This window comes from Bradyrhizobium sp. LeoA1Lang, from assembly GCF_055413685.1.
In genome coordinates this window covers 1-57,671 of sequence record NZ_JBVAPG010000009.1, presented here as the reverse complement: position 1 = coordinate 57,671, position 57,671 = coordinate 1, and the positions used below count along the sequence as shown (strand labels likewise).

51 protein-coding genes and 2 pseudogenes (1 of these 53 running past the window's edge) are annotated in these 57,671 nt (G+C 62.5%); 34 read left to right on the top strand and 19 right to left on the bottom strand.

The window, feature by feature from the left end; translation table 11 throughout:
- From ACZYOF_RS05490 to ACZYOF_RS05470, 5 genes are all read left to right on the top strand, one after another.
- Positions 1-298, top strand: the final stretch of a protein-coding gene (locus tag ACZYOF_RS05490; RefSeq protein ID WP_463715076.1) for a sigma-54-dependent Fis family transcriptional regulator. It extends 1,745 nt beyond the left edge of the window; only the last 298 of its 2,043 coding nucleotides appear in the window; its start codon lies beyond the left edge, outside the window; it ends in the stop codon at positions 296-298.
- 14 nt (positions 299-312) lie between these two features.
- Positions 313-762 carry a hypothetical protein gene (locus tag ACZYOF_RS05485; protein ID WP_463715075.1) on the top strand — a complete coding sequence of 150 codons (450 nt, stop codon included), beginning with the start codon at positions 313-315 and terminating at the stop codon, positions 760-762.
- Between the two features lie 26 nt (positions 763-788).
- Complete coding sequence (locus tag ACZYOF_RS05480; RefSeq protein ID WP_463715074.1) at positions 789-1,082, top strand: hypothetical protein; 294 nt, start codon at positions 789-791, stop codon at positions 1,080-1,082.
- Between the two features lie 8 nt (positions 1,083-1,090).
- Positions 1,091-2,206 carry a WD40 repeat domain-containing protein gene (locus ACZYOF_RS05475; protein ID WP_463715073.1) on the top strand — a complete coding sequence of 372 codons (1,116 nt, stop codon included), beginning with the start codon at positions 1,091-1,093 and terminating at the stop codon, positions 2,204-2,206.
- 71 nt (positions 2,207-2,277) lie between these two features.
- Positions 2,278-2,457 (top strand): hypothetical protein, encoded by a 180-nt coding sequence (locus ACZYOF_RS05470; RefSeq protein ID WP_463715072.1) that lies wholly within the window; start codon positions 2,278-2,280, stop codon positions 2,455-2,457.
- A gap of 7 nt (positions 2,458-2,464) precedes the next feature.
- Here the strand turns inward: ACZYOF_RS05470 and ACZYOF_RS05465 are convergent, their stop codons facing one another.
- From ACZYOF_RS05465 to ACZYOF_RS05440, 6 genes are read right to left on the bottom strand one after another with little or no spacing between them, the layout of a single operon-like run.
- Positions 2,465-3,499: a Bug family tripartite tricarboxylate transporter substrate binding protein gene (locus ACZYOF_RS05465; RefSeq protein ID WP_463715071.1), complete on the bottom strand. Its 1,035-nt coding sequence runs from the start codon at positions 3,497-3,499 to the stop codon at positions 2,465-2,467.
- Positions 3,492-4,631: a mandelate racemase/muconate lactonizing enzyme family protein gene (locus ACZYOF_RS05460; protein ID WP_463715070.1), complete on the bottom strand. Its 1,140-nt coding sequence runs from the start codon at positions 4,629-4,631 to the stop codon at positions 3,492-3,494. The genes ACZYOF_RS05465 and ACZYOF_RS05460 overlap by 8 nt, the downstream gene beginning before the upstream one ends.
- A 9-nt stretch (positions 4,632-4,640) precedes the next feature.
- Positions 4,641-5,603, bottom strand: coding sequence for an NAD(P)-dependent oxidoreductase (locus tag ACZYOF_RS05455; protein ID WP_394565793.1), 963 nt, complete (start codon positions 5,601-5,603; stop codon positions 4,641-4,643).
- Positions 5,596-6,501, bottom strand: coding sequence for a fumarylacetoacetate hydrolase family protein (locus tag ACZYOF_RS05450; protein WP_394565794.1), 906 nt, complete (start codon positions 6,499-6,501; stop codon positions 5,596-5,598). Before ACZYOF_RS05450 ends, ACZYOF_RS05455 begins: the two co-directional genes overlap by 8 nt.
- A 15-nt stretch (positions 6,502-6,516) precedes the next feature.
- Positions 6,517-7,656 carry a mandelate racemase/muconate lactonizing enzyme family protein gene (locus ACZYOF_RS05445; protein ID WP_394565795.1) on the bottom strand — a complete coding sequence of 380 codons (1,140 nt, stop codon included), beginning with the start codon at positions 7,654-7,656 and terminating at the stop codon, positions 6,517-6,519.
- Positions 7,657-7,715: 59 nt separating this feature from the next.
- Entirely contained in the window at positions 7,716-8,684 is a 969-nt protein-coding gene (locus tag ACZYOF_RS05440; protein WP_463715069.1) for a Bug family tripartite tricarboxylate transporter substrate binding protein, read from the bottom strand.
- Between the two features lie 78 nt (positions 8,685-8,762).
- Here ACZYOF_RS05440 and ACZYOF_RS05435 point away from each other — a divergent pair, with 78 nt between their 5' ends.
- Positions 8,763-9,497: a GntR family transcriptional regulator gene (locus tag ACZYOF_RS05435; protein ID WP_245475741.1), complete on the top strand. Its 735-nt coding sequence runs from the start codon at positions 8,763-8,765 to the stop codon at positions 9,495-9,497.
- A 49-nt stretch (positions 9,498-9,546) separates the two neighbouring features.
- Here the strand turns inward: ACZYOF_RS05435 and ACZYOF_RS05430 are convergent, their stop codons facing one another.
- Positions 9,547-10,425 carry an IclR family transcriptional regulator gene (locus ACZYOF_RS05430; RefSeq protein WP_463715068.1) on the bottom strand — a complete coding sequence of 293 codons (879 nt, stop codon included), beginning with the start codon at positions 10,423-10,425 and terminating at the stop codon, positions 9,547-9,549.
- 105 nt (positions 10,426-10,530) lie between these two features.
- On the bottom strand, positions 10,531-11,445 hold the full coding sequence (locus ACZYOF_RS05425) for a dihydrodipicolinate synthase family protein (protein ID WP_394565798.1): 915 nt from the start codon (positions 11,443-11,445) through the stop codon (positions 10,531-10,533).
- A 242-nt stretch (positions 11,446-11,687) separates the two neighbouring features.
- Here ACZYOF_RS05425 and ACZYOF_RS05420 point away from each other — a divergent pair, with 242 nt between their 5' ends.
- The 7 genes from ACZYOF_RS05420 to ACZYOF_RS05390 all read left to right on the top strand — a co-directional run bounded on the left by ACZYOF_RS05420 (position 11,688) and on the right by ACZYOF_RS05390 (position 22,108).
- On the top strand, positions 11,688-13,025 hold the full coding sequence (locus ACZYOF_RS05420) for an MFS transporter (RefSeq protein WP_463715067.1): 1,338 nt from the start codon (positions 11,688-11,690) through the stop codon (positions 13,023-13,025).
- A 69-nt stretch (positions 13,026-13,094) separates the two neighbouring features.
- A complete protein-coding gene (locus ACZYOF_RS05415; protein ID WP_463715066.1) occupies positions 13,095-14,252 on the top strand; it encodes an ABC transporter substrate-binding protein in 1,158 nt (385 codons plus the stop codon).
- Between the two features lie 55 nt (positions 14,253-14,307).
- On the top strand, positions 14,308-15,189 hold the full coding sequence (locus tag ACZYOF_RS05410; protein WP_130577607.1) for a branched-chain amino acid ABC transporter permease: 882 nt from the start codon (positions 14,308-14,310) through the stop codon (positions 15,187-15,189).
- On the top strand, positions 15,190-16,188 hold the full coding sequence (locus ACZYOF_RS05405; RefSeq protein ID WP_463715065.1) for a branched-chain amino acid ABC transporter permease: 999 nt from the start codon (positions 15,190-15,192) through the stop codon (positions 16,186-16,188). It abuts the gene before it with no gap.
- Positions 16,172-17,668, top strand: a complete 1,497-nt coding sequence (locus ACZYOF_RS05400; protein WP_463715064.1) for an ATP-binding cassette domain-containing protein — start codon at positions 16,172-16,174, stop codon at positions 17,666-17,668. The genes ACZYOF_RS05405 and ACZYOF_RS05400 overlap by 17 nt, the downstream gene beginning before the upstream one ends.
- Before the next feature lie 102 nt (positions 17,669-17,770).
- The gene (locus ACZYOF_RS05395; RefSeq protein WP_463715063.1) at positions 17,771-19,180 is read left to right on the top strand and encodes an FAD-binding oxidoreductase; all 1,410 of its coding nucleotides are present in this window, start codon (positions 17,771-17,773) and stop codon (positions 19,178-19,180) included.
- Positions 19,181-19,558: 378 nt separating this feature from the next.
- Entirely contained in the window at positions 19,559-22,108 is a 2,550-nt protein-coding gene (locus ACZYOF_RS05390) for a TonB-dependent receptor (protein WP_463715062.1), read from the top strand.
- A gap of 12 nt (positions 22,109-22,120) precedes the next feature.
- Here ACZYOF_RS05390 and ACZYOF_RS05385 read toward each other — a convergent pair.
- Positions 22,121-22,231 (bottom strand): annotated as a pseudogene (locus ACZYOF_RS05385) (4'-phosphopantetheinyl transferase superfamily protein); the annotation flags it as partial.
- A 768-nt stretch (positions 22,232-22,999) separates the two neighbouring features.
- Positions 23,000-24,796 (bottom strand): succinate dehydrogenase flavoprotein subunit, encoded by a 1,797-nt coding sequence (gene sdhA / locus ACZYOF_RS05380; protein WP_463715112.1) that lies wholly within the window; start codon positions 24,794-24,796, stop codon positions 23,000-23,002.
- A 357-nt stretch (positions 24,797-25,153) separates the two neighbouring features.
- Here sdhA and ACZYOF_RS05375 point away from each other — a divergent pair, with 357 nt between their 5' ends.
- From ACZYOF_RS05375 to ACZYOF_RS05330, 10 genes are all read left to right on the top strand, one after another.
- Positions 25,154-26,095 (top strand): alpha/beta fold hydrolase, encoded by a 942-nt coding sequence (locus ACZYOF_RS05375; RefSeq protein WP_463715061.1) that lies wholly within the window; start codon positions 25,154-25,156, stop codon positions 26,093-26,095.
- A 152-nt stretch (positions 26,096-26,247) separates the two neighbouring features.
- A complete protein-coding gene (locus tag ACZYOF_RS05370) occupies positions 26,248-27,171 on the top strand; it encodes a LysR substrate-binding domain-containing protein (protein ID WP_463715060.1) in 924 nt (307 codons plus the stop codon).
- Between the two features lie 68 nt (positions 27,172-27,239).
- The gene (gene gabT / locus ACZYOF_RS05365; protein ID WP_130579797.1) at positions 27,240-28,517 is read left to right on the top strand and encodes a 4-aminobutyrate--2-oxoglutarate transaminase; all 1,278 of its coding nucleotides are present in this window, start codon (positions 27,240-27,242) and stop codon (positions 28,515-28,517) included.
- A gap of 76 nt (positions 28,518-28,593) precedes the next feature.
- On the top strand, positions 28,594-29,889 hold the full coding sequence (locus tag ACZYOF_RS05360) for an ArgE/DapE family deacylase (protein ID WP_130579798.1): 1,296 nt from the start codon (positions 28,594-28,596) through the stop codon (positions 29,887-29,889).
- 75 nt (positions 29,890-29,964) lie between these two features.
- Positions 29,965-31,554, top strand: a complete 1,590-nt coding sequence (locus tag ACZYOF_RS05355; protein WP_463715059.1) for an ABC transporter substrate-binding protein — start codon at positions 29,965-29,967, stop codon at positions 31,552-31,554.
- Positions 31,551-32,573, top strand: coding sequence for an ABC transporter permease (locus ACZYOF_RS05350; protein WP_463715058.1), 1,023 nt, complete (start codon positions 31,551-31,553; stop codon positions 32,571-32,573). Before ACZYOF_RS05355 ends, ACZYOF_RS05350 begins: the two co-directional genes overlap by 4 nt.
- Positions 32,570-33,421 carry an ABC transporter permease gene (locus tag ACZYOF_RS05345; protein WP_463715057.1) on the top strand — a complete coding sequence of 284 codons (852 nt, stop codon included), beginning with the start codon at positions 32,570-32,572 and terminating at the stop codon, positions 33,419-33,421. The genes ACZYOF_RS05350 and ACZYOF_RS05345 overlap by 4 nt, the downstream gene beginning before the upstream one ends.
- Positions 33,418-35,073, top strand: coding sequence for an ABC transporter ATP-binding protein (locus tag ACZYOF_RS05340; protein ID WP_463715056.1), 1,656 nt, complete (start codon positions 33,418-33,420; stop codon positions 35,071-35,073). Before ACZYOF_RS05345 ends, ACZYOF_RS05340 begins: the two co-directional genes overlap by 4 nt.
- A 34-nt stretch (positions 35,074-35,107) precedes the next feature.
- On the top strand, positions 35,108-36,667 hold the full coding sequence (locus tag ACZYOF_RS05335) for an acetolactate synthase large subunit (protein WP_463715055.1): 1,560 nt from the start codon (positions 35,108-35,110) through the stop codon (positions 36,665-36,667).
- Between the two features lie 36 nt (positions 36,668-36,703).
- The gene (locus ACZYOF_RS05330) at positions 36,704-39,028 is read left to right on the top strand and encodes a molybdopterin guanine dinucleotide-containing S/N-oxide reductase (protein WP_463715054.1); all 2,325 of its coding nucleotides are present in this window, start codon (positions 36,704-36,706) and stop codon (positions 39,026-39,028) included.
- Between the two features lie 30 nt (positions 39,029-39,058).
- Here ACZYOF_RS05330 and ACZYOF_RS05325 read toward each other — a convergent pair whose 3' ends face one another.
- From ACZYOF_RS05325 to ACZYOF_RS05300, 6 genes are all read right to left on the bottom strand, one after another.
- Entirely contained in the window at positions 39,059-39,769 is a 711-nt protein-coding gene (locus ACZYOF_RS05325) for an ABC transporter ATP-binding protein (protein WP_130579805.1), read from the bottom strand.
- Positions 39,766-40,518 (bottom strand): ABC transporter ATP-binding protein, encoded by a 753-nt coding sequence (locus ACZYOF_RS05320; protein WP_130579806.1) that lies wholly within the window; start codon positions 40,516-40,518, stop codon positions 39,766-39,768. The genes ACZYOF_RS05325 and ACZYOF_RS05320 overlap by 4 nt, the downstream gene beginning before the upstream one ends.
- Positions 40,515-41,351 (bottom strand): branched-chain amino acid ABC transporter permease, encoded by an 837-nt coding sequence (locus tag ACZYOF_RS05315; RefSeq protein ID WP_130579807.1) that lies wholly within the window; start codon positions 41,349-41,351, stop codon positions 40,515-40,517. The genes ACZYOF_RS05320 and ACZYOF_RS05315 overlap by 4 nt, the downstream gene beginning before the upstream one ends.
- Positions 41,351-42,229: a branched-chain amino acid ABC transporter permease gene (locus tag ACZYOF_RS05310; RefSeq protein ID WP_282528432.1), complete on the bottom strand. Its 879-nt coding sequence runs from the start codon at positions 42,227-42,229 to the stop codon at positions 41,351-41,353. The genes ACZYOF_RS05315 and ACZYOF_RS05310 overlap by 1 nt, the downstream gene beginning before the upstream one ends.
- A gap of 72 nt (positions 42,230-42,301) precedes the next feature.
- Positions 42,302-43,525 carry an ABC transporter substrate-binding protein gene (locus tag ACZYOF_RS05305; protein WP_463715053.1) on the bottom strand — a complete coding sequence of 408 codons (1,224 nt, stop codon included), beginning with the start codon at positions 43,523-43,525 and terminating at the stop codon, positions 42,302-42,304.
- A 208-nt stretch (positions 43,526-43,733) separates the two neighbouring features.
- Complete coding sequence (locus tag ACZYOF_RS05300) at positions 43,734-44,372, bottom strand: MarR family winged helix-turn-helix transcriptional regulator (RefSeq protein ID WP_130579810.1); 639 nt, start codon at positions 44,370-44,372, stop codon at positions 43,734-43,736.
- 211 nt (positions 44,373-44,583) lie between these two features.
- Between ACZYOF_RS05300 and ACZYOF_RS05295 the strand changes: the two genes are divergently transcribed.
- Positions 44,584-46,086: a 4-hydroxyphenylacetate 3-hydroxylase family protein gene (locus ACZYOF_RS05295; RefSeq protein ID WP_207234497.1), complete on the top strand. Its 1,503-nt coding sequence runs from the start codon at positions 44,584-44,586 to the stop codon at positions 46,084-46,086.
- A 52-nt stretch (positions 46,087-46,138) separates the two neighbouring features.
- On the opposite strand, the gene ACZYOF_RS05290 is transcribed toward ACZYOF_RS05295, so the two are convergent.
- The 3 genes from ACZYOF_RS05290 to ACZYOF_RS05280 form a co-directional block, all read right to left on the bottom strand.
- A complete protein-coding gene (locus ACZYOF_RS05290) occupies positions 46,139-47,335 on the bottom strand; it encodes an amidohydrolase family protein (protein ID WP_463715052.1) in 1,197 nt (398 codons plus the stop codon).
- Positions 47,336-47,358: 23 nt separating this feature from the next.
- The gene (locus ACZYOF_RS05285; protein ID WP_463715051.1) at positions 47,359-47,940 is read right to left on the bottom strand and encodes an amino acid synthesis family protein; all 582 of its coding nucleotides are present in this window, start codon (positions 47,938-47,940) and stop codon (positions 47,359-47,361) included.
- Between the two features lie 145 nt (positions 47,941-48,085).
- Positions 48,086-48,505: a MarR family winged helix-turn-helix transcriptional regulator gene (locus ACZYOF_RS05280; RefSeq protein WP_463715050.1), complete on the bottom strand. Its 420-nt coding sequence runs from the start codon at positions 48,503-48,505 to the stop codon at positions 48,086-48,088.
- 344 nt (positions 48,506-48,849) lie between these two features.
- On the opposite strand from ACZYOF_RS05280, the gene ACZYOF_RS05275 reads away from it, so the two are divergent.
- The 10 genes and pseudogenes from ACZYOF_RS05275 to ACZYOF_RS05230 all read left to right on the top strand — a co-directional run.
- Complete coding sequence (locus tag ACZYOF_RS05275) at positions 48,850-49,380, top strand: flavin reductase family protein (RefSeq protein WP_282528426.1); 531 nt, start codon at positions 48,850-48,852, stop codon at positions 49,378-49,380.
- Between the two features lie 27 nt (positions 49,381-49,407).
- Positions 49,408-50,907 carry a 4-hydroxyphenylacetate 3-hydroxylase family protein gene (locus ACZYOF_RS05270; protein ID WP_463715049.1) on the top strand — a complete coding sequence of 500 codons (1,500 nt, stop codon included), beginning with the start codon at positions 49,408-49,410 and terminating at the stop codon, positions 50,905-50,907.
- A gap of 18 nt (positions 50,908-50,925) precedes the next feature.
- Positions 50,926-51,306 (top strand): cupin domain-containing protein, encoded by a 381-nt coding sequence (locus ACZYOF_RS05265; protein ID WP_028162054.1) that lies wholly within the window; start codon positions 50,926-50,928, stop codon positions 51,304-51,306.
- Complete coding sequence (locus ACZYOF_RS05260) at positions 51,296-51,901, top strand: UbiX family flavin prenyltransferase (RefSeq protein WP_463715111.1); 606 nt, start codon at positions 51,296-51,298, stop codon at positions 51,899-51,901. Before ACZYOF_RS05265 ends, ACZYOF_RS05260 begins: the two co-directional genes overlap by 11 nt.
- On the top strand, positions 51,898-52,473 hold the full coding sequence (locus ACZYOF_RS05255; protein ID WP_463715048.1) for a TIGR02444 family protein: 576 nt from the start codon (positions 51,898-51,900) through the stop codon (positions 52,471-52,473). Before ACZYOF_RS05260 ends, ACZYOF_RS05255 begins: the two co-directional genes overlap by 4 nt.
- A gap of 209 nt (positions 52,474-52,682) precedes the next feature.
- Positions 52,683-54,104 carry a UbiD family decarboxylase gene (locus tag ACZYOF_RS05250; protein ID WP_463715047.1) on the top strand — a complete coding sequence of 474 codons (1,422 nt, stop codon included), beginning with the start codon at positions 52,683-52,685 and terminating at the stop codon, positions 54,102-54,104.
- Between the two features lie 40 nt (positions 54,105-54,144).
- A complete protein-coding gene (locus tag ACZYOF_RS05245) occupies positions 54,145-55,110 on the top strand; it encodes a Bug family tripartite tricarboxylate transporter substrate binding protein (protein WP_463715046.1) in 966 nt (321 codons plus the stop codon).
- Positions 55,111-55,147: 37 nt separating this feature from the next.
- Positions 55,148-55,603 carry a tripartite tricarboxylate transporter TctB family protein gene (locus ACZYOF_RS05240; protein WP_463715045.1) on the top strand — a complete coding sequence of 152 codons (456 nt, stop codon included), beginning with the start codon at positions 55,148-55,150 and terminating at the stop codon, positions 55,601-55,603.
- Complete coding sequence (locus tag ACZYOF_RS05235) at positions 55,600-57,102, top strand: tripartite tricarboxylate transporter permease (RefSeq protein WP_463715044.1); 1,503 nt, start codon at positions 55,600-55,602, stop codon at positions 57,100-57,102. Before ACZYOF_RS05240 ends, ACZYOF_RS05235 begins: the two co-directional genes overlap by 4 nt.
- Positions 57,103-57,160: 58 nt before the next feature.
- Positions 57,161-57,544 (top strand): annotated as a pseudogene (locus tag ACZYOF_RS05230) (thiamine pyrophosphate-binding protein); the annotation flags it as partial.
- Positions 57,545-57,671: the final 127 nt, after the last annotated feature.

Below are 57,671 nucleotides of genomic sequence, written 5' to 3'. Positions count from 1 at the left end.
ACTGCGCAATCTGATCGAGAACCTTGTGCTGATGACGCTCACCGGCATCGTCACCCCCAGGGACTTACCGGAGGATTTCCGGGAAGCTGCGGCTCAGATACCCTCGGCGCGCTCGCCGGCGGAGCATGACCCAGCGTCGGGAGGCGACGAGATCGCGCGCTTCGACGAGATGGAGCGTCGGGCCATCGAGAGGGCCGTCGCAAACGCTGGCGGCAACATTGCCGCCGCCGCCGAAAAGCTGGGGCTTTCGCGTGCCACGCTGTATCGCAAATTGCATCAATACCGTTCGCGGACCTGAGGTTAGGGCCAGGCATGCCGATTGTCTGGGATGAACAGAAGGGCGAAGGAGAGCCGGTCGCTGCGGCGACGGTGGCGTCGCAGATCCTTGCGCGCGCGGACAGCGACATAACCTTTATGGTGCACCTGATCGGCGAAAGCCAAAATCTCCTGGTGCGGCATTTCATCGTGTTCATCGAGACCGAACTCACAAGGCGCGGCATCAGTTATGGCGCACATCCGCTACTGCGTCCCTTCATCGAAACGCATGCACGCGAGCTGACCGATTTCGTCTTGCAGGGGATCGGCTTACGGCATCAGTTCGGCCTGCAGACGCTCGAGACGATGGCCGGCGATCCGGCGCGGTTGCTCAGGGTCGATCTGTGGGACTCGCTGCAATCTCACATCAATGATGCGCAGCAACACTTCGTGTCCGGTGTCGGTGGCCTGCAGCGAATCCTGGTTCAGATCGAGACGGATTCATGAGTGGCGATTCTCCGACGCTTGTGGAAATGCTGAAGCAGCGGTTGCTGGTCGTTCAGGAGATATCGTCCGCGCAATCGCGCAATCTTCTGAACCGTCAGCTTAGCGGCGGGGCGGAATTCGAGATTCAGCGGATCGAGCGGGAGATTGCGGCGACAGGCGCCTCGCATGCGCTTGCCACGGCCCTCGAGGACGCGCGGGGACGCTTGCAAAACGCAAATGCTGGAATGGCGGTATGCGATGCTCATTGCGCCGCGCTGGAGCGACGCCTCGAAGAGCTGGACAGGTGGATTGCCGACGCAGGTAGGCCCATCCGAATGTGAGGCGATCGATGGACACGATGGAAGCAGAGACCGTAACGCTCTATGAATTGCTTGGACGGCACTGGACTCTAGGCGCGCCCGTGACCAGTGTGGCGTTCGACCCCGCGGGACAAATGGTTGCGTTCGCGCTCGCCGATGGTGCATTGGCGATAGCTCCCCTGACTGACATCGAGCCGCCGCAGGATCGCTGTCGTATCGCGCTCGACGGAGGCCGGGCAACGATTTCACCGCGACGGAAACCGGTGCCACCGTTGACGAAAGTCGCAATCAGTGATGCTCCATTTCATCTCGCCCCGCTCGGGACTTCGGGCTTCATCGCAAGTGATCGCAGCCGATTGTTGAGCGTGTCGGCATCCGGTGTCACACAGCCAGCCGCAAACCATGGTTCCCCGATTGATCTCGTCGCCCCAGTGCAGGATGGGGGCATTCTGGCTGCTTCTGGCAGTTCGGTCATATCTTACGATTCCAATGGTGACGTCGGTTGGCTCCAGGAGCGTGCGGGAGGAAATGCATCGGCAATCGCTGTATCACGGGATAGTCGGCGCTTTGCGATGGGAGTCGACGGCTGTCTGCTCATTCGTGCCTTCGGGCCACGACCCGAGCCGGCGGCCTCATTCGAGTTAGGCTCCATCTCAACCTTGTCATGGAGCCCCGACGGAAGCTGGTTGGCCATATCAGCCGCAAAAACGGGCATTGTGTTGCTGCGCCTTGCCGATGCGCGGATCGTCCGGATTCCCGGCTATCCCACGAGCGTTGCGTCCCTTTCGTGGAGTGCAGACTCTCGCGTCCTTGTTACGAGCGGAGCCTATCGGATGATCGCATGGGACGTTTCGAGTCTCAACGACGCAAGCGAACAGCCGGTCAACCTCGCGACCGGCCGCGCCAGATTTGTCCTCGTCGAGGCGGTGGATATGCACCCGGAGCGTCGGCTGGTCGCAGCAGGTTATGGCGACGGCATGGTCGTTGTCGCAAGGATCGGAGAACCCGACGAACTGGTCGTCAAACCGCCCGGTCGAGGTCCTGTCCACGCCTTGCAATGGTCCCGCGATGGTCAGCATCTTGCAGTCGGAACAAGCGACGGGGAGGCGGCAATCGTGACGTTTCCCCCGCACATTTTCAAATAGCTGGACCCGGTTCAAACAGCTTGATCTGGCTCCAGACGGAGACCCTTGCCGCTATCATCAGGAGAGAAATCATGACAGCCACTCGATCGCCAGAAGCCGAAAGCAAAGATCAATTCTTTAAAGAGCTTGCGCAGCTTTCCGAGCGGATGATTGCCGCACATGGAAAGGAGTTTTCGATGGGCGCTCTGGTGCTGGCCGCAAGGTTCATCGCCGAAAATAAATCTTTCGAGCGAAGCGCAGTAACACAGTGACGTGCACTCACTCCGGCTGAATATTGGCGTTCTTGACGACCTTGGCCCACTTCTGGATCTCGCTGCGAACGTGATCCGCGAATTGCGAGGGTGAGCCGCCAACGGGGTCGACGCCCTGATCCTGGAATCGACGCTTGACGTCGTCCATCCCGAGGATCGCATTCAGTTCTGAATTCAGTTTGCGGACGATCTCCGGCCGCATCCCGGCAGGCCCGACGATGCCAAACCAGACCGTGACCTCGTAACCGGGAACGCCGGCTTCCGAAACCGTCGGAACGCTTTCCGCGAGAGTCGAGCGTGCCGTACTGCTGACGCCGAGCGCGCGCAACTTGCCGGCATTGACCTGCGGCAGCACGTTTGGCGTATTGTCGAACGCCGCATCGATGTGATCGCCAAGCAGATCGTTCACCATCGGTGCGCTTCCCTTGTAGGGGACATGCACGATATCGATTCCGGTCATGCTCTTGAACAACTCCATTGAGAGGTGGTTCGACGAACCGATGCCCGTGGACCCGTAAGAGACCTTGCCCGGATTGTTTCGGGCGTAGTCGACGAAATCCTTGACCGAATGGATCGGCATGGCGGGTCTTACGACGAGAAGATTCTGCGTCTGACCCGCAAAAATCAGCGGCGTGAAGTCCTTTACGGTGTCGTAAGGCAGGCTCCTGTAAATGCTTGGGTTGGAGCCGAACGGAAACGCCACGCCGAGCAGTGTATATCCGTCGGGTGCGGATTTGGCGACCGCGTCGGTCCCGATCAGCGTGCCGCCACCCGGCCGGTTCTCGACGACGACGGGAACGCCCCATGCCTCCTGAAGTTTCTGCGACACGATCCGGCCCAGCGTGTCGTTGAACGCGCCCGGTGGGTAGGGAACGATGTAGCGGATCGTGTGGCTGGGGTAGGTGTCCGGATCGGCTGTTGCAGGCGCGACCGGGGTCTGCGCGGAGGCCGCGCTCGTCAACAGAAGCAGGAACGCGCCGCAGGCGAAGTAAGCAAGACGCATGGCGCGCGATTTGACTTCAGCCTGCAGCGGTTCAGACATAGCAGGGGCCCTCGATCAGCGGATGCGCGTTGATGAAAGCCTCGTTGATCTCGACCCCGAGGCCAGGTGTTTCAGACGGCTTGACGCAACCTTCGGCGTCGAGCGTGTACGGGACGCCGCCGACCTCGTCGCGGAACGGATTGTGCTTGGCGACGTCGCCCTCGAAATAGCTGGGGGCATCGACGGCCGCGAGCACGTTGATGGTTGCCGCCATGTTGATGCCGGTCGCGGAGGTGTGTGGATTGAAGGACAGTTTCCACGCATAGGCCATCCCGGCGATCCGCATCGCCTCGGTGACGCCGCCGGTCTTGGACAGATCCGGCTGCACAAAGCTGACGGCGCCATCCTCGATCAGGCGGGTAAATTCGAAGCGCGTGAAATGATTTTCGCCGGCCGCCAGCGGCGTCGAGCCGAGCGAGGCGGCGGTCCGGTACGAACGATAATCCTGCGCCGGGAACGGCTCCTCGAGCCATCCGATCTCTAGCTCGTCATAGGCCGGCATCACGCGGCGCACGTCATCGACCGTATAGCCGGTGTTGGCGTCGACCAGAATTTCTATGGTGTCTCCGACCGCCTCGCGGACCGCCGTGGCACGCGCTACGTCGTCGCGCGCATTGTCGCCGACGCGAAGCTTGATCGCCCTGTAGCCCTGCGCGACGTAGCCCAGCGCCTCCTGCGCCAGCGACTCCGGCGCCTGCCATCCAAGCGAGATGCCGCCCGCATAGGCCTTGATCGGCTTTGAGGCGCCGCCGAGCAGTCGGTACAGTGGCCAGCCTGCTGCCTTGGCGCGGATATCCCACAGCGCCAGATCGAGGCCGCTGAGCGCCATCGCGGCGGCGTAGCCCACGCCGTGGCTCGCCAACTGCATCTGGTAGACGCGCTGCCAGACCCCGACCACGTTCATCGCATCCATACCGACGACCAGTTCGGAGATCGTGGTGTCGATCAGCTTCGCGATCGCACCGGGGCAGCGGCCGTGATGGGCTTCGCCCCATCCGACGAGGCCCTCATCCGTCGTGACCTTGACCAACACCGCGTCGCGCTTCACGGCACGGCCGATGCCCAACCGGACGTTCTGGCCCTGCGGCACGGGATAGGAGATCGGGACCGCCTTGATCGATGTGATACGCATTTTGAAACCTCAGACCGTCTTGTGTTCGGGATTGACGAGATTGAGCGGCTGCTGGCCGCGCAGGATTCGGAGCATTTCTTCGGCCGAGCCAACCGCCATCGCGCGGCCACTCGTGGCGGTGATCCCCGCGGTATGCGGCGTCAGCAGCAGGTTGGGACAATCGAACAGTGCATCGTCGGGCGGCAGCGGCTGGACATCGAACACATCGAGCGCGGCGCCGGCGAGCTTGCCTGACCGTAACGCGTAGATGATGGCGGGCGTGTCGACCACGGCGCCACGCGAGACGTTCACGAGGACGGATTGCGGCCGCATGTGCGCCAGCAGATCGTGGCTGACGAGCCTGCGCGTCTCGTCGGTCAATGCGCAGCAGACCACCACGGCGTTGCTCCGCGCGAACAGCTCCACGAGCGTGACTTCCTCGACATCAGGCGGCAGCGATCCCTTCCGGCGCGACGTGCCGAGCACAGTCATTCCAAAACCGTTGCTCGCGATGTTGGCGATGCGGCGCCCGATCGTTCCTACGCCGAGGATGCCGAGTGTCGTTCCGCTCAACTCGGTAAGGCCGTCCGCCATCGCGCGGCTGGTCGCCCAGCCTTCGGCGCGCATCAGCGCATCCACGCGCTGCAACGGCCGGCGCAGATGCATCAAGGCCGACATGACATATTCGGCCACCGCGTTGGTGTTGCTTCCGGGCAGGTTCGCAACCGCGACGCCGCGTGCCGTGGCGGCTGCGACCGGGATGAAGTCGAGGCCGACGCCGTGACGGACGATACCCTTGAGGCGCGGCGCGTGATCGACGATGTCGTCGGGCAATTTCGCGCGCACGATGATGCCGTCGGCGTCAGCGGCGCATTGGCGCAGCGTCTCCGGCCTGGTGTCCGACGCGACGATCAGCCGAACGTGCGGGGTGAGAAGCGCCTCGCCATCGCGGTGCATGGCGTTGGTCAAGAGGACGACGGGTTTCTCAGGCATCTGGTGTAGGCCCCTCGATGATTGGATTTTGCAGGCGGCCGAGGCCTTGGACCTCGACCTCGACGGTCGAGCCAGGCCTGAGCCACGCTGGTGGCTTGTGCAGCCCGGCCACGCCGGCCGGCGTGCCGGTGGCGATGATGTCGCCGGGTTCGAGCGCCTGTAGCCGCGACAGATAGGAAACGAGGTCGGCGACATCGAACAGCATGTTCGCCGTTGACCCGGACTGCAGCGTGCGGCCGTCGACTTTCAGCGTCACGGTGAGCGCGTGCGGATCCGGCACCTCGTCGCGGGAGGCGAGGTATGGTCCGAAGGGGCCGAAGGTCGGGTAGTTCTTGCCGCGGTCGAAATGGCCGTCGGCCTTGATGATCTCGCTCGCGCTGACGTCATTGAAGCAGCCATAGGCGACGACGTGATCGAGCGCACGCTCCTTGCTGACGTTCTCGGCGCGCGTGCCGATCACGGCCGCGAGTTCCGCCTCGTAGGTGACGCCGCCAATCGTTGCCGGCAGCACGATGGGCCGTTCCGGCTCGATGATCGTTCGCGGTGCCTTCATGAACAGCACCGGTTGCTCGGGCGGCGGCATACAGCGTTCGACCAGCGCGTCGCGGTAGTTATGCGCGATGCCGAAGATGCGCCGCGGCGCCGGCAGTGGCGCCATCAGCGTGACCGCGTCGCGCGAAAGCCGTGCCGCTACCGCAAGGCCATGGACGTTAATGCGTTCCACGACTTTGGGCAGACTGGCCTCGATCAGGGCCTGCATCTGCGGCGCCGCGCCGCCGAGGGATTCGCGCATCGCCGGATGCGCCAGATCGACGATCGCATCGGCGTCACCGGTGCTGTTGCCCAGTAGCACGCCGGCGCGCGAAAAGCCTTGCTCGGTGAAGGTGACGAATTTCATGAACGGACCATCGATTCACGCCACACGGTAGCGGTCGATCACGCCGCGATCGATCTCGATGCCGAGCCCCCCGCCGGTCGGGACCGCGACCTTGCCCTTGACCTGAACGATCGGTTCGACCGCCAGATGGTCGCGAAATGGGTTTTCCTCCTGCTCGAATTCCAGCATCGGCGGCATCGGAAACAGGCTCGGCGGCTGGTTCGGGATCGATGCCAGGAAGTGGATGGTGGCGGCAAGGCCGACTGCGGAACCCCAGGCATGGGGCACGCATTCCACGCCATGCGTTGTAGCGAGTGTCGCGATCTTCTTGCATTCGGTGATGCCGCCCGCCGCGCAGACGTCCGGCTGCACGATGTCCATCGCCTTGCGCACGATGGCGTCGCGGAAGCCCCAGCGGGTAAATTCGTTCTCGCCGCCGGCGACCGCCATGTCGAGCGCGCGCGAAACCTCCACATAACCGTCGATGTCTTCCGGCGAGATGGGCTCTTCGAACCACTCGATGTCGAGGTCTTCGAGCTTGCGGCCGAGACGGATCGCAGCGGGCACAGTGAAGCAATGATTGGCGTCGACCATCAGCTTGATCCCGGAGCCGACTGCCTCGCGTACGGCTTTCACGCGCTCGAAGTCGCGCTTGATCGATCCAAGCCCGATCTTCATTTTGATCGCCTTGAAGCCGGCCTCAACGTAACCCGTCGCTTCCTCGACGGCTTCATCGACCAGCCGGTCCATGTCGGTGAAGTAGAGCCCGGTGGCGTAGGCGTCGACCTCGGTGCGGAAGGCGCCGCCGATCAGCTTGTGCACTGGCTTGTTGCAGGCCTTGCCGATAATGTCCCAGAGCGCGATGTCGATGCCGCTGATGGCTGCGATCGACATGCCCTTTGGCCCGTAATCCTTGATCCGGTTGTAGAGGTCTTCCCAGATCACCTCGACGTCGAACGGATCGTGGCCGATCACGCGCGGGGCAAGCTGGGTCTCGATAAAGGCTTTTGCGACCGCCGATGGGCCGTAGCATTCGCCCCAGCCGACGATGCCGTCATTCGTTTCGATCTCGACCAGGCAGGTGCCGCGTGTCTTGTAGAGCCAGCCGCGCGAGGAGGTGAAGGGACGTTGCACCGGAGCGGCGACGACGTGACAGGTGATCTTCTTGATGGACAAGCGCGTGAACCTTGGTTGGAGAGTGTTGGGATTAAGAGCCGCGATTCCGCCGGACCCGCCTATTCCTTCGGAAAGACCTGTGACGCCACAGTGCCGAACGTGGCTGCGACGTTGTCGACTTCCTTGGTCAGCGCATCGCCGGTCAGGTCGTCGACAAGGAACACGTTCTTCTTGGCGAATTCCTTGAAGCGCGGGTCCTGAATGGCGGCGCGGAACGCGGTGATCAGCTTGGTGCGGACGTCGTCGGGGAGGTTTGCCGGACCAACGACGTAAGCCATCTGGACGACGGGGCCGTAGGGAAAGACGTCGTAGCCCTTTTCCTTGAAGGTCGGTACGTCCGGAAACATCTCCAGCCGCTCATTGGCGAAGATGCCGATCGGCTTCAGCAGGCCTTCCTGGATCTGGCCAAGTGTTTCCGAGGGCTTCAACACGCCGGAATCGACGTGCTGACCGAGCAGGTCGGCCACCACTTTCGATCCGCCGGTGTAGGGCACGTTGACGAAGTTCACGCCCGCCGCGCGCGCCGTCATCAAGGCGAAGATGTGGTTTAGATTGTAATTGCCGGGGGTGCCGATCGTGACCTTGTCGGGATTGCCCTTCATGTACTTGATGAAGTCGTCGAGCGATTTCTGCTCGGCCTTGGTCGAGACCAGGAGCATCAGGGGATCGGTCGAGACGCGCGCGATGTGGGTGAATTGCGCATTCGTCAGCGGCGCCTTGCCCTGCGCCATCAGCGCCAGCGTCGAGCTGGTCCCCATGCCCAGCGTGTAACCGTCCGGCGCTGCACTCGCGACCCGGCGCATGCCGATCACGCCGGTCGCGCCGACGACGTTTTCGATGACGATCTTGATCCCATGTTCGCGCAGAATCGGGTCGAGCGCCCGAGCCGCGACGTCATTTGAGCCGCCCGCGTTCCATGGCACGATGAAGGTGATGTCCCGCTGGGGAAAGCTCGATTGACCGTGGCTGGCGGGCGTCTGGAACAGCGAGATCACGCACGCCAGGGCGATCGCGGCGGCTTTTTGCATGGTTGTGTTTCCTCCCATTTTGTTGTTTGTTATAACAAACATCGTCGGCAGGTCAAGCCTAGCGCCTGGCTGAGGGATTTGCGCGATGTCGCGCGCCGCGATACCGAGCGTTGTATGACGGCATTGAAACGAATCGAGCGTGAACCGCTGTGGGACCTCGCACACGCACAGTTGCGGGATGCGCTGCTGGCCGGGCGGTTCGAGCCCGGCACGGTCTTGACCTTGCGCTCACTGGCCGAAAGTTTCGGGACGTCGATCACACCGGTACGCGACGCCGTCACCCGTCTGGTGGCGCAAGGCGTGCTGCAACAGGGGCCGCGCAATTCAGCGATCGTGCCGCACCTGTCCCGCCGCGAGCTTTCGGACCTGACGGTGGTGCGTTGCGCCCTGGAAGGGCGCGCAGCGCGGGAGGCCGCGTTGCACCGGCATGACGATGCCACGCTGCGAAAGCTGCAAGAGCGGCTTTCGACGATGCAGTCGCTGATCGCTGCACGCAAGCTCGAGAGCTACCTCGAACATCACCGCAAGTTTCACTTCGGCATCTATGCGATGTCGGGCATTCCGCTGCTCGTCGAGACCATCGAGAACATGTGGCTGCGCTGCGGGCCGGTGTTGTCCTACGTGATCCCCGAATATGTGGTCCTGCTGAAGGGCTGGGATCACCACACCGCGGCGCTGAAGGCTATCGTCGCAGGCGACGCCGATGGCGCCGAACGCGAGATCGTCGCCGATATTAGCGACGCCGCGCACTACCTCGCGAGTCTTGCAGACTCGACGGGACAATTGAGGCGACCGTCGCTAGTCACCTCGTAGCTGCGCGCGGCACCGCGGACCGGCGAAGATGGAGGGTGAAGTCCTTCGATCAGGCGCCACGTTCGCCTTGTGCGGTTCCTGCCGCGGACCGTTGACGACGTTTGGGGGTGTTGCGCTCCGGCGCAGCGTCTGCGGCCCGGCTGTGCGAGTCAGGCTGGTAGCCCAGGCGGATCGACAGGAGCTCGGCGTGCGTCATCACGGTCCGGGCGAGCTCTGGCACCCATTCAGCCGTAACGCGCCGGCTCGGACCGCTCACGCTGATCGCCGCGAAGACGCGGCCTGCACTGTTGCGGATCGGCGCGCCGACACAGCGCAGCTCCGGCTCATGCTCGCAATCGTCCACCGAATAGCCGCGGGACCTGATTGCCGCGAGCTCGGTCTTTAGCCGCTTCGGCTCAACGATCGTGCTCGGCGTGAAACGAGGCAGGCCGGCGCGGATGACCCGGTCGATCACGGCGTCGCTCTGGAATGCGAGCGCCGCCTTACCCACGCCCGTCGAGTGACAGGGCGAGGCTTCCATCGTGATGACAGTGTTGTGCGGGCGTGCAGCAATTTGGCTGCGGCGATTGACGAAGACCATTTGCGCGCCGTCGAAGATGCAGAGATGCACATCCTCGCCACTGAGCTTGGCAAGCGTATCGACGAAAGGCGGCGCCTCGCGATACAGCGGAAGGTTCATGAGTGCGCTGCCGCCGAGCTCGAACAGTTTTATGCCAAGGCGGTAGCGATCGCGGCTCGCGTCCTGTTCCAGGAACCCGACGCTGCGCAGGCTATCTACAATGCGATGAACGGTGGTGCGCGGCAGGCCGGTGCGGCGCGCGATCTCGACAACGCTCAGCTCGGGGTCGGTCGAGGAGAAGGCCTCCAGGACCTCGAGCATCTTGAAGAGCGACTTCACGCTCTGTCGACTGCTGTCGACGCTAGTCATGTCGGACCTTTCGGGTGGCGTCACCACGCAATATCCAGGACGCGAACCATATCCGACTTAGACGGAATCGGGCGCGGCGGCAATGCCGCGCCCTTTGTCGTGTGCTCACTCGGCCGCGACCAGCCTCACGCTGCCTTCGACCTCGAGCAAAGGCCTGAGCGCAGCCGCGATCGCGTCCTTCTGCCGGCTGGTCGGAGCCGGCATTGGCTGCCGCGGAAGCCCGCTCGGCGATCCCTGTAGGGTGAGGGCGTGCTTCACGCAGGCCGGGAGATTGTCGCCGACGATCGTGTTCCAGAACCGCAACAGGCGCTTGTGGATCTCGAGCGCGGTGGCGTGGTCGCCGCGCTGGACCGCGTTCCACAGTGCCACGCAGGCGCCGGGGACTGCAGCCGGGTTCGCGGCAATCGTGCCATGCGCGCCGAGCGCGAAGGATGGATAGAGCAGCGCATCGACCGCCGTCAGCACGACCTTGCCCGCGGGCACGTCGAGCAAGAGATCGGCCATCAGCTTGAGGTCGCCGGCGCTCTGCTTGACGCCGATCACGCCGGGCAGCTCGTTCATGATCCGCAGCAGCAGCGCAGGGCTCAGGTAGTTCCAGGGCACGACGTTGTAGATGATGACCGGCTGCTTGACCGACTCGGACAGCGTCTTGAAGTGGCCGACCGTCGCATCCTCGTCTGGCTTGAAGAGATAGTGCACCGGCGTGATCTGGAGCGCGGCGACGTCGACCGATTCAATGGCACGGGCGCGGGCAATCGCTTCGCGGGTCGAGTTGGCGATGATGCCGGCGACGAGCGGCACCTTGCCGTTCAGCTCCTCTGCGCAGGCCTCGATCAAGCGCCGGAATTCGTCGGTGGTAAGCGTGTGACCCTCACCAGTGCTGCCGCCGACGCAGACGCCATGCACGCCCTTCTCAAGCAAGAACTTCACCTGGCGACGGAAAGCCTTTTCGTCGATGTCACCGTTCTGATCGAACGGCGTGGTGAGGGGCGGAATGATACCGGTAATCTTTGCTGGCACGTTATCCTCCTTTATTGTCCGGAATGTGGACATTTTGTATGACAAATGCGCGCAGGACGTCAAGCGTGTTCGCTCAAGCGTGTTCGCTGAAGTATCGACACATGCGTTGAATGTGCGGGATGGCTAGCGATCCGGCGGAAAAATCCTCTTGACATGTGGAATAAGTCGCTGCTCTTGTTGTCCGAAATACGGACAAAAGTCCAGGCGGGAATGTCTTCCTGCCGAAGCCGGAGGACGACGTCATGAGCGGAATGGTTAGGTCGATCGGGTCCAGCCGGGTGGCAGACCAAGCGGCCGCTTCGATCAAGGGTCGGGCCTCGGGCGACATCCGGAAGGTTGCTGTGGCGAGCGCCATCGGCAACATGATCGAGTATTACGACTTCACGCTCTACGCGACCGCGACCGCGCTCGTCTTCAACAAGATCTTCTTCCCGAGTTCCGATCCCTTGGTTGGATCGCTGCTCGCTTTCGCGACATTCTTCGTGGGCTATTGTGCAAGGCCGCTCGGCGGCGTGCTGTTCGGCCATTTCGGAGACCGCGTCGGCCGAAAAACGGCGCTGCTCATCACTATCCTGATCATGGGACTTGGGACTTTCCTCATCGGACTCATGCCGACCTATGAGCAGGTCGGTGTATTAGCGCCGATCTGTCTCATCGGGCTGCGGCTGTTGCAGGGAATTGGCATCGGCGGCGAATATGGCGGCGGCATGGTGATGACGGTGGAGCATGCGCCGGCCGACCGGCGCGGTTTCTTCAGCTCGCTCGTCCATATCGGCGTGCCCGCCGGATTCCTGATCCCGATCGCGCTCTTGGGAATCCTGTCGACCTCCATGAGCGAGGTTGACTTCCTCGCCTGGGGCTGGCGGATCCCGTTCCTGTTTTCGATCGTCCTCGTCGGGATCGGGCTCTTCATCCGCTTCAAGATCTCGGAGACGCCCGAGTTCAAGCGGGTGCTGAGCGAGGAGGGGGCTGCCAGCGTGCCGGTGGTCGAGGCGGTCCGCAATCACAAGGGTAACATCCTGTTCGGCATCGGTGCCAAGGTCGCCGAGAGCGGGCTGTTCAACATCTACGCCGTGTTCGCGATCACCTACTGCAAGACCAAGCTCGGGCTGCCGAGCCAGACAATCCTGAACGGCGTGCTCGTCGGCTGTGCGCTCGAATGCCTGACGCTGCCGCTGTTCGGTGCCCTGTCGGACCGGGTCGGTCGTCGCGCCGTCTATGTCGGCGGCATGATCTTCCAGGCCGCGCTCGCGCTCGTCTTCTTCCAGATGCTGAACACCGGGCACACCGGCACGATCTGGCTCGCGATCGCGCTAGGTCTCGCGCTTGGTCATGGCTCGGTCTACGGCGCGCAAGGCGCCTACTTCTCGGAGCTGTTTCCGGCGCGCATCCGCTACAGCGGCCTCTCGCTCGTGCAGCAGCTCGGCCCGATCCTCGGCGGCGGCCTCTCGCCGCTGATCGCAACTGCACTCCTTGCCGAGTACGGCTCGGCCTATTGGGTGGCCGGCTACATGGTCGCCATGGCGCTGCTCTCGGCCGCCTGCACCTTCGGTCTCCGTCCGCTCCGCTCGGACAACTGAGTCGATCCTGCTCGCAAAACCAGCCGCTCGAGACGAGGCGGCATCGCAAAACCAAGTGAGGAAACTGCCATGGTCTCTACCTTGCGCTTCTCTCGACGCAGTCTGATCAAGGGCATTGCTGCCGTACCGCTCGCAATGCCGGCGATCCTCGGCCGCGCACACGCCGCCGATCCGATCCGCATCGGCATTTCCGGACCGATGACGGGTCAGTTCGCCCAGAACGGCCAGTGGATGAAGAATGGCGTCGCGATTGCGGTGAAGCAGATCAACGACAAGGGCGGCATCAAGGGGCGCATGATCGAGGTACGCATCGCCGACGATCTCGGGCCGAACCCAACTGCGGCGGCAAATGCCGTTACCAAGCTCGCGACCCAGGACGAGGTCGTGGCACTGGTAGGTCCGCACTACACGCCGGGCATCCTGCCGAACCTGCCGCTGCTTGCGAAATACAAGATCCCGTGCCTGACGGGCGCAACCGGACCAGTCGTCACCCAGCAAGGCAGCCCCTGGGTGTTTCGCGTCCGCCTGAATGATGCGATCGGCGCGGACCTTCTGGTCAAATACGTCACGGAAGATCTGCAATGGAAGAAGATCGGACTTGGCTACGTCAACACGGCCTTTGGGCAATCCGGCATTGGCGTGGTCAAGGCCTCCTTGACCAAGCGCGGCGTCGAGCCTGCGCTGGTGCAGGCCCACACCGACGCCACCAAGGATTACACCTCGCAGATTTTGGCCTTTCAGCAGGCCGGTGTCGACGGCATCATCGTCTGGACCGATGATCAGCCGGCGGGGCTCATTGCCAAGCAGAGCAAGACCCTCGGCGTGAAATTCGGCATCGCCGGCAACACGGCATTCTCGCAGCCGATCTTCCTCGGCCTCGCCGGAGAGGGCGCCGACGGATGCATGGCGATCGGCGAGTTCGTCAAGGACAATCCCGACGAGCGGGTGCAGAGCTGGAAGAAGCTCTATTCGGCGGCTCATCCCGGTGACGAGCCGGAGCTCTACGCCACGGTCTATCACGACGCGGCAAAGCTGATCATCGCGGCGATGGAGCGCGCCGACGTCATTACGGGCGAGGGAATCCAGCAGGCGCTGACCGCGATCCGTGACTTCCCGGGCATCGTCGCGCGCTATGGCTGGACCGGCAACGGCGACATGACCCATTCCGGCATCATCACCAAGGTCGCCGGCGGCAAGCCGGAGATCGTCAAGGCCATCAGCAGCTAACGAGCGTGCGACGCCGCCGGACCTCCGGTGGCCGGCACCGTGACGGGATCTTACGATGTTGCAGACTTTCATTCAGATCGTGTTGGTGGGATTGGCGATCGGCGCGGCCTATGCGCTGGTGGCGCTCGGCTACACGCTGATCTGGAATGCGGTCTCCCTGGTCAATTTTGCTCAGGGAGACCTCGTGATGCTCGGCGCGTTCGTCTCGGTCGGCTGGCTCGCCAATCGTCTCGGGATGCCGCTGTGGTTGAACCTCGTCACGATGCTGGTGATCCTTGGCATCTTCGGCGCCGCGCTGGCTTGGGGAATCTACCATCCCTTGCGCAACGCGCCGCAATTGTCGGCGATCGTGGCAACGCTCGGCCTGTCCATGGCGTTGCAGAATATCGCCGTGATCATCTGGGGACCGCAGCCTCTCAACTTCGCTGGCCCCCTGGGCACGACCTCTGTGCAGTTGTTCGGCTCCACGATCTACGCGCAGTATCTCGTCATCCTGGCGGCGCTCGCCGTGATGATGGCGATCCAGCACACGCTGTTTCAGCATACCGCGCTCGGTCGCGCAATGCGCGCCACCGCGCAGGACGCTGAAGCTGCGCGGCTGATGGGCATTCCCACCGCCCGCATCATCGCTTTCATCTTTGCGTACGCTACCATGCTCGCAGCCTTGGCGGGCTGGCTGATCGCGCCGCTGTCTTACGTATCTTCCGACATGGGCGTTAACCTGTCGCTCCGTGCCTTCGCAGCGACCATCCTCGGCGGCTTCGGCTCGATCCCCGGCGCGCTCGTCGGTGGCCTGATCTTCGGCGTCATCGAGTCGGCGGGATCCTTCTACATCTCGTCGGAATATATCGACGTGATTGCGTTCGGCGTCTTGATCGCAGTTCTGATGTTCCGCCCGCAGGGCATTTTCGGCGAACTCGAACTGGAGCGTCCATAAATGACCGTCGACGGAAACACGCTGACGATGCGTACGCTCGCCCTTCTGGTGATCGGCGTTGCGATCCTTTGCGGCCTCGTCCTGCCGCAATTCCTGTCGGTGTATTATCTGCAGGTCGCAGACGTGACATTGATCAACATCCTCTTGGTCCTCGGGCTCAATTTTATTCTCGGCTTCGGCGGCCAGATGTCGCTCGCACAATGCGCATTCTTCGGCATCGGGGCGTATGGATTCACGCTGCTTCAGGCCGCAGGCATGCCGGTGCCGGTCGCCGCGATGGGCGCGATCGCAATCTCCGCCGCGGTGGGGATGGCGCTGGGCTGGCCGACATTGCGGCTGAAGGGGCACTACCTCGCCCTGTGCACGCTGGCTTTCGCGCTGATCGTCGAGCGGCTGCTGGTGAACTGGGAGGGACTGACCAACGGCGCCAACGGCATCACCGCGATCCCGGGCATCGGGCTCGCTGGTGAGAACGACAAGATGCTGTGGGTGTTGCTCGCGATCGTCGCTTGCGCCTATCTGCTCCAGGTCTGGATCGCCAATGGTCCGCTGGGTCTGCGCATCCGCGCGCTGCGTGACGATCCGCTGGCGGCGCAGGCCATCGGCGTCGATATTTCGCGGCTGAAGATCATGCTGTTCGTGATCTCGGCCGCCTATGGCGGTCTTGCCGGCATCTGCTACGTGCTGCTGCGCGGCTATATCAGCCCCGACGTCTTCTCGTGGCAGTCGACCTTCTCCTACCTCGCCATGGCGGTGGTCGGCGGCCTCGGCAGCCCCCTTGGCGCCGTGCTCGGGGCCATCCTCTATACCTTCGTGCCGGAGCTGTTGCGCTTCATGCAGGAATACTACTTTGCCGTCTTCGGCGTCATGGTCATCCTCGTGATCACCTTCTTCCCTGCCGGTCTCTCCGGACTGGTTCTCTCCGCCTTCCGCAGTCTTCGCCGGCGCGAAAAATCCTATGCACGATCGGACGTGACGCATCATGAACGCGCTGCTTGAGCTCTCCGGCGTCACCAAACGCTTCGGCGGCCTGACGGCGCTCGAAGACGTATCGCTCACCGTCGCGCAGGGCACGATCCATGCCGTGATCGGCCCCAACGGCTCGGGCAAGACCACGCTGTTCAACATCATCAGCGGCATCTACACGCCGACCGGAGGCGAGGTGCGCTTCGAAAGCGCCGTCGTCACGTCGAAGCCGTTGCACCAGCTCGCGGCAATGGGGCTGGCACGCACATTCCAGAATACCCGCCTGTTCGGCTCGATGACTGTGCGCCAGAACGTCCTTGCCGCGCGGCACGGCAGGACTCATCCGTGGCGCTTCGACCAGGAAAACGCACGCCGGGTCGACGAGATCATTGCGTTCGTCGGGCTTGCCGACGTTGCCGATGTGAATGCCGCCTCGTTGCCGCAGGGACAAAGGCGGTTGCTCGAAATCGCCAAGGCGCTCGCGCTGGAGCCGCGCCTCGTGCTGCTTGACGAGCCGCATGGAGGTCTCAACCACGCCGAGACCGCGCGCCTGATCGAGGTGATCCGCCAGATGCATGCGCGCGGGATGACGATCCTCTTGATCGAGCACGAGATGGAAGTGGTGATGACGCTCGCCGACCGGATCACTGTGCTCAATTTCGGCAAGGTGCTGGCCGAGGGAGCGCCGGCCGAGATCCAGCGCAACGACGCCGTCATCGAGGCCTATCTCGGCCGTGCCGACCGCGAGGCGGAGCTCCATGAACAGGTCGGCCGCGCGAGCGAAGGCACCGGCGCGCCGCTGCTTGAGGTCTCCGATCTCGTGGTCCGCTACGGTGACATCGAGGCGGTGCGGCAGGTGTCGCTGAAGGTCGGTGTTGGCGAGTTCGTGGCGCTGCTCGGCAACAACGGGGCAGGCAAATCCTCCACGCTGAAGGCGATCGCGCGTCTGGCGCAGGCCTCGGGCTCGGTGCGCTTCACAGGTCAGGAGCTGATCAGGGAGCCGACCGAGCGTCTGGTCGGAATGGGACTGGCGCTCGTTCCCGAGCGCCGGCGGCTGTTCGGCGGATTGACAGTCATCGAGAACCTCAAGATCGGCGCCTATGGACGGCCGCACGGTGAACTGGCGGGACTGATCGAGGAAATGCTCGAACTGTTCCCCAACCTCAAGCGCCTGTCGGCATCGCTTGCCTTCTCGCTCTCAGGCGGAGAGCAGCAGATGCTCGCCATTGCCCGCGCATTGATGAGCCGTCCGCGTCTGCTGCTGCTCGACGAGCCGTCGCTCGGACTGGCTCCGCTGCTGGTCGAGCAGGTGTTCGGCAAGCTCGTGGAAATCAATCGGCAGGGGACGGCGATTCTGCTGGTGGAGCAGAATGCCCGCATGGCGCTCGCCGTCGCGCACCGCGGTTATGTGCTGAGCTCGGGACGTATCGTTGCCGAGGGAAGCGCCGCCGAGGTCGCGCGCGATCCCCGCCTGATGGGCGCCTATCTGGGCCACGGCGAGGCCGCCGAATAAGCTAGCGGGCTGGATTTGGTGCGCACGAGAGCCGGCGCCGTCGCGGCTTGAAAGGCGGATCGCCGTGGTGCAGATGGAGGCCGAGTCACAATGGAGGCCGACATGAACGCCCACACCCTGCCGCGCCCAACAACGGAAGTCATCGCCGCTGTGCGCGCGAGGCTCGCTGAACGCCTGGGCGCGCGTGTCACGGTCTCGCAGGCGGTGCTCGACCAGCACAGCCACGGCGAAGGCCTGCCGGCAGTCGGTGTGCCCGATCTCGTGGTCTTTCCCGAGACCAACGAGGAGGTCGCCTTCGTTCTCGCGCTGTGCAACGAACACCGCGTGCCGGTCACGCCCTTTGGCGCGGGGTCTTCGCTGGAGGGCCAGCTTGCAGCTCTTGCCGGCGGCGTGTCGCTCGATATGACGCGCTTTGACAAAATCCTGGAGGTCACACCGGACTCGCTCGACTGCCGGGTCCAGGCGGGCGTGACGCGCGAAGCCCTCAACGCGCATGTCCGCGACACCGGCCTGTTCTTTCCGGTCGATCCAGGCGCCAATGCCTCGATCGGCGGCATGGCCGCCACGCGGGCCTCCGGCACCAATGCGGTGCGCTACGGCACGATGCGTGAGAACATTCTCGGCCTCACCGTCGTCACGCCCGATGGCCGTATCGTCCGCACCGGCAGCCGCGCGCGGAAGTCATCTGCTGGCCTCGATCTCACCCATCTCTATGTCGGCAGCGAAGGAACGCTCGGCGTTATCACCGAAATCCAGCTCAAGCTTTACGGCCAGCCGGAGACGATCGTTGCGGCCGTCTGCCAGTTTGCCTCGCTTGAAGGTGCTGTCGCCGCTGTCGTGACGGCGCTGCAATCCAATCTGAAGATGGCACGCATTGAACTGCTCGACGAGGTGCAGATGCGCGCCGCAATCCGCTATTCGAAACTGGATTATGTGGAGACGCCGACGCTCTTTCTCGAGTTTCACGGCACGCCGAACGGAGTGCGCGAGGAAGTGGAGATGATGCAGGCGATAACAGCGGATCACGGCGGCGGCGCGTTTCAATTCGCCGAGCGGCCGGAAGACCGGACGCGGTTGTGGAAGGCGCGCCACAATTCCTATCAAGCGGTGATGGCGCTTGAGCCCGGTAAGGCCAATATGGGTACCGATGCCTGCGTGCCGATTTCGGCGCTGCCGGCCTGTCTGCTGGCGACCAAGGCGGACATCGTCGCATCTGGCCTGACGGCGCCGATCGTCGGCCATGTCGGTGATGGTAATTTCCATCTCGGGATCCTGTTCGATCCGAAGGACGCGCAAGAGACCGAGCGCGCCGAGGCGCTCGCCTTTCGCACCGCGCGCCGAGCCATTGCGATGGGAGGCACATGCTCAGGCGAACACGGCGTAGGGCTGCACAAGATCGTGCACATGCAAACGGAGCACGGTGAGGGGGTGGCGCTCATGAAGGCGGTAAAGACGGCGCTGGACCCGAGAGGAATCATGAATCCGGGAAAGATCTACCCGTTGAGCAACTGATTTCCCGCGCGCGCTGTTTGAAGACACCACGCTCTTTCCGCCGAATCTTTGGAAGTGAGTTTGGGAGATGTGGCTGCCACAACTTCCCAAATATTCATGGAAAGAATTCCCGAAGCTCCTGCTGAGAACGGCGTGCGAACATTCTCGGTCACGGAATCATCATGGACCAACCGTGCTTATCGCGCGCATGGCGCATATTCTTTAGAACGATTTCAAAGAATGCATGATGTTGTTTCACCGTTGTTAGACAGGCTCTGCGAGCAATTCGCCGCAACAGCATCGCGAGCTTAGATCATTTCTATTGGGCGTTTCTCCACCCCTGCAGAAGCGTGTGTTAGGTCGAATCCGGGACCTGCAAGTTGCCTGGGGGTGTTAGGCATGACGTATGACGTCGGGGCGAGAAATGTTCTGCGTGCTGTTGCGCTGGGAGCGGCGAGTCACCTCGCGCTTTCCTTGGATTTTTTGGACAGTCAGAAAGTATTTGCACAAGGAAATTTGCCGCCCGTCACCGTAGACGCACCAACGAGATCAAGGGTGCGACAGACGAGCCAGAGGCCGCAGACCTCCACGACACGCGTGCAAAGACGCGTTGCTGCCCCGGCTCCTCGCCGGGTTGAGCCGGTCCCGTATGCGGTGCCTTCGACGGGAACGCTTGGCGCGCCGCCCGCTCCCTATGCCGGTGGACAGGTCGCAACGGGCGGAACTCTCGGGCTCCTGGGCAATCGCAGCGTGATGGATACGCCGTTCAACCAGACCAACTACACGGCGGAGCTGATTCAGAATCAACAGGCGCGTACTATCCGCGACGTTTTGGCGAACGACCCTTCCGTCAGAGTGGTACAGGCGGCAGGTGGTGGCGCCGATAGCCTCTTCATCCGCGGCTTCTACTATGACAGTTGCGATTACGCGTTGAACGGACTTTACGGAATCGCACCGTGCTATTCTACCGGTGCGAACTTCATAGAGCGGGTCGAAGTGCTGAAAGGGCCGAGCGCGGTGCTCAACGGCATGACGGTCGGAGGCACCGGTGTCGCAAGCGGCGGCGCCGTCGGCGGCAGTGTCAATCTCCTCACCAAGCATGCGCCCGACGTCGATATTACGCAGCTCACCGGATTTTACATTTCGAAGTCTCAGTTTGGCGAGGCCATCGACGTCAGTCGGCGCTACGGCGAGCACAAGGAGTGGGGCGTTCGGCTAAACAGCACCTATCGCAACGGCAATACGCCCTGGAACCGCCAGAACGACGAACTCGGCAATGTGGTGCTGGGCCTCGACTATCGTGGCGAGAACGCGCGCATGGCGGTCGATATCGGTTACCAGGCCGACGTCCTGCATCCGCCGTTGCGGTTCTTCACCATCGCTCCAACCACGACCTTCATTCCTCCACCGCCGAAGGCCGGAACCAATTTCCAGGTACCTTGGGCGTTCTATGAGCCGACGGACTTTTTCTCGACCGCGAGAGGCGAGGTCGACTTGACCGACTGGATGACCGCGTACGCGTCGTTCGGTTATCACGACAGCAACATCAACTATGCCTATCCGTCGCCTATTCTCACCAACGCGACGCGAACGGGAGCACTCCAGGTGGGCGGCCTGGCTTCGAACCCGTTCACCGGAAAGGAGACATTCGAGACCTTTGCGGGCGAAGCCGGTGTTCGCATCAACGCGGATACGGGCCCGATCAATCACGCGATCAACGTCGGTTACTCGATCAACGATCGAACCTATAGCCAGCGCGTTCTGACGCCCCCGGGGGGCGGTACGATCTTCTGGAACCTCTACACCGAGCCGACCAATATTCCTCGTCCCAATTTCACTGTGGTCGGCGCCAATCAGCTCACCGGCGTCAACCTCTGGAGCGTCGGTGTTTCCGACACGATGTCATTCCTGAACAAGCGCGTTCAGCTAACGGTTGGCGTCCGCCGTCAGACCGCAGGAAGCGAGGTCACTAATTTTCTTACGCCCGCATCAAGCAGGCCGGAGAGCGACGCTTCGGTATGGACGCCGGCTTACGCAATCGTCGTGAGACCGGTCGAAAACATCTCGCTCTATGCGAACTACATCGAAGGTCTTCAAACACCGGTCGTCGTGTCCGGCGCGTTTTCCAACGTGGGAACCGTGTTTCCGCCGGCTCAAACCAAGCAGGCCGAGGCGGGCGTGAAGATCGATACAGGTCGTCTCACCACGACCATGAGCGTATTCGACATCTCTCAGCCGAGCATCATTGCGGTGCCTGGGCTGCCGCAACCCTCGCAGCAGCTCAACGGCGAGCAGCGCAACCGCGGTGTGGAACTCAACGTGTTCGGCGAGATCACGCCCGAGCTTCGATTGCTGGGTGGCGTAGCCTTGATCCGAGGTGAACAGGTCAGAACGCCTGGCGGTCTCACCGATGGCAGAACGGCCATCGGCGTGCCGGCCGTCACTGCGAACATCGGTGCGGAGTGGGACACGCCGTTCGTGCGCGATCTCACGCTGACCGGGAGGGTGATCTACACCAGCCCGCAATATGTCAACGTGACGAACACACTCGCGCTGCCTGAATGGACGAGGGTGGATCTCGGCGCGCGATACACCTTCACCTCTCCCTGGAACGGTAAGCCGATCGTGGTTCGTGCCAGCGTCGAAAACGTCTTCAACGAGGCCTACTGGGCATCCGCTTATAGTGGCGTGATCACGCTCGCCGCTCCGCGCACGTATCTGCTGTCGACGACGTTCAATTTCCGAGACTGCGCCACGTTGCTGGCGTCCATGATTTACCGCCGTGGATTTTCGTCCACGGCGGTATTTTTGTCGGTGCTTCCGTCAGGTGTCAGAAGGGGCGATAAGGTGCCATTGCGCGACAGATCCAAGCGCAGGAGGTACAGCGAGGACCGTTGGGCTTGGTCCTGCATCGACGATGACCTCATTTGGCGGAACTGCGAAACCTAGCCCGGCCGCTTTCAGCAATGCCTCCTTGAGGGTCCAATAGCGGAGAAACAATCGGGACCGGGATATCTCCGACGCTTTCCGCAGAGCAGCTTGTTCTTCGGCGGCCAGGAACAGCTCGCTCATGGAATCCAGATGATCCACTTCGCGTAGGGGTTCGACGTCGACCCCGATGGGCAGGCGTGCTGTTGCGACGGCAACGGCGCCCCTGGCATGACTGAGGCTGAAGTCGATTTCCTGCGGATCGATGAGAAGGACCGGCTTGCCATTCGCCGACGGTGCAAACCGCAGGGCATTGGGCGGTCGGCCTACTATATGTCCAAGGATCAGACGTGCTCCGGCGTGGGCGGCCAGATAACTGCGCCGATCCTCATGATGCCGGAGTCGCGCCAAGTGGTTCGTTTCCTGCACGTCAAGCAGCGCGGCACTTTGCTCAAGAAGAAGCGCGGTAGGGCCGGGCGTGGCGCCTTCCTCCGGCGGGGAGACTGCGGCCAGCCAGAACGCGATCTCTCGGGGTGTCGGTCCTCTGACCGGCGCCGGCAGGTTCGGATGGGGCAACCATCGCAGGCGCAACTCATCGTCTTCTGGCGTGACTCGCTTGACAGCGATTGCCCAGGCGACCGCCGTTGTTGCCTGCAACGCGGTAAGCGATGAGGCGAAGCCTTCCTGTCCGGTGTAGACAGCGTTTTTCATGCAAGGTTGATCAATCTGAAAGCGGCTCTGTTCGATGCTCTCAGCCAATTGGCTACGGCAAGCGGCGATTCGAAAGCAATATCGATTAGAATCCATCCGACGACCTACAATGGAGTCGAAGCTTCCTTGTATTGTCGGTAACATCGGCCACCGGTTTTCTTGAACTGAGCGACATATCCAGCATTGAGCGGTACCCCTCGATTAGTACACGCGCTCTTTTGGCGGGATTGACTGGACCTCGTTTGAGAGGGGCTGCAAATGCACTGGTCTGTAGTCGAGGCGCGCACGGCCATCATCGTCGAGCCAGCACAGGGTGTGTTTCAGCCAGTTTTCGTCATCGCGTTTGGGGAAGTCTTCCCGCGCATGGGCGCCGCGGCTTTCCTTGCGACCGATCGCTGAATGAAGGCTGACGCTCGCCTGCGCAAGCATGTTGTCCAGTTCGAGTGTTTCGGCCAGATCGGTGTTGAATATCATCGTGTGATCGGTCACTCCAACGTCATTCCGCATCGTGGCGATCACGTCGTTAAGCTTTGCCAGTCCTTTGTCCAGCAGAGCGCCAGTACGGAACACGGCGCAGTGGCGTTGCATGGTCTGTTGCATGGCCAGCCTGATGTCGCCGGCGACAGTCTTGCCTTTGGCCCACCTGATGCGATCGAGACGCGCGATGGCACGATCGGTCGCCTCGTCGGGCGCTGGTGCGTGGCTCTCTTGCGGACGCAAGGTCTCTATCACGCGGTGAGCCGCTGCCCGTCCAAACACGATGATGTCGAGAAGCGAATTGGAGCCAAGGCGGTTCGCGCCATGCACCGAAACGCAAGCCGCTTCCCCGATCGCCATCAGTCCTGGAACGACTGTTTCCGGATCGCCGTGGCGAGACGTGACGGCTTCGCCATGCAGATTGGTCGGAACTCCGCCCATGTTGTAATGGACGGTGGGCAGCACCGGAATTGGCTGGCGTGTGACGTCGACGCCTGCGAAGATTTTCGCGGTCTCGCTGATACCCGGCAGGCGCGTGTGCAGGAGCTCCGGGTCGAGGTGCTCCAGATGTAGTTCGATATAGTCCTTGCGCGGACCGCAGCCGCGCCCTTCGTTGATCTCAATCGTCATGGCGCGGCATACGACGTCGCGTCCGGCTAGATCCTTTGCGCTTGGTGCGTAACGCTCCATGAAGCGCTCGCCTTCGGAGTTGGTGAGATAGCCACCTTCTCCGCGCGCCCCTTCCGTGATCAGGCAACCAGAGCCGTAGATGCCACTCGGGTGAAACTGTGTGAACTCCATGTCCTCGAGCGGCAATCCGGCCCTCAGCGCCATTGCGTTGCCGTCGCCGGTAGAGGTATGTGCGGCGGTGCAGGAGAAGTAGACGCGGCCGTAACCACCAGTCGCCAGCACAGTGCGGTGAGCATTGAAGCGGTGGATGGTCCCATCTTCCATGTTCCACGCCAACAGGCCACGACAGGCGCCGTCATCATCCATCAGCAGGTCCAACGCGAAATACTCGATGAAAAACTCCGTGCTGTGAGTCAGGCACTGCTGATAGAGCGTGTGCAGGATGGCATGGCCCGTCCGATCGGCCGCCGCACAGGTGCGCTGGGCCATCTTCTTTCCGTACTCGATGGTCTGGCCGCCAAAGGGACGTTGATAGATCCGACCATCCGCGGTGCGGGAGAAGGGCACGCCATAGTGCTCCAGTTCCAGCACCGCGGGCACGGCTTCGCGGCACATGTATTCGATCGCGTCCTGATCACCGAGCCAGTCGGAGCCCTTGACCGTGTCGTACATGTGAAAGCGCCAATCGTCGCCATCGCCCATGTTTCCAAGCGATGCCGCCATGCCGCCCTGTGCGGCGACGGTGTGGCTGCGCGTCGGAAAGACCTTTGTGACGCAGGCCGTCTTGAGGCCTGACGATGCCATTCCCAGTGCCGCGCGCAGTCCGGCGCCTCCGGCACCGACGATCACCACATCATAATTGTGGTCGATGATTTCGTACGCCTTAGCCATCCTGCTGTTCTCCCAAGTTTGCGAACTGGTCTTTCTGAGTTCAGCGGTATTCATCGGATCGGCGAACAAAAGGCTTATCGATCCCCGACCGTTCTAGCGACACAACTCAATATGGCATCGAGCAGGCCAAATTCCATCGGCATGGCTGTGACCATGCCCATCGCTTCGCGGCGAGATTCCGATATCGTCAAATGAGATGATACGTATCTCATTATTTGAATTTTCAGGACGGAGATCGAACCTATATCTTCCTGCATAAGATATTCATGGGATCCCGATGGCAAACGTCGTCGCGTGTCTTGTCTCTTCGCGGGTTTCGGTCGCACGTCGGCCAATCGCATTGCCGGAGGTGAGGATATGAAGCTCCCAACCGTTCTATCGGCCGTCGCCGCGCTAGCCGTTGGTCATGGCGCCCGGGCCGCAGCCTTGCCATCGACCTCGGCCACGATCACTTATCATCGCACGCAGGTGGATGGCGTCGGCATCTTCTATCGTGAAGCGGGGCCGAGCGACGCGCCGACGATTGTGCTGTTGCACGGCTTTCCGTCCTCCTCGCGGATGTTCGATGCTTTGCTTCCGCTTCTTGCCACGCGCTATCACCTGATCGCACCTGATTATCCGGGGTTTGGCCAGAGCGAGGCTCCGCCGCCCTCACGTTACGCTTACACGTTCGACCATCTCGCCCAGACCACGAACGCCTTGCTCGAGCAGCTCAAGATCAGCCGCTACGTCCTGTACCTGCAGGACTATGGCGGTCCGGTTGGCTACCGCATCATGGTGGCTCATCCCGAGCGGGTGCGCGCGCTTGTGATCCAGAATGCGAACGCCTACAGGGAAGGGCTCGGCGCCAAATGGACCGGCATTGCGCAATACTGGGCCGATCGTGATGCCCACCCGGAGCAGGTCGATGCTTTCACCTCGCTCGAAGGCGCCAAGGTCCGTCACATTGGCAACAGCCCCAATATCGAGCGCTACAATCCCGATACATGGACCGACGAATATGCGTTCCTGTCCCGACCTGGGCAGCGAGAAATCCAGGCGGACCTCCTTTACGACTACCGCACGAACGTGGCCTCTTACCCCGCATGGCAAGCGTTTCTGCGCGAGCACAAGCCGCCGACGCTCATCGTGTGGGGACGCTATGATCCATCCTTCATTGCACCGGGCGCGGAGGCGTTCAGGCGCGACCTGCCGGATGCGGAGATTCATCTGCTCGACGCCGGTCACTTCGCGCTAGACGAGAAGGTCGACGACATAGCACGTCTGATGATCGACTTCCTGTCGAAGCAGCCCGAATAGGCCTAAAGCGAACGACACGGGGAGAGAATGTGTCGATGGCCCTTGTGTAGGAGCGAACAGGGCACCCGACGATGTGTCTGTTCTAATTGAAGAAAATATTTAGGTGAGGCATAACCCTCGGCGATTGAAGCGCTGATTGTCTCCACACCCCTATGACCAGGCCCCGGGTTCCATCCCTTGTTGCGTTGAGAGCTTTTGAAGCTGTTGGCCGCACCGGCAGCATGCGTGCCGCTGGCGATGAGCTGGCGGTGAGCCATACCGTCGTTTCGCGTCACATCCAGAACCTCCAGGAAAGCCTCGGCGTCACGCTCGTCCGGGCCCAGGGGCGTGGCGTCATGCTCACCGAACGAGGTTCGTTTCTCTATGAGCAATTGTCGCAAGCGTTTGAGATCATCGCGCGCGCTACGGTTGCGGTGCGTCCTCCGTCGCGAACCACCCTTAACATCTGGTGTATTCCCGGCATCGCCAACCGTCGTTTGCTGCAGAGGCTTCCCGAACTGACGGGCCCACCAAACCGATGGGAAGTCAACCTGCAGCCAACATTATCGCACCCCGATCTCTCGCGTGGTGAGGCGGATGCCGAGATCGTCTATGCCGATGTGATCACCACGCATCTCGATCTCGCGTCCGAGCCTTTGATCCGGCCGAGGGTCTTCCCGGTGGCCAGCCCGAGCTATCTGGCGCGTCATCCCGCCATCACGAGCCTGACGGATTTGGCGTCGATCGCGTTGATCCACGAAGAATCGACGGAGCAGTGGGAGCGCTGGTTTCGGCTGGCCGGGTTGGTCGATTTGCCGCAGCTCGGCGGCCAGCGCCTTTGGCACGCCCACCTCGCCATCGAGGCGGCGCGGCTGGGGCAGGGCGTGGCGATCGCCAATGACGTCCTTGTCGAGGACGACCTTCGCACCGACGCATTGGTCGAACTCCTCTCCACCTCCGTCTATATGGGAACGTACCAATTGGTCGCTTTGAAAGAGCGCTGGCGCGACCCGGCGATTGTTGCACTGCGGAATTGGCTACAAAATGTGCTGGCCAGCGCACCGAACGGTCCGACCGGTGCATGTGAGTCACCATAGCGCGATAATAAAACTGGTTGTTCGTTCAATCGCGCCGACTACGGTCCCCTCAACTTGGGGAAGTAAGAATGGCGCTAAACTCCGAACTGATGTCACGCAGACAATCTGCGGTGGTCCGTGGTGTTGGTCATGCCACACCGGTTTTCGCTGAGCGGGCACTCAACAGCGAGCTTTGGGACGTCGAGGGGCGACGTTACGTTGATTTTGCCGGTGGCATTGCGGTTCTCAACACCGGTCATCGCCATCCGCGGGTGATCAAGGCGGTTCGCGATCAGTTGGATCGCTTTACGCACACCTGTTTCCAGGTCGCCCCCTATGACTCCTATGTTGAACTCGCCGAGCGTCTCAATGCGCTGGCGCCGATCAGCGGGCCGCTGAAGTCGATACTGCTCACGACCGGCGCCGAGGCTACCGAGAATGCGGTCAAGATCGCTCGTGCGGCAACCGGCCGCACTGGTGTTATCGCGTTCACGGGGGGCTTCCACGGGCGCACCGCTTTTGCGTCGGTGATGACGGGGAAAGTCGTCCCCTACAAGAAGGGTGTTGTTTCCCCTCTGCCCGGCGTGTGGCATGTGCCATTTCCGATCAGTGGCAGCGAAATTAGTGTCGACGACGCGCTGCGCTATATCGGTTTCATTTTCAAGGCCGATATCGATGCATCCCAGGTGGCGGCGATCATCATCGAGCCGGTGCAAGGCGAAGGCGGTTTCCACCAGGCTCCCCCCGAACTCATGCGCGGGCTGCGCCGCATTTGCGACGAGAATGGGATCGTGCTGATCGCGGACGAAGTTCAGACCGGATTCGGTCGGACTGGAAAAATGTTCGCGATGGAGCACTACGACGTCAAGCCGGACCTCATCTGTGTCGCGAAAAGCCTTGCCGGTGGCTTGCCGCTATCGGGCGTGATCGGACGTGCCGCGATCATGGATGCGGCGGAGCCGGGTGGCCTCGGAGGCACATATGCAGGCCATCCGCTGGCATGCGCGGCGGCGCTTGCGGTCCTCGATGTGTTCGAGCAAGAGAACCTTCTTGCGCGCGCCAATGAGATCGGCGCGCGCTTGCGCGATGCGATCGATCGTTTCGCGCAGGCCAATCATCTGCTGCCGATTTCCCGGGCTCGCGGATTGGGCGCGATGATCGCCTTTGATGTGCTCAAGCAACGGGGGAGCAACGAGCCGGACGCTGAAGCCACCAGTCAGGTCACCAGACTCGCGCACCAGAACGGCCTGATCCTGCTGTCCTGCGGCACGACTGCGAACACGATTCGGATCTTGGTCCCGCTCACGGCGTCGGACGAGATCGTGGACGAGGGACTTTCGATCCTCGAATCCTGCCTCGTCGCCTGAACTCCACGACCGGCGAAAATCGACCAGACCAACAATGGGCATTCGGTGAAATGACCCTTGCGCACAGGAGACGACCTTGGAAACTGAGCTGACCAAGACCAACAGTCTTGCCGAAGAATTGCGGGCTGCTGTCGATCGCAACTTTGACGACCAGGTCGCCTTCCTCGAGCGTCTGGTGCAATTCCGCAGTCTGCGCGGCCAGGAGGCTCCGCTCCAAGCCTGGATGGCCGAGCGCCTAGCCGAGCGCGGCTACAAGGTCGATGCCTTCAGTCTCGCCGATGTCGACCTGATGAGCCATCCGAAGGCGGCCCCGATGGACGGGATCGATCTTGCCGGCTCGAGGCAAGTCGTGGCGACCCATGACGGCGACGGGAAGGGACGTAGCCTGATCATGCAGGGCCACATCGACGTGGTGCCGGAAGGCCCGCTCGATTTCTGGGATTTTCCGCCGTTTGACGGTGTGGTGCGCGACGGCTGGATGCACGGCCGCGGCGCTCAGGACATGAAGGCCGGCGTCTCGGCGATGATCTACGCGCTCGATGCGATCCGGGCCGCGGGCTATGCGCCGCAGGGCCGCATCCACCTGCAGACCGTCACCGAGGAAGAAAGCACCGGCAACGGCGCACTGTCGACGTTGATGCGCGGCTATCGCGCCGACGCGTGCCTGATTCCCGAGCCGATCGGCCACAAGCTCTTGCGCGCGCAGGTCGGCGCGATCTGGTTCAGGGTGCGGGTGCGGGGCACGCCGGCACATGTCGCCTATTCAGAGAATGGCACCAGCGCCATTTTGTCCGGCATGCACGTGATCCGTGCGTTCCAGGACTACACCAAGCGGCTCAACGAACAGGCCGTGGATCATCCATGGTTCAAGACGGTCAAATCGCCGATCAAGTTCAATGTCGGCATCATCAAGGGCGGCGACTGGGCGAGCTCGACGGCGGCCTGGTGCGAGTTCGATTGCCGGCTCGGCCTGCTTCCGGGGACGACGCCGCAGGAGGCGATGCGTGGCATTGAGAAGTGCCTCGCCGACGCACAGGCCACCGACAGCTTCCTGTCGAGCAATCCGGCTGAACTGATCTGGAGCGGTTTCCAGGCTGATCCGTCGGTCTTGGAGCCTGGAAGCGAAGCCGAGCAGGTGCTCGCCTCGGTGCATCAAGTGGTTTTCAACGAGCCGATGCAATTGCAGATCGGCACCGCCGTTACCGATACGCGCTACTACAAAGTGGATTATGGAATTCCGGCGCTGTGCTACGGCCATTTCGGCATCGGGCCGCATGCGTTCAATGAACGCGTCGATCTCGAAAGCGTCCGCAAGATCACACTGAGCATCGCGCTCTTCGTCGCCAACTGGTGCGGGTTGAAGAAGCTGTGATGGTCGCCGCCGCATCTGCGGCCGGCGCGTCTCATCCAGAGAGCCATGTAAACAGGAAGGGGGGATGTCATGGGAATGAATAGACGTGAATTCGGCAAGTTGGGACTGGTCGCAGGAATGGCCAGCGTTGCGGGAATCCCGCTCGGCTTGCACCGTGCCGCGGGGCAGACGCGCGGCGGCACGCTCAGCACGATTATCCATCCGGAGCCGGCCATGCTGGTCTCCGCGATCAGTCAGCTCCAGCCGACGCTGACGGTCGGCGGCAAGATCTACGAGAGCTTGCTGCGCTACGATTTTGACCTGAAGCCGATCCCGGGATTGGCGCAGTCCTGGAGCGTCTCGCCCGACGGGTTGACCTATACGTTCAAGCTGTTCCCGAACATCACCTTCCACGACGGCAAGCCGCTGACGGCCGACGACGTAATCTTCTCGATGACCAAGATCCTGCCCGAGACCCACGCGCGGGCCCGGCCGATCTTCACCCGCATCGAGAGCACGGAAGCTCCCGATCCGCTGACGGTCGTGTTCAAGCTCAAGTCGCCGTTTTCCCCGTTCCTGGGAGCGTTCGATTGCACCACGGCGCCGATCTTGCCGAAGCACATCTACGAAGGCACCGACTTCAAGACCAACCCCGCGAACGACAAGGCAATCGGTTGCGGTCCATTCAAGCTGAAGGAATGGGTGCGGGGGTCGCACATTCACCTGGTCAAGCATGAGGGCTATTACCGCGCCGGTGAACCTCATATCGACGAGATCATCTACCGGGTCATTCCGGACGCAGCGGCGCGTTCGGTCGCGCTCGAGCAGGGAACCGTCAAGCTGACGCAGTGGAGCGACATCGAGCAGTACGACGTCGCTCGCCTTACGAAGCTGCCCCATCTCGACATGACGACGAAGGGATATGAATACTTCGCGCCGCATCTGTGGCTCGAACTGAACAACCGGATTGCGCCGATGAACGACAAGCGCTTCCGTCAGGCGGTGATGTACGCGATCGACCGGAAAGCCCTGCTCCAGCGTGTCTACTTCGGTCTGGGCAAGATTGCGACCGGTCCGATCTCGTCGAAGACCCGCTTCTACGAGAAGAACGTAAAGCAGTACGAATACTCGCCGGACAAGGCAAAGGCTCTTCTCGACGAGATGGGATTGAAGCCGGGCGCGGACGGCAAGCGGATCACCGTTCCGTTCCTGGTCACGCCATCGGGCGAACTCTATCGTCGTGTCGCTGAGTTCTTGCGCCAGTCGCTGCTGCGAGTCGGCATCGACATCCAGTTTGAAGGTACCGATGTCGCGGGCTGGATCCAGAAGGTCAGCAACTGGGAGTACTCGATGACGACGAATCTCGTCTATCAGCTCGGGGATCCCGCCATCGGCGTGTCACGAACCTACATTTCGTCGAACATCCGCAAAGGCATCATGTTTTCCAACACGGCCGGATATGCCAATCCGGAAGCCGATCGCCTTTTCGAGGAAGCGGCGACCGCCACGTCGGACGAGAAGCGGCAAGAGCTCTATAGCGCGGTGCAGAAGATCGTGGTCGAAGATGTGCCGATCGTATGGCTGTTGGAACAGGACTTTCCGACGTTCACCGACAAGAAGCTCAAGAATGTGACGACGAGTGCCATCGGCGTTCACGAGACCTTCGGCGCGGTCCGGTTCGAATGAGCGTTGTCGCCATCACCAAGTACGGAGGCCGCTTGTCGGCCTACGTGCTGGGCATCGCTTACGGAGCGGTGAAGATCATCGGCGTGATCCTGGTCATCGCGACCTTCAACTTTATTCTCGTTCACGCGGCGCCGGGCGACCCGGCGCAGGTGATCGCAGGACAAAGCGGTGCCGCCGACGAAACATTGCTCCGCCAGATAAGATCGGCCTACGGCCTGGATCAGCCGTACCTGGTGCAATTGGCGACTTCACTGAAGAAAACGCTGACGCTTGATCTCGGCTATTCCTATCGGCAGCAGCGGACAGTGTTGTCGCTGCTGCTCGAGCGGCTGCCCGCGACCCTGCTGCTCACCGGCACGGCGTTCATTTTGTCTCTCGTCTTCGGTACAGCGCTCGGGACCATCGCCGGCACGCGCGCGGGAAAATGGTCCGACACGTTCTTTACCATTGTTTCGCTGCTGCTCTATGCCTTGCCGGTGTTCTGGCTCGGCCTGATGCTCGTGCTGCTGTTTTCCGTGCAGCTCAATTGGCTTCCGCCATTCGGCTACGTGACGGTCGGCGTCGAGATGACGACGTGGCAGCGGATCGCGGACATCGCCTGGCACATGGTCCTGCCGACCTTGTCGCTGGCCGCTGTCTATCTCGCGATCTACGCCCGGCTGATGCGTTCCTCGATTATCGAGGTCAAACAGCAGGATTTCATCAAGACGGCGCGCGCCAAGGGCGTGACCGAGTCCCGGATCGTGATGCACCATCTGCTTCGCAACGCGATCCTGCCCGTTATCACCGTTGCCGGAATGCAGGCCGGCGGCGTGGTTGGCGGCGCGGTTGTCGTCGAGACAGTGTTCGCCTGGCCCGGCTTGGGACGGCTGATCTATGACGCCGTGCTGCAGCGCGACTATCCGGTCATGCAGGGCATCTTCCTCGTTATGTCGGTTGTGGTTATCGGGCTGAACCTGCTCACCGAAGCGGTCTATCGCATGGTCGATCCGCGCATCTCGGTACGGAGCGCGACGTGAGGCGAGCCCTGAAGACTCTGACATCCTTTTTTCGACATCCGGCCGGCGTCATCGGACTGGTTATCCTGACCGGAGTCGTCGTGCTGGCCATCGCGGCGCCGACCCTGTTTCCTGTCGATCCCTGGGACATGGTGGCCGCGCCGTTCCAGCCGCCGTTCGATGGCGACACGTGGCTCGGCTCCGACATGCTCGGTCGCGACGTCGCCGCCTGCATTGCCTATGGCGCGCGGGTTTCGCTCCTCATTGGCGTGTCGTCGACGCTTGCGGCGCTCGCGGTCGGCGTCACTGTAGGGGCCGTTGCCGGCTATTTCGGCGGCCGCGTCGACGAAATTCTGATGCGCTTCGTCGAATTGTTCCAGACCATTCCTGGCTTCATTCTTGCCATCCTGCTGGTGGCGACGCTCGGGCCTTCACTGAACAACGTGATCCTCGCGATCGGTGCTGTGAGCTGGCCTCAGCTTGCGCGGCTCACCCGTGCCGAGTTTCTGCGGCTGCGGAGCAGGGAGTTCGTGCAGGCGGCGGTCTGTCAAGGACAGCCGCCGATGTCGGTGGTGTTGCGTCACATTTTGCCGAACGCCGTGTCGCCGATCATCGTGACCGGCTCGCTGATGATCGCCAGCTCGATCCTGATCGAAAGCGCGCTGAGCTTCATGGGGCTCGGTGACCCCAATCTGATGTCCTGGGGATTCATGATCGGCGCGTCCCGGTCGGTGATGCGCCAGGCTTGGTGGATGAGCGTGTTCCCCGGGATAGCCATTTTCCTCACCGTGCTGGCGATCAACCTCGTTGGCGAAGGACTGAACGATACCCTGAACCCGAGACTGTCGCGGAAGGCGCGAGGTGCATGACGGACGAACCGCTGCTTGCAATCGAAAATCTGTCCGTTGCCTTGCCCACGGGTGGCGACCGGCAGTTCGCGGTGGAGAACGTCTCGCTTGCCGTACGTCGCAACGAGATCGTTTGCCTGGTCGGCGAATCCGGTTCGGGTAAGTCGATCACCGCGCACGCCGTGCTCCGGTTGCTGCCGCCGGCTCTTCACGTCGCCGCGGGCGCCATCCGTTTCAATGATACGGACCTCGCGACGGCGAATGAAGGGGCAATGCGGGCGCTGCGGGGCGGCCCGATATCGATGATCTTCCAGGAGCCGCTCAGCGCGCTCAATCCGCTGACGCGCGTCGGTCAGCAGATCGCGGAAGCCATCATCACCCACGCTGGCGCGAAGCTGCCCCGTTCCGAGGTGGACGCGCGAGTCATCGAATTGATCGCGGCAGTCGGCTTGCCTGATCCACCGGCGCTCGCTCGCAGCTATCCATTCCAGCTCTCCGGCGGTCAGCGCCAACGCATCATGATCGCGATCGCAATGGCCAACGAGCCGGCGCTGCTGCTCGCCGACGAGCCGACGACCGCACTTGACGTCACCACGCAAAAGCAAATCCTTGGCTTGATCCGGAAGTTGCAGGCCGAGCGGGGAATGGGCGTCCTGTTCATCACGCACGACTTCGGCGTCGTCGCCGACATCGCTGACCGCGTCGTCGTCATGCGCAACGGCTGTGTGGTCGAGCAGGGCACAGTCGACGAGGTCCTCCGCGCGCCGAAGAACGACTACACCAAGGCACTCATTGCGGCAGTACCGGGCGGCCGGCCCGCTACAAAGCACAGCCATGCGCTGGGCAGCGATCCGTTGGTGGAAGCCCGCGGTCTCAACAAGGTGTTCGCGACCCGGCAGGGCGCCTTCAGGCCGGTGCGACGGGTATCGGCCGTGCAGGACGTCGCTCTCACGCTGCGGCCACGCGAGACCGTCGCCGTCGTCGGGGAGTCCGGATCGGGAAAATCGACGCTCGCGCGCATAATCATGCGGCTGATCGAGCCCGATACCGGTTCGATCGATTTCGATGGGGTCGACTTTCTCAAATTGAAAGGCGCGCAGTTGCGTGCGACGCGCCGCAAGGTGCAGATCGTCTTTCAGGATCCCTTTGCGGCCCTCGATCCTCGACAAAAGGTTGGCGAGGCCATCGCGCGCGGACCGATGACCTATGGAACGCCGCCGGCCGAAGCCATTGCAGACGCAAAGCGACTGTTGGCACGAGTCGGGCTGAAAGAGAGCGCATATGAACGCTATCCTCATGAGTTCTCCGGAGGGCAACGCCAGCGCATTTGTATCGCGCGCGCGATCGCGTTGAAGCCGCTGGTGCTGGTCGCGGACGAGGCCGTTTCGGCGCTCGACGTTTCCGTGCAGCAGCACATCCTGGAATTGCTGGCCGAGCTGCGCGAGGAAATGAACCTGGCAATGCTGTTCATCACGCACGACCTGCGTGTCGCATCGGAGATCGCCGACAGGATCGTCGTCATGCGGCGCGGCGAAATCGTCGAGCAGGGTGAGACGCAATCGGTATTTGGCGCGCCGCAGCACGCGTACACCCGCGAGCTGCTCGAGGCCATCCCGGGGCGCTCGTTGTTCGGTCGGCCTCACGAACCGTCGGTCAACGTATGTTTCGCCTAGGCGCTCGCGAACGGGAAACACGGGGCGGAATGACATGAAGACTGGTGCGGATCATCTCTGCGACGCGCTGCTCGCGCTTGGCGTCGATACCTGCTTCGCCAATCCGGGCACGTCGGAGATGCACTTTGTCGCCGCGCTCGATCGTCGGCTGGACATGCGATGCGTGCTTGGGCTGTTCGAGGGCGTCGTCACCGGAGCTGCCGATGGCTACGGCCGGATGACGGACCGGCCCGCGGCCACGCTTTTGCACCTCGGGCCGGGCCTCGCGAACGGGCTCGCCAACCTCCACAACGCCAGGCGCGCCGGCACGCCGATCATCAACATCGTCGGCGAGCATTCGACCGCGCACCTTCCGCTCGACGCGCCGTTGACGAGCGACATCGAAACGCTCGCCCGGCCGATGTCCGCGTTCGTGCGCCGGATCGGCAGTGCCGCCTCGATCGAGCGGGATGTCACTGAGGCCTGGGACGCGAGCCTGGCGAACGGCATCGCGACGCTGATCTTGCCGGCGGATATGGCCTGGTCGGAACGGTCAGCCGGGGCTCCGCTCGCCAGGCGTTCGCCGCCGCCGAGGCGCGAAGTCGATCCGGATAAGTTCAAGACGGTCGTCGATCGGTTGCGCAGCGGTTGCAAGGCGGCGCTGATTCTGTCGGGGCAGGCGCTGCGTGCTGATGCGCTTGCCGATGCCGAGAGGATTTGCGCCAAGACGGGCGCGCGGTTGTTTGCGCAGGGCGTCAACGGGCGCATCGAGCGCGGGCGCGGTCGGGCACCGATCGAGAAGATATCCTTTGCCTGGGAGCCGGGTCGCGCCGCATTGGCGGGCCTCGACATGGTCGTGTTGATCGGTGCCAAGGAGCCGGTCACATTCTTTGGCTACCCAACACAGTCGGGTCGTCTCGCGCCTGAGGGGTGCAGCGTGGTCGAACTCGGCGGGCTCGGTCACGATCTGAAGGGAATTCTCGCCCATCTTGCGGAAGCTGTCGGCGCCAAGTCGGCAGCAGGTTTGCAGACAAGTCACCGGCCGCCAGCCGAGATGTCGCTCCAAGCCGACGGTCCCCTGACCGCCGAAATGATCAATCGCGTGGTCGCTGCGAAGCTGCCGGAGAACGCGATCGTGTGCGACGAGGCGATCACTTCCGCCGGCTTCTACGAGCTGTCCTACAATGCGCCGGCACACGATTATCTGCAGATCACGGGCGGTGCCATCGGGATCGGAGTGCCGATGGCGACGGGGGCCGCGATCGCCTGTCCCGGGCGCAAGGTCGTGTCGCTTCAGGCTGATGGCAGCGGCCTCTACACGCTTCAGGGGCTCTGGACGCAAGCGCGCGAGAAGCTCGATATCGTGACCATCATCTTTGCCAACCGTGGCTACGCAATCCTCCACGGCGAAATGCGCAAGGTTGGTGTCGCCAGCCCCGGCCAAAATGCCCGCCGCATGCTCGACATCGAGGATCCCGAGATCGATTGGGTCAAGCTTGCGGGTGGCATGGGCGTAGCAGCGGAACGCGTGACGACCGTCCAGCGTTTCACAGAAGTGTTCGATGCCGCGCTTCGGCAGCGCGGGCCGTTCGTCATCGAGGCGTCGTTGCCGTAACTTCCGAGAGGCGACATTCCATAGACGGGCAACCGCATGACACATTCCAACGCGACCGATCGTGACGGGGCCTTTGCGACGCACAGCGCGCATTGGGGAGCGTTTTCGGCGCGCTGGGACGGTCAGGATGTCTCGATCCTGCCCTACGCCGGCGATCCGGCGCCATCGCCGATCCTCGCCAATTTCAAAGGTGCCCTGCGCCACAAGGCGCGTATCCTCAAGCCGATGGTCCGCCGCAACTGGCTCGAGCATGGGCCTGGCCCGCAGCGGCGCGAAATCGGCGATGATTTTGTCGAATGCGGATGGGACACCGCGCTCGATCTGCTCGCCGGTGAACTCGCGCGCGTTCGCGACAATTTCGGCTCGCGGGCAATCTATGGAGGCTCGTACGGCTGGGCCAGCGCGGGACGTTTTCATCATGCGCAGAGCCAGATCCACCGCTTTCTCAATTTGGTTTGCGGCGGCTATGTGCGTTCGGTCAACAGCTACAGCGCGGGGGCCTCGTCAGTGATTCTGCCGCATGTGATGGGGCCGTTCGAGGCGCTTTCGCGGCGTAATGTCACCTGGGACCAAGTGCGCACCCACACCGATGTCGTGCTCGCGTTCGGCGGCATGCCGATCAAGAACTCGATGATCGCCAGCGGCGGGCTGAGCCGTCATGTCGAGCCCGACGCCATGCGCGAGGCGGTCAAGCGAGGCACGCGGTTCATCTCGATCAGCCCATTGCGCGACGATTTCCCGGCTGAGGCCAAGGCCGAGTGGATTCCGATTCGTCCAGGCACCGACGTTGCCGTGATGCTCGCGATGGCGCACACCTTGCTCGCCGAAAATCTTTGTGACCGCGCGTTTGTCGACCGCTACACGACGGGCTTTGACGTGTTCGAGCGCTATCTTCGCGGCGAAGATGATAGTCAGCCCAAGCATGCCGATTGGGCAGCTGCGATCAGCGGAATTGCGGCCGACAGGATCAGGGATATCGCCCGCTTGCTCGTCCGGAATCGCAGCCTCATCGCCGTGGCCCACGCGTTGCAGCGCGCGCAGTATGGCGAGCAGCCGGTGTGGGCCGCCGCGGTACTTGCCGCAATGGTCGGTCAGGTCGGTCTGCCCGGCGGCGGCTACAATTATGCGCTCGGTGCGATGGGGCACACGGGCCGCCGCGTCAACGCCGTGCCAATTCCGACGATGCCGCAAGGCACCAATCCGGTTCGCGAATTCATTCCGGTGGCGCGGATTTCCGACATGCTGCTGGATCCGGGCGCGTCATTCGCCTATAACGGCCGCGAGCTGCAGTATCCCGACATCAAGCTCGTCTATTGGGCGGGTGGCAATCCGTTCCATCATCATCAGGACATTCATCGTCTGGGTCAGGCATTCGCGCGCCCTGACACGATCGTGGTCCATGAACTCGCCTGGACCGCGATGGCACGGTCCGCTGACATTGTGCTGCCTGCGACGATGACGCTGGAGCGCGACGATATCGGCGCGGCGGCGACCGATCCGCGATTGATCGCGATGCGCCAGGTCGCGCCGCCCATCGGTGAAGCGCGTGACGACTTCGCAATTCTCTGCGATCTCGCCGACCGGCTTGGCGCCGCAAGCGTCTTTGCCGAAGGACGCGATGCCGCGCAGTGGATGCGTCATCTCTATGAGCCGACGCGGTGCGCCTTGGCCGAGCGCGGCTGGGAGGCGCCTGATTTCGAGGAGTTCTGGGAACGTGGCGAATTGGCGCTTCCGTCGGAACCGGACGACGGAGGCATCTTGCGTCGCTTCCGAACGAAGCCAGAAGAGAATCCGCTGCCGACGCCCAGCGGCAAGATCGAGATATTCTCGGAGACGATTGCCGGCTACGGCTATGACGATTGCCCGGGCCATCCCACCTGGCTCGCCTCCACCGAGCAGCCGGACACGACGGCTCCATTGTGGCTGGTTGCCAATCAGCCGGCGACGCGGCTTCATGGCCAGCTCGATTTCGGTGGGTACAGCCAGTCCCGGAAGATCGAGGGCAGGGAAGTCGCGCGGATGCATCCGGACGATGCCGCGCCGCGCGGGATCGTCGACGGCGATGTCATCAGGATCTTCAACGCACGCGGCGCCTGCCTCGCGGCGGCGGAGGTGACCGACGACGTCATGCGGGGCATCGTCAATTTGCCGACTGGCGCCTGGTACGATCCCGCCCCGGGTGACACAGAGAATCCGCTTTGCCTCCATGGCAATCCCAATGTACTGACGCGCGACGTCGGCACGTCACGACTGGCTCAAGGCTGCTGCGGGCAAATCACGGTCGTCGATTGCGAGAAGTTCGTCGGAACGGCTCCGGCGGTCCGAGCCTATGAGCCGCCGATCCCCGTGAAATCTCTCTGAGCCATTCCGACGTCCCGCACTGGACGGAGCTCAACCGTGTCCTCCGAGAAAGGCGTCCGAGACAGCGGGATCTTCGATCAACTTCTGTGCCGGGCCCGATGTTACCACGCGGCCAGTCTCGAGCAGATACGCCCGATCCGCTACCTTCAAGGTTTGACGCGCCTTTTGCTCGACCAACAGCACGGACAATCCTTCGGCGCGGGTCTCGGCAATGACGCCAAAGAGGTAGGCCGTGGCCTGGGGAGCAAGGCCGAGCGATGGTTCATCCAGGAGCAGCAGGCGCGGTTTCGATAGCAGCGCGCGCGCCGTCGCCAGCAATTGCTGCTCGCCGCCGCTGAGCAGGCTCGCCGCGTTGTGACGCCGCTGGCCCAGGATCGGAAAGCGCTCCTGCATGCGCTTGAGGTCCGCAATCGCCTGGCTCTTGTCCGCGCGGGTGTAGATCCCCATCGCCAGATTTTCCTCGACCGTCATGCGTCCGAGAATGCCGCGCCCTTCGGGCACCAGCACGATGCCGCGGCGAACGTTGCGTTCGGCGTCATTCGGCCTGAGCTTTTGGTCTTTGTAGACGATCTCGCCCTGGAACGGTAAGAGGCCGGCGATCGCCCGGGCAATCGTGCTCTTGCCTGCGCCATTGGCGCCGAGCAACGCGACGATCTCGCCTTCGGCGACGTCGATGTCCACGCCGCGCACCGCGGTGATGGCGCCATACCGAACCTGCAATCCCCGAGCCGAGAGTATCATTCGTCCTTACCGAGATAGGCGTCGAGGACGCGAGGATTCGTCCGGACTTCGCTTGGCGCGCCTTCCGCGATCAGCACGCCGAAATCGAGCACATAGAGATAATCGCACAGCCGCATCACGAAGTTCATGTCGTGTTCGATGAGGAGGATCGTCAACCCAGTTGCGCGAAGCTTCAGCATCAGTTGCCGGACCTCTTCGGCCTCGTCATGGTTCATGCCGGCCACGGGTTCGTCGAGCAGCAACAGTTTTGGCCGCGCGGTGAGGGCACGCGCCATCTCCACCCGGCGCTGCATTCCATAAGGCAGCGATTTGGCGGGGCGGTCGCGCAAGTCCGTCAGGCCGAAGAACTCCATCACCTCGACCGCGCGCACCTGCGCGGCGGGGTCGCCCCAGCCGACCGGCAGCAATCGGCGCCACCAGGACTCGCGGTGCGGCTGCGCAACAAGCAGATGCTCCCAGACCGTCATGCTGGGAAAGAGGCGGATATTCTGGAAGGTTCGCGCAATGCCTTCGCGCGCGATTTGGTGGGGAGGCAGGCCGTTCAGCGCCGTGCCATTCAGGCGGACGACGCCGGAATCGGCGCGATAGGCCCCGGTGATGACGTTGAACAGCGTTGTCTTTCCGGCTCCGTTGGGACCGATGATGCCGACGATCTTGCCCTCAGGCACTCCGCTGGTCACGGCGGAAAGCGCGTGGATGCCGCCGAAGCTTTTGGTGACCTCGCTAAGTTGAAGAAGCGGCGCGCTCATGATGCCGCCTTCCTGAACGTGAGCCCACGCAGCAGCGTGCGGTCGACGATGCCCTGGCGACGCACCAGGAGCACCAGGATCAGCAGCGTGCCGAAGGCGGCGAGGCGCCAGTCGGCGATCGGCCGCAGGAATTCAGGCAGGAAGACCAGCAATATCGCGCCGATCAGCGAACCAAGCCCGAGCGTGGAGCCGCCGAGGATGGTCGCGAGCACGAAGTCGATCGAGCGCTCGAAGCCGAAATTGGCGGGTTCGATGTAGACGTGATGATGCGCGAACAGCCCTCCGGAGATCGCGGCAACAGCCGCGCCGATCCCGAATGCGCCCACCTTGATCGCCACGGTGTTTAGCCCGACCAGCCCCGCCGCGGTCTCGTCGTCGTGCACGGCCTGCATCTCGAGCCACACGCGCGAGCGCTCGACGAGGATCAGGACCACGAGGATCCCGCCGGCCCATGCCCAGATATACCCGACCGAAATGTGCGCCATGCCGTGAAAGCCGCCGGACCCGCCCATCGCAGGGAAGTTGATGAAGAAGCTGCGGATCATCTCACCGAAGCCGAGCGTGGCCATCGCAAGATAGATGCCCTTCAGTCGAAGCGCAGGGAAACCCACGATCACGCCGATGGTGCCAGCCGCGATCGCCGAGACGATCAGCGCCGGCGTGATCGGCATGCCGAGTTCGACCGTGAGGTAGGAACTCAGATAGGCCCCAATCGCCATGAAAGCCGCGTTGCCGAGCGACAATTGGCCGGTCGCGAGAATGATGTAAACGCTGAGCGCGCCGAGCAGCAGGATGCCGGCTTCAGCAAACAGGCTGGCATAATAGGTCGACATCACACGCGCTGGCCCTGGTCGGAACGCGCGCCGCCGAGCAGACCTTGTGGGCGCAGCAAGAGGATCAGAATCATGAAGCCGTACACGACGAAGTCGCGGACCTGCGAGCCGCCATAGGCCACCGTGAGCACCTCGACCACGCCGATCAGGGGGCCTGCGAGCAGCGCGCCCCAGATGTTGGTGGTGCCCCCGATGACCATCACGGCGACCGCCTTCAGCCCGATTTCGACGCCGAGATATGGCGTGATCGCGCCATAATGCAGCGCGATCAGGACGCCTGCAACGCCGGCGAGCGCGCCTGACAGCGCGAAGGCAAACAAGGTCAGCCGGTCCGCCGATACGCCGAGCAGGCGCGACACTTCGCGGTTTTCGGCGACCGCCCGCAGCGCACGGCCGATGGTCGTTCGCTGCACGGTGTAGGCGATCAGCGTCACCAGCACGATGGTGGCGCCGACGACGATCAACTGCATCTGGCCGATATTGACCGGGCCGAGTGTATACTGCCGCCCCAGATATTCGTCAGGCAGTTGCAACGGGTCGGAGCCCCAGAGATTTGTCGCGACGTTCTGCAGGATGATCGAGAAGCCGAGCGTGCTCAGCATCGGTGTGACAACAGGGGTGCCCCGCAGCGGCTGATAGCCAATCCTCTCGATCACCATGGCCGCAATGGCCGCGCCTGCCATGCCGCCGAGCACGGCGACAGGAAGGGGAAAGTTCGCGGCGATCAGCGTGAATCCGAAATAGCCGCCGATCATGAAGAGTTCGGCGATCGCCAGATTGAGGATGCCGAGAATTCCCATCACGATGGAGAACGACAGCGCCAGCAGCGTGTAGATCGCTCCGAGCGTGAGGCCGTTCACGAGTTGCTGCCACAGCATGAAGTTTTCAGTCGGTCGGATGTTAAAGAGAGTGGCCGGGCAGACCCGGCCACCGAATGGCTGCGGCGTCGATCAGCAGCCGGCGTGGTTGGGTGCGGAGCTGCAGCCGCGGACCTTGGTGTCCCAGGCGCCGTTCTGACCCTGCAGCACGTAGAACGCCTTGATCGCGTCGCCGTCGTCGTTGAAGCCGATCGGGCCGCCGAGACCCTGGAAGCCTTCCAGCTTGGCTAGATGGTCGCGGATCTTGGCGCGGTCGGCCTCGACGTCTGCAGGCTTGCCGGTCACGCCGGATTTCTTGATCGCATCGATATACATGCTGACGATCTCATAGATGTTGGCGTCATACATGCTGGGTTCGATCTCGGCCGGCAAACCGCTCTCCTTGCGCAGCAGCGGCTGCAAATTGGCGACGAACTTCTCGGCCGCTTCGCCTTTCATGGTGGCGAAGAAGGTTGCCGGCGCAATGATCGGAATTTCCAGCGCGGCCTTGAGGATCGCCGACGAAATAAGCTGGGTGGCGCCGACCACCGGCTTGATCAGGCCCTGGCGCTTCATCTCGCGCAGCACCGTGATGGCCTGGCTATAGTCCGCGCTGACGACCACACCGTCCGGGTTCAGCGACTTCAGCTTGGTGATCTGGGCGCTGACGTCGAGATCGCCGGTGTTGAAGGACAGCGGGTCGGATTCGTTGACGATGGCGATCTCGTTCGCCTTTAGCACGGCGGGCATGATCGCCTTGCCGACGGTCGCCGCGGTGGCATCCTTGGCATCGAAGATAATGCCGACGGTCTTGATGTTGAACGCCTTCTTGAAATACGGCACGGTCGTCTTGGCGAGCACGCCTTCATCGATCGTGTTGCGGAAGGCCCAGGGACGATTCAGCTTGGCCACTCCCGGTTTCGAGGAGGCCTGCGAGGTTGCGACCACCTTCATCTCATTGGCGACCGGAAACGTCACTTCGGCGGCGCTGCTGGTCAGCGGGCCTGCGACTGCGAGAACCTTTTCGTCGCCCGCCAGCTTGCGCAGCGAGCTCGCCGCCTGGGCTGGCTTGGCGCCGTCGTCGAGAATGGTGATCTTCAGCTTGGCGCCGTTGATGCCGCCGGCATCGTTGGTCTGCTTCTCCAGCATCCGCAGCGTGACGCTGTTGCTGCGGCCCCATTCGGCGAACGGGCCACTGCTCGGCACGATCGCGCCAAGCGCGATCTCCGGAGTTTGCGCCAACGCGCTGCCCACGCTCAGGGAGATCACGGCGAGGGTGCCTAGCAGCCGCGACGGGTTCAATATGACCTTCAACATCGACTTCTTTCCGTTGCTGTTAACCATGGCTGCCTACAGCAGCCGATCTCGGAACCCTGCAATGCACGCGGCGTGCCAGTGGCCCCGCGGCGTTCCCAATGCTCCAATAGATTTGGCTCTTTGACAAACGAAAATTTGGCAGCTTTGCAGATTAGTTCTCTTTAGAAGCTATTTTTTCGGCAACCGCGGTGAAGTTTGCGGCAACCTGTCACGCCTTGCCGGTCTTCCGCGGCTTCGACGCGGGTTTGCGCGACGGCGGGGCGATCGGCTGGATATTGGTTTCGGCCAGGTATCGCTGCAGTGCGATAGCGCGGTCGCTCGACTCGACCAGGCGCTGCACTAGGTCGAGCAGCAGCTCGAACTCACGCGCGCTCAGGCAGCCGAATTCTGCGTCGTTGACCTGCATTTGCGTCGGCGCCAGCCGCTCGAGCAATTCGACGCCCCGCGACGTGACGCTGAGCGAGAGCCGTCGGCGGTCGCCCTGATGCGCCGCCTTTTCGATCAAGCCCTTGCTTTCCAGCTTGTTGGTCACGGTGGTGACGAAGGCACCACTGAGATGGAGGTGGTCGGCGACGGTCTTGACGTGGACGTCGCCTTGCGCCGCCAGATGCCGGATCGCGATCAGCGTGGTGTATTCGATTCCGGGAAGACCGATGACGGCGGCATGGCCGTCGCGCAGGGTCTGATGCCGGGCCAGAAATCCGAACAGGCTGTGCACCAGTTTGCGAAACTGCTGGTCGGAGCCGTCTACGAGCAGTTCAGGGCGGGAGGTCGTGAGCGCAGTGCGATGGGTGATGCGTCCGGCGCCGGGCTTGGTGGTGATGGCGCGCGCTGCTGTCTTGGCCAAGGGATCATCTCATTGATTGGGTTCGTCGGAAGATTGAACGCTCCCAATGGCAATTGCAATGCTTGTAATTGCAATGCTTGTGCCCGGATGGGCACAGCGTTTATTGCCGCCTTGACATTCAGTCCATAATAGCTTCGGATATTAGCTATCTAATCCTGCATCGGGCTGGCACGAGGTGCCGTTTGTTCGATGTTCTTTTTTGGGGATCGCGATGGACGAGGCATCATCCGGGGCGGCTGCGGGCGGTTTGGTCAAGAACGGCGCCGAGCACGTCGCAAGCGTGCGGGACGGCAGGGCGGTCTTTCTCGACGGCGAGCGCGTCGCCGATGTATCGACGCATCCTGCCTACCGGCATGCCGTCGAGTCGGCCGGTGTGCTGTACGATTATCAGGCGCATCCCGACAATCTGGAGCGGATGACTTTTGACGTCGGCGGCGGCCGGCGCATCAGCCGCGCCTGGCAGCTCCCGAGGAGCTATGAGGATCTGGTCGAGCGTCGAAAGGCGCTGGTGGAGTGGGCCGAATTGTCATGCGGCTATCTCGGCCGGTCACCGGACCACGTCGCGTCTTCGATGTCCGGCATGATGATGGGCATCGAGGTTTTCGAAAATTATGACCCGAAGCGCGCTCAGGCGTTTCGCGACTGGTTCGACTACGCCCGCAAGAGCGACCTGTTTATGACTTACGTCATCAACAACGTGCAGGGCGACCGCTCCAAGGCGTTTGGCAGTCAGGGCAAGGGCGCCGAGGACATGGTGGCCCGTATCGTCGACGAGGACGCTTCCGGCATCACCATTCGCGGCGCCAAGCTGTTTGCCACCAGTGCGATCATGGCGAATGAGCTGTTTGTGGGCTCCGGCCAGCCGCTCCGGCCGGGTGAGGAGCATCTGGCATTTTCCTGTGCGCTGCCGATGGGCACCAAGGGATTGAAAATGCTGTCGCGAAAGTCGTTCGAGGCGCACGCGGTCAGCGAATACGATAATCCGCTCGCCTATCGCTACGACGAGAACGATGCCCTGGTGTTCTTCGACGACGTCAAGGTGCCGTGGGAACGCGTCTTCCTGCTGCGCAACACCGACATGTGCCGGGCCCAGCTCCATGATACACCGGCGCACATCTATCAGAACTATCAGGCGCAGATCCGGCTTTCGGTCAAGCTGCGGTTTCTGGTCGGCCTGGCGCGCGGCATTGCGCAGACCATCGGCACCATCAATTTCCCGCCGGTGGTCGATACGCTCGGCAAGCTCGCGTCGCAGGCCGCGCTGATCGAGGGCATGGTGTTCGGCATGGAAGCCGGCGGCGCCATGCGCGGCGAATATTTCCTGCCCAACAAGCATCTGCTTTATGCGGCGCAGGTCCAGTCGCAGGAAATGTATCCGCAGATCATCAGCACTATCCGTGAATTGGCCGGTGGGGCGCTGTTGATGCTGCCGTCATCGGTGCGGGATTTTGCCAATCCGGAATTGGCCGACATCATCTCGCTCACGCAGATTTCGCCGGCGATGAGCGGCGAGCAGCGGGTCAAGATGCTGAAAATGACCTGGGATGCGGTCGGCTCGGAATTCGCTTCGCGCCATCTGCAGTACGAGATGTTCTACGCCGGTGCGCAGTTCGTCACCCGCGGTCACAGCTATCGCACCTATGACTGGGATCGCGCCTCAGGCCTCGCCGACCGATTGGCGAGCAAGTACCGGTTGCCGGATTTCGAGAATTAGAAGCGTTTTCGAGCGAAGTGGACCCGGTTCGCGTGAAGAAAACGCGTCAGGTCTAATGCGCGGCGCCTGAGAAGTCGCGGGGCAGGCGGTTTTCCGCGACGCGTACGTTGCGGATGCCGGCCGGCGTGTTGCGGCTGCGACCCACAAAGCGCGGAACGCCTGCCGTCAACACGGCTGATACCGCGGGGACGTCGCCGTTGCGCAGTGCCGACAAGGCGTCATCCTGCGAGCCGCCGGCGCAGGCGTCGATCAGGAGCACGTCGGCTTCCTTGCCGGATTGCAGCAAGCCGGTGTTGAGCCGATAGACGCGCGCATTGTTGCCGGTGGCCGCGGCGATCGCCTGTTCCGGCGGCATGTCGCCGAGGCTTGCGAGGTGGCTGATCGTGTAGAACATGCCGAGCGGCATGATGCCGCTTCCGGTCGGCGTATCGGTGGCGATCAACAGCCGCTCCGGCTGCCCCGCATCATCGAGCAGTTTGGCCGTCAGCAGCGCGGTGCGCAGATTGCCCGCGGTGCAAAGCTGCAAGGCAATGGTGCTCTCGTTGACCAGCCGGGTAAAGCCCGTCTCCGGCATCGCGACCGGACCGCCGTTGACGTGAAAGGACACCGTCGGATTGGACGCCAGCACGTGCTCGGCCCAGATTCCGGACGAGCCGGGGATTGACGAGCCGCCGGTGTGCATGGTGGTCACCATGCCCAATCGTCGCGCCGCCTGCATCAATGGTGCATAGTCGAATGGCGTGGCGAAGGCGCCGAACCCAGCCTTGGCGAGCCAGATGCCGGCACCTGCGAGTTCCTCGAGATCACCTTCAGTGAGGCCGGGCTCGAGAATGACCGAGCCGGCGTGAACCCGCACGCCGCCGGGACGATAGTCCAGGAAGCAGGCCCGCGCCGCCAGCGCCAACGCCTTGACGCCGGCCGCATCCTTCGGCCGGCCCGGCACGTGCACTTCCGATGCGGTGATCGCCGTCGTCGTGCCGCCGTGCAGATAGCTTTCGAGATAGCCGACGACGCGCTGGCGCGGGGTGTAATCGCCGAACGTGATGTGCACGTGGCTGTCGATCAGTCCGGGCATCGCCGTCGTTCCCGCGGCATCAATCACCACGTCGCAAGCTGCGACCGCGTCAGCAGAAAGCGTTCCGATCTCGACGATCTTGCCGTCGTTGATCAGGATGCCGTCGCCCTTCACGAAGGGAATGGCGAGGTCGCCCGTAACGATAGTGCCGATATTGACGATCGCGGTGCGCATGGAGTGTTTCCGTCTCGCTAGGTTCAGTGCAGTCCGTCCTCGCCGACGATCGCGTCGGCGGATAGGCCTCCAACGCGCGCGTTGAGGCGGCCGCGATTGGCGAGGCAGACGATCAGCGCGATTTCGTCGGCGGCCGGCGCGTCCGGCGGCAGCGTCACCGAGACGCCGTCGTAGTGTGAGCGGACGTAAAGGGCGTCCTTATGGGCCAATGGAACATCGATCAGGCACCCAGGCGCCGCGAGTTTCGTGAAGGAGGGGATCCAGGCCTTGGCGCCGCCGACGGCCTCCCGTAGCGGCGTCGCAAAGGTCGTGGTCAGCAAGGCGTTGGCATGCTCGAGTTCGCCGCCGAGGCCGACGACGCCGCCCTTGCCATAGCTTTCAGCCTTGTGCGGCCCGAGCGCCTCGATCGCCAGCTTGGCCAGCACTGCTCCAATCTCCGCACTGGCAGCCGTCCCTTCGGACAAGTCTTCGACGTAGCGGCCGGCATAGGGATTCTGGATGATCGCGACCACGGCGACGCGGCGCAGCGGCCTGGCGTGGCGCTGGCCAGCCTCGACCTCCTTGTGATCGGTGAAACAAAGCAGGCGTCTGACATCGAGTTTCATTTTAAATGGTCTCTCCCAAAACTGCCGCCACAAATCCTGCCGCATCAAATATGTTTGGGCAATAGCTTAGTTACAAAGCGAGAGCATGGCAGGGTGCCAACCCGATCTGGATGACGGGCCGCAAGGGGCTGGGGTAGCAGCCCGGTCAGGAAGCCTCACGATCCCACAGCGCGCGTTGGTGGCCGCGTAACGTATTCTCGATCAGATGTGCGGCCTCGTCCGCGGTATCGACCATGCCGGTCATCAGCTTGCGCATTTTTCGGAAGTCGGTTGCCGACAACCCGCGAAACAGCATGTCGTTGACCGGACGCTGTACCGCCGCCAACTCGCTGAGCAGGGTTCGGCCCTTCGGGCTTACCGCGAGGATGACCCGTCGCCGATCCTCCGAATCGGCGTCCTTGTGGACAAGGCCCCTGGCGACGAGCTTGTTGATCTCGATTGTGGCGAACGCGCCGCTGAAATGCAGATGTTCGGCGACCTGGTTCACGCCAATCTTCCTGTCCTTGCCGCTCAGATGTGCGACCGCGATCAGAACCGTATATTGCGTTCCGGACAGTCCGATCACTGCGCCAAGTTGACTCCGTACCGTCTGCAACCTTGCAAAAAAGCCGAGCGCGTCGTGAATGAAGCGTCGGAAGGCCCAGTCGGACCCATCCACCATCAAATGCGGGATCGAGACCGTTGGCTCAATTCGAGGCTTTTGTGCCTTCCGATTGGTCTTGGCCGTCCGTGATCTTGTCTTCGTCGGCATGAGTTCCTCGCTGTTGCGCCGCGATGTAACGTCTGGCACAAGCGCGAACGGCTTGCGTTGCGCTGCCGCAAAGTTCGGCGTCGGCTTGCTTGACAGCGGTCTTTTTGCCTCGATAATATAGCTTTGTTATAAAGCTAATTATGGGCTTGTGACTCCTGATGACCGCAACCTCAGATCTCGATGTGCGCGCCTTCCGCCGGGCGTTGGGGCAGTTTGCCACCGGGGTTGCCGTCATCACCGCGCAGGCCGCCGACGGAAGCGCGATCGGGTTGACCATGAGCTCGTTCAATTCCGTCTCGGTCGATCCGCCACTGATTCTGTTCTCGATCGACCGCAAGGCATTCAGTTTGGCTGCGATGACGGAAGCCAAGGGCTATGCCGTAAACATCCTGGGTCATGATCAGCAACATCTGTCGAACCAATTCGCCCGGGCGCTCGGCGACAAATGGACCGCGGTGGAGCACACGATCGGCCATATGTCGGCGCCGCTGCTCGCCGGCGCGCTGGCGCATTTCGAATGCGTGCCCTATGCGCAGTATGACGGAGGTGACCATGTGATCTTCGTCGGGAGGGTCGTGCGGTTTTCCGCCCATCCTCCCAAAGAACCGCTTATATTCTTTGGTGGGGCCTATCGCAGCCTTGCCGGAACCGAAAGCAGCCCGGAATGGCCGCTTCCAATGCACTACTGAATCCATCCATGGAATCTCGAGGCCTTCATGATCAAGACTGGCGCACAGCACATTGCGAGCCTACGCGACGGACGCGAAGTTTATCTTGATGGCGAACTGGTGACCGATGTCACCACTCACCCGGCGTTCCGCGGCGCGGTGGCCTCGGTCGGTCGGATGTTCGACTTCCAGAGCGCGCCGGAAAATCGCGATCTCATGACATTCGAGACCGACACCGGCACGCGCGCCAATCGCATCTGGGAGTTGCCCGGCAGCTACGACGCGCTGGTCAGACGCCGGCGCGGCCTGGAAGCCTGGACCGAGTTGCATGCCGGCTTCATGGGCCGGGCGCCGGACCATGTCGCCTCATGCATCGCGGGCATGTATATGGGGCTCGAGGTTTTCGAGGCCTATGACAAGGAGCGCGCCAAGGCGCTTGCAGACTATTACCGCTATGCTCGCGACAACGATCTCTATCTGACTTACGTCATCATCAATCCACAGGCGGATCGTTCGAAGAGCGCTGCCGGGCAGGCCGATCCATACCTGAGCGCGGGCATCGTGTCGCGCGATGCCGACGGCATCACCGTGCGCGGCGCCAAGATGCTGGCGACCGGCGGGATCATGGCCAACGAGGTGTTCGTCACCTGCATCCAGCCGTTGCAGCCGGGCGATGAAAAATACGCGATCTCCTTTGCGATCCCGATGAACACCAAGGGATTGAAGATCCTCTCGCGCAAATCCTACGAGGCGGCGGCGGGGGCGGTGTTCGACAGCCCGCTGGCGAGCCGCTTCGACGAGAACGATGCGGTTCTGTATTTCGACGACGTCAAGGTGCCCTGGAACAGGGTGTTCATCGTTGATGATATCGCGATGTGCCAGAAGCAGTTCCATGTCACGCCGGCGCATGTCTACCAGAACTACCAGGCCATGATCCGGCTTTCGATCAAGTTGCGCTTCCTTGCGGGAATCGCGCACCGCATCGCGGAAACCAATGGCATCATCGGTTTTCCGCAGGTGAAGGAGACGCTCGGCCAGCTCGCGGCCGAAGTCAGCATGGTGGAAGCGTTCATGGTCGCGATGGAAACCAAGGGCCAGCAGCGCGGCGCCTATTTCGTGCCGGATCGGCAGATGCTCTACGGGGCGCAGACTATGACCCAGCAACTCTATGCCAAGATCATCAACGCGCTACGCGAGCTTGCCGGCGGCGGCATGATCATGCTGCCGTCCTCCGTGAAGGATTTCGACAATCCGGATCTGGCCAAGCTGATCGGCAAGACCCAGCAGTCGCCGGCAGCCGGCGCCGTGGACAAGGTGAAGTTCTACAAGCTTGCCTGGGATGCGGTCGGGTCGGAATTCGCCTCGCGGCATGCGCAATATGAGATGTTCTATGCCGGTGCGACCTTCGTCACCAAGGGGCATGCCTTCCGCACCTATGACTGGCAGAAGTCGACGGCATTGCTCGACAAGATGCTGTCGAGCTACCATCTGGCGGACGAATTGACCAATGACCAAAAACCGGCTTCATCGTCCCGGGCGGTCGCCTAAACCTCAGGAAAGTCGAAAATGGCAATCAACAAGCTTCACGACGAATTCCGCGCCATCGATATGTCCAGCGGGTGGGAGACGCCGCCGGGCTATCCGGCCGGCATCCAGCAGAAGATCCTCTCGGGCGCCCTGGATGAGGTGAACAAGCGTGGCAGCCGCACTCGCCTGCTTCGGTTCGAACCAGGCGTTTACACGACCAAGCCGTTCGTGCACGAATATTGGGAAGAGGTCTTCCTGTTTTCGGGCGACCTGATCGTCGGCAATGACGAGCAGGGCAATGGAGGCGAGTCGTTCAAGCCGAATACCTATGCCTGCCGCCCACCGGGCGTCTATCATGGACCATTCAAGTCGGTGACCGGCTGCCTTCTGATGGAGATCCACTATTTCGATCCGGCCTGAGGGCGAGCCGAGGCGTCTGATCGTCGGCATCACCGGAGCATCCGGCGCCATTTATGGCGTCCGGCTGTTGCGGCTGTTGAAGTCGACGCCGATCGAGACTCATCTGGTGATGAGCCGTTCGGCAAAGATCACGCTGACCCAGGAACTGGACGTCAAGGTCTCGGATGTGACGGCCTTGGCGGACGTCGTCCACCAAGTCGACAATATCGGCGCCTCGATCTCAAGCGGCTCGTTCAAGACGCTCGGAATGGTGATCGCGCCATGTTCGATGCGGAGCCTTGCCGAGATCGCCAGCGGCGTGACATCGTCGCTGGTGACCCGCGCCGCCGACGTGGTGTTGAAGGAGCGGCGCCGGCTCGTGCTGATGGCGCGCGAGGCGCCGCTGCATCTCGGCCATCTCAAGTCGATGGTGGCTGCGACGGAAATTGGCGCCATCGTCTATCCGCCGGTGCCGGCGTTCTACGCGCGCCCCGAGAGCCTCGATCAAATGGTTGACCACACGCTCGGCCGCGTCCTCGACCTCTTTGATATCTCGACCGATGTGGTCAGTCGTTGGCAGGGGCTCGTGCCTGCCGACACCAAGGAATCGCGTTGAGCGGCGAGGCGCCAGGGGAAGAGAACGGCGCCACGGCCGGCGTGAGCCAGGCAATCGATGCGGAAGGCTGGGCGTTTGCGCTGGAGCTTTATGCCGAGCCCGGCATCGCCGATGCCTGCCTTCAATTGCAGAACGAATGCGGCGTCGACGTCATGATGTTGTTGATGGCGACGTTTGCCGCCATTCGCCGTGGGGTCGCACTGACGCCATCCGATGTTGCAGGGATGGACGCGGCATGTCGCGGCTGGCGTGAGCAGATCGTGCTTCCCCTGCGCGCGCTGCGCACGACGTTGAAGTCGGGCCCTGCGCCGGCGCCAAACGAGCAGACCGAGAAATTGCGGTCGAGCATCAAGGCCGCCGAACTGTCCGCCGAACGGTTGCAGAATGAAGTGCTCGCGCAATGGCTTGCGAAGCTGCCCTCGCAGTCGCGTGCACTGCAGCGTAACGACATTATCAGTGCGTCGCGAGCCGTGATTGATTTCGCGCTGCAACGGCGCGGAGGCGAGCCGAGCGCGGCGCAGCTCTCGCTGATCGACGTGATCGTCGATAGGGCGCTTGGAATTTCCAGCTAAGTCTGCGCGCGCCGCGCGTACATCTTCACCACGATGTGCCTAGCAAGCAGGCTTGACTAGCTTTATTGCTTAGCTATTCTTGTTTGGCAATTTTTAGAGCATGATCCGGAAAAGTGGAAACCGGTTTTCCGAAAAGATCATGCTCAAACAAAGAGATGAGATCATGATCCGATTTCTTCCAATCGGATCATGATCTAATAGGATCGATCTTGCAGCCCGAAGTTCTCGATACGCGTTTCCGTTCGGCGCTGGCCCGTCTGGCACAGCGTGGCCGCATCCTCACCTATGAAAAGCCGGTCGATCCGCATCTTGAACTCGCAGCAATGCTGAAGAAGCACGACGGCAAACAGGTCTTGTTGTTTCCGTCGGTCAAGGGCGCGGACGTTCCGGTCGTCGGCAATCTCCTGAGTTCGAGGGAAAACTGCGAAGCCGGCTTCGGGCTTGATTTCAGGGGCATCCGCGGTCTCGTGCAGCGCGCCCTCGGTGGTCCGCTGAAGCCGGAGCTTGTGAGCGAAGTTCCCGTTCAGGAAGTGGTGCTGCGCACCGGCTTTGACATTACGAAGACTATCCCTGCGTTGTTTCACGCGCCGGGCGACGCGGGCCGCTACATCACCGCCGGCATCGTGGTGGTGAAGGATCCGGTCACCGGCATCTACAACGCCTCCTACCATCGCCTGCAGCTATTGGGGGCCGACCGGGTCGCGATCAAGCTCGACTTCGGTCGTCACCTGCGGCTCGCATTCGAGCGCGCCAAGGAGCAGGGCCGGTCACTGCCGGTCGCGGTCTGCATCGGCGCCGACCTCGCACTGCACTTCACCGCGGCGACCATGGGTTCGCAGATGCCGGAAAGCGCCGACGAGCTTGCCGTTGCGGGTGGGCTGGCGGGCCGGCCGCTTACGGTCGGTAAGGCGGTGTCGCAGGATCTCCTGGTGCCGGCGGAGAGCGAGTTTGTCCTCGAAGGTGAGATTCTCGCCGACGAGGTCGCTCCCGAGGGACCATTCGGCGAGTTCGTCGGCTTCGCCGCGCCGGCGGCCGACGCGCCGGTCCTGAAGATCACCGCCGTCACGCATCGGCTGCGGCCGATCTACCACGTCATTAACGGCTTCGGGCGCGAGACCATCATCCTGCGGAAATACGTGCTGGAGGCCAGCCTGCTGAAAGTGCTGCAGTCGGCGATTCCGATCGTGACTGACGTCGAGATGACGTCAGGCGGTCTGCATCGCTTCCACGCGGTGATCCAGGTCCACAAGCAGAGCCGGCAGCACAATGGGCTTCAGCGCAACGCGATCTTGGCGGCATTCGGTGCGTTGAAGGATCTCGATCTCATCACCGTGGTCGACCACGACATCGATATCCGCGATCCCATCGACGTGGAATATGCGGTGGCGACGCGGATGGAAGCGTCTGCCGACCTGTTTCTCATCCCTGGTGCGCGCGGGCACGAATATGTGCGCGTCAGCAAAGAGGGCGTGCGGACCAAGCTCGGCATCGACGCCACGGTGCCGTTCGAGGATCAGGACAAGTTCCGGCGGGTCGAATTCGCGCCGACGCCGGTCGAGCTCAGCGAATTCACGGCGGGCGAGACGGTTGCCAGGAGCGCGCTCGGCCTTGCGGGATCGAACATCACCTGAATCATTCTCACGAAATAGATCACATGCGGGGAAACGAAAGATGATGCGAATTGCGGCGGCCGTTCTGTCGGCAGGCATGGCATTGAGCGCCACGGCGGCATCGGCGCAGGAGTGGCCGAGCAAAACGATCAAGCTGGTCGTGCCCTATGCGCCCGGCGGCTACACCGATTCGGTCGCGCGCATCACAGCGCGGTATCTAGAGAAGGAATTAGGGCAGACGGTGATCGTCGACAACCGCGCCGGCGGCGGCGGCATTGTCGGCTCGGACCTCGTGGCGAAGTCGCCCGGCGACGGTTACACGCTGTGCATCTGCAGCGTGGGGGCCATTTCGGTCGCTCCGGTCGCGCAAACGACGTCGTATGATCCGGTGAAGAGCTTCAAGCCGGTCAGTGTCGTCAGCACGATTCCGCAGACCGTGATCGTCAACCCGTCGCTCCCGATCAACACGATGCAGGATCTCGTTGCCTATGCCAAAGCCAACCCTGGCAAGCTGAGCTATGGGTCCAGCGGCGCCGGCGGCCTGATGCATTATTCGGTGCAGCTATTCGATGCGCGGAACGGGACCAAGATGACGCACGTTCCATTCAAGGGCGGTTCGCCGGCCACGGCCGCCGTGGTGTCGGGCGAGGTCAATTTGTCCTTCACCAATATGACCGATGCGTTGCCGCAGATGGAGGCCAACAAGGTGCGCGCGCTGGCGGTGACGTCGGCCAAGCGCAACGAGTTCGCGCCGCAATTGCCGACGGTGTCTGAAACGGTGACGCCGGGCTACAGCGTCGAGTCATGGAATGGCCTGATGGCGCCGGCCAGCACGCCGGACTCGATCATCGCCAAACTGTCGGACGTGCTGAAGAAGATGGCGGCCGACCCCGAGGTCAAGAAGAGCATGGCGGTGGTCGGCGCCTCGACCGTGTTCACGACACCAGACGAATACAAGGCGCAGATCGCCGCTGAAGTCGAGCAGTGGCGCGAGCTCCTCAAGGAAATCGCCGAGAAGAAGAACTGACTCACCTCGGGATAGGTGAGCGGGAGGCAATATCAGCATGAGGTCACCTGCCGGGCGGCGCGGCCACAACACCGACTTCTATTCCGGCTTGCTGCTGGTAGCGGTCGCGACGGTCGCGCTGCTTTATATCCGAACGCTCTCAGTCGGCACCGTCCTGGAGATGGGGCCAGGCTACTTCCCGCTCGGGCTTGCGCTCGTTCTGTTGGGCATGGGGCTTTGCCTTGCCGTCAAGGGACTGCTCGCTGAAGGCAATCCGATCGGATCGTTCCATCTGCGGCCGTTGATCTGCGTCCTGCTATCGTTCATGGCGTTCGGCGTGCTGGTCGAGCGCGCCGGCTTGATCATCGCGATCCTGGCGCAGGTGGCGATTGCGCATTTCGCGTCCGTCGAGACCCGTTGGCGGCAAAGCCTCGTGAGCGGCGTGCTGCTCGCGGCGGCGTCAGCCGTGATCTTTGTGTGGCTTCTCAAGATTCCGGTGGACCTGCTGCCATGAGCGATGTGTTCGCCCAGCTTGGTCATGGCTTCGCCGTCGCCGCGACGCCCATCAACCTGTTCTTCTGCCTGGTCGGTGCCATCTTCGGCACGCTGATCGGTGTGCTGCCCGGCCTTGGCCCGGTCGCCACGATCTCGTTATTGCTGCCCGCGACCTATGCGCTCAGTCCGGTCTCCGCGATCATCATGCTGGCCGGCATCTACTACGGCGCCCAGTATGGCGGATCGACCACGGCGATCCTGGTCAATATTCCCGGCGAATCCACCTCCGTGGTCACCGCGATCGACGGCTACAAGATGGCCCAGCAGGGCAGGGCGAGCGAGGCGCTCGCGATCGCAGCCATCGGGTCGTTCATCGCGGGATGCATTGGCACGGTCGTCATCGCGCTTCTTGGACCGCCGCTCGCCTTGATGACGCAGCAATTCGCCTCGCCGGACTATTTTTCGCTGATGGTGCTCGGGCTCGTCTCGGCGGTGGTGCTCGCCAACGGTTCGGCGTTTCGCGCCATTGCGATGATCTTTCTCGGCCTGCTGCTCGGCATGGTCGGTATGGACCTCAACACCGGCGAAGCCCGCATGACGTTCGGCCTTGTTGAACTGTCCGACGGCATCAATTTCGTCGCGCTTGTCATGGGGCTGTTCGGCGTCGCCGAAGTGATCTCCAATCTCGAAGCGGCATCGGTCCGCATCGTCAACCAGATGCGGATCGGCACCATCTGGCCATCGTTCGGCGCATTGCGAGGTGCCTGGGGGGCCGTTTTGCGCGGCACCGCCCTCGGCACGTTGTTCGGCATCCTGCCGGGCGGTGGTGCGACCATCGCGTCGTTCTCGGCCTACGCCCTCGAGAAGCGCGTCGCCAAAGATCGGTCACGGTTCGGCAATGGCGCCATTGAAGGCGTGGCGGGGCCTGAAAGCGCCAACAATGCCGCGGCGCAGACGTCGTTCGTGCCGTTGCTGACGATGGGCATCCCGACCAGCGCCACCATGGCGTTGATGGTTGGCGCCTTGACGCTGCACGGCATCGCGCCCGGACCCATGATCGTCTCCCGGCAGCCGGACCTGTTCTGGGGCCTGATCGCCAGCATGTTCCTCGGCAATGCAATGCTGGTGATCATCAATCTGCCGATGATCGGCATCTGGGTTCGTCTGCTCGCAGTTCCATACCGGCTGCTTTATCTGGTCATCGTCGTCATCTGCGCCATCGGCGTCTACTCGGTGAATAATTCGAGCTTTGACGTTTACATGACGGTCGGCTTTTCCCTGCTGGGTTACGTCCTGCGCAAGCTCGACGCCGAGCCGGCGCCATTGTTGATGGGCTTTGTGCTCGGACCCATGGTCGAGGAGAATTTCCGGCGCAGCCTGATCACCTCGCATGGCGATCCCATGGTCTTCCTGCAGCGGCCGATAAGTCTCGCGCTGCTCCTGATCTCGGCAGCCTTGCTGATCTCGATCATGATGCCGGCGATCCGGCAGCGCCGCGTCGAAGTCTTCCAGGAATGAGCGGCCGCCAGGACGCCATCGCGCAACCAGGAACGAGCCCGTGAACAAGCATGATCCGGTGCAACCGGCCGGTCCGGTAACGGCCTTGCGCAGCGGCGGCCAGCTATTGGTCTCCGCATTGCGCATCAATGGCATCGACCGAATGTTCGGCGTGCCCGGCGAGAGCGCGCTGCCGATTTTCGACTCGCTATTGGATGCAGGCATCCACTTCGTGACCTGTCGTCATGAGGCCACGGCTTCGCATATGGCGGAAGCGGACGGCAAGATTTCCGGGCGTCCCGGCGTTTGCGTCGTCAGCCGCGGCCCCGGCGCGATGCACGCCGCGATCGGATTGCATACCGCCTGGCAGGATTCGACGCCGATGATCCTGATCATCGGACAGGTGCCGCGCAGCCACCGCGGCCGCGAGGCATTTCAGGAAATCAACTACGTCAGAACATTCGTGAGCGTCACGAGAGGATCGCCGTGCCCGGCCTTGACTTGCGCGGAATGCTTTGGATTGCCCGATCGGGGTGATTGACGCTGCCGCTGGGCGATGATTGGGTGCTCCCCTCTGAAGGGACCTCTGA

Coding starts and splice junctions, on each gene's coding strand:
- ACZYOF_RS05485 (WP_463715075.1), top strand. CDS start 313: ATGCCGATTGTCTGGGATGAACAGAAGGGCGAAGGAGAGCCGGTCGCT.
- ACZYOF_RS05480 (WP_463715074.1), top strand. CDS start 789: ATGCTGAAGCAGCGGTTGCTGGTCGTTCAGGAGATATCGTCCGCGCAA.
- ACZYOF_RS05475 (WP_463715073.1), top strand. CDS start 1,091: ATGGACACGATGGAAGCAGAGACCGTAACGCTCTATGAATTGCTTGGA.
- ACZYOF_RS05470 (WP_463715072.1), top strand. CDS start 2,278: ATGACAGCCACTCGATCGCCAGAAGCCGAAAGCAAAGATCAATTCTTT.
- ACZYOF_RS05465 (WP_463715071.1), bottom strand. CDS start 3,499: ATGTCTGAACCGCTGCAGGCTGAAGTCAAATCGCGCGCCATGCGTCTT.
- ACZYOF_RS05460 (WP_463715070.1), bottom strand. CDS start 4,631: ATGCGTATCACATCGATCAAGGCGGTCCCGATCTCCTATCCCGTGCCG.
- ACZYOF_RS05455 (WP_394565793.1), bottom strand. CDS start 5,603: ATGCCTGAGAAACCCGTCGTCCTCTTGACCAACGCCATGCACCGCGAT.
- ACZYOF_RS05450 (WP_394565794.1), bottom strand. CDS start 6,501: ATGAAATTCGTCACCTTCACCGAGCAAGGCTTTTCGCGCGCCGGCGTG.
- ACZYOF_RS05440 (WP_463715069.1), bottom strand. CDS start 8,684: ATGCAAAAAGCCGCCGCGATCGCCCTGGCGTGCGTGATCTCGCTGTTC.
- ACZYOF_RS05430 (WP_463715068.1), bottom strand. CDS start 10,425: ATGACTAGCGTCGACAGCAGTCGACAGAGCGTGAAGTCGCTCTTCAAG.
- ACZYOF_RS05420 (WP_463715067.1), top strand. CDS start 11,688: ATGAGCGGAATGGTTAGGTCGATCGGGTCCAGCCGGGTGGCAGACCAA.
- ACZYOF_RS05415 (WP_463715066.1), top strand. CDS start 13,095: ATGGTCTCTACCTTGCGCTTCTCTCGACGCAGTCTGATCAAGGGCATT.
- ACZYOF_RS05410 (WP_130577607.1), top strand. CDS start 14,308: ATGTTGCAGACTTTCATTCAGATCGTGTTGGTGGGATTGGCGATCGGC.
- ACZYOF_RS05405 (WP_463715065.1), top strand. CDS start 15,190: ATGACCGTCGACGGAAACACGCTGACGATGCGTACGCTCGCCCTTCTG.
- ACZYOF_RS05400 (WP_463715064.1), top strand. CDS start 16,172: ATGAACGCGCTGCTTGAGCTCTCCGGCGTCACCAAACGCTTCGGCGGC.
- ACZYOF_RS05395 (WP_463715063.1), top strand. CDS start 17,771: ATGAACGCCCACACCCTGCCGCGCCCAACAACGGAAGTCATCGCCGCT.
- ACZYOF_RS05390 (WP_463715062.1), top strand. CDS start 19,559: ATGACGTATGACGTCGGGGCGAGAAATGTTCTGCGTGCTGTTGCGCTG.
- sdhA (WP_463715112.1), bottom strand. CDS start 24,796: ATGGCTAAGGCGTACGAAATCATCGACCACAATTATGATGTGGTGATC.
- ACZYOF_RS05375 (WP_463715061.1), top strand. CDS start 25,154: ATGAAGCTCCCAACCGTTCTATCGGCCGTCGCCGCGCTAGCCGTTGGT.
- ACZYOF_RS05370 (WP_463715060.1), top strand. CDS start 26,248: ATGACCAGGCCCCGGGTTCCATCCCTTGTTGCGTTGAGAGCTTTTGAA.
- gabT (WP_130579797.1), top strand. CDS start 27,240: ATGGCGCTAAACTCCGAACTGATGTCACGCAGACAATCTGCGGTGGTC.
- ACZYOF_RS05355 (WP_463715059.1), top strand. CDS start 29,965: ATGAATAGACGTGAATTCGGCAAGTTGGGACTGGTCGCAGGAATGGCC.
- ACZYOF_RS05350 (WP_463715058.1), top strand. CDS start 31,551: ATGAGCGTTGTCGCCATCACCAAGTACGGAGGCCGCTTGTCGGCCTAC.
- ACZYOF_RS05340 (WP_463715056.1), top strand. CDS start 33,418: ATGACGGACGAACCGCTGCTTGCAATCGAAAATCTGTCCGTTGCCTTG.
- ACZYOF_RS05335 (WP_463715055.1), top strand. CDS start 35,108: ATGAAGACTGGTGCGGATCATCTCTGCGACGCGCTGCTCGCGCTTGGC.
- ACZYOF_RS05330 (WP_463715054.1), top strand. CDS start 36,704: ATGACACATTCCAACGCGACCGATCGTGACGGGGCCTTTGCGACGCAC.
- ACZYOF_RS05325 (WP_130579805.1), bottom strand. CDS start 39,769: ATGATACTCTCGGCTCGGGGATTGCAGGTTCGGTATGGCGCCATCACC.
- ACZYOF_RS05320 (WP_130579806.1), bottom strand. CDS start 40,518: ATGAGCGCGCCGCTTCTTCAACTTAGCGAGGTCACCAAAAGCTTCGGC.
- ACZYOF_RS05315 (WP_130579807.1), bottom strand. CDS start 41,351: ATGTCGACCTATTATGCCAGCCTGTTTGCTGAAGCCGGCATCCTGCTG.
- ACZYOF_RS05310 (WP_282528432.1), bottom strand. CDS start 42,229: ATGCTGTGGCAGCAACTCGTGAACGGCCTCACGCTCGGAGCGATCTAC.
- ACZYOF_RS05305 (WP_463715053.1), bottom strand. CDS start 43,525: ATGTTGAAGGTCATATTGAACCCGTCGCGGCTGCTAGGCACCCTCGCC.
- ACZYOF_RS05295 (WP_207234497.1), top strand. CDS start 44,584: ATGGACGAGGCATCATCCGGGGCGGCTGCGGGCGGTTTGGTCAAGAAC.
- ACZYOF_RS05290 (WP_463715052.1), bottom strand. CDS start 47,335: ATGCGCACCGCGATCGTCAATATCGGCACTATCGTTACGGGCGACCTC.
- ACZYOF_RS05285 (WP_463715051.1), bottom strand. CDS start 47,940: ATGAAACTCGATGTCAGACGCCTGCTTTGTTTCACCGATCACAAGGAG.
- ACZYOF_RS05275 (WP_282528426.1), top strand. CDS start 48,850: ATGACCGCAACCTCAGATCTCGATGTGCGCGCCTTCCGCCGGGCGTTG.
- ACZYOF_RS05270 (WP_463715049.1), top strand. CDS start 49,408: ATGATCAAGACTGGCGCACAGCACATTGCGAGCCTACGCGACGGACGC.
- ACZYOF_RS05265 (WP_028162054.1), top strand. CDS start 50,926: ATGGCAATCAACAAGCTTCACGACGAATTCCGCGCCATCGATATGTCC.
- ACZYOF_RS05245 (WP_463715046.1), top strand. CDS start 54,145: ATGATGCGAATTGCGGCGGCCGTTCTGTCGGCAGGCATGGCATTGAGC.
- ACZYOF_RS05240 (WP_463715045.1), top strand. CDS start 55,148: ATGAGGTCACCTGCCGGGCGGCGCGGCCACAACACCGACTTCTATTCC.
- ACZYOF_RS05235 (WP_463715044.1), top strand. CDS start 55,600: ATGAGCGATGTGTTCGCCCAGCTTGGTCATGGCTTCGCCGTCGCCGCG.